Genomic DNA, 45,034 nt, shown 5'->3' with positions numbered 1-45,034 from the left:
GTTTTGTAATATCTCTAAAAGTAATTAATCCAATTAATTTAAAATTGGCATCAACAACTGGTAATTTTTCAATTTTACTTTCTTGAAGAATCTCTTCTGCTGCAGCTAAAGTTGTTCCTTTTCCTGCTGTTACTAAATTTTCAGAAGTCATAACTTCTGTAATAGCACGACTGTTTTCTTTTTCAAATCGCAAATCTCTATTGGTTACAATTCCTTTTAAAATACCCTTTTCATCTACTACCGGAATACCGCCAATGCCAAATTCTCTCATCGCATTTTTGGCATCACCTACATTTGCAGTTAAAGGCAATGTTACAGGATCTAAAATCATTCCGCTTTCTGCACGTTTCACTTTTCTTACTTCTGCAGCTTGTTGTGCAATGGTCATATTTTTGTGTAATACGCCTATGCCGCCTTCTTGCGCCATAGCAATAGCCATCGCACTTTCTGTAACTGTATCCATTGCAGCGGAAACAATAGGTGTATTTAAGGTAATGTTTTTACTAAATTTCGATTGAATAGAAACTTCTCTTGGAAGTATTTCTGAGTAATTTGGAATTAAAAGGACGTCGTCATACGTGAGTCCTTCTCCTATAATTTTTGTAGTGTGTGCTTTCATGCTGCAATTGAAGTTAAATTGCGTGCAAATATAAGAAAAAGTTAGTTGTAAATCATAATTTATTTCAAAACAATTACATTTTTATATTTAATCAATTTGTAAATTTATTTTTAATGAAACGCGCCAAACAATTTTGTAGCTTCGTTATAAGCACTTTCAAAACTCATTGGACTGGTGTTGGTGTTTTCTTTTTTGGTCGTAAAATAGGATAATAACTTTTCGGTTGGCATGTTCCCGGTTAAGTCGTCTTTAGCCATTGGACATCCGCCAAATCCTTGGATAGCGCCATCATATCTTCGGCAACCTGCTTCGTATGCCGCATCTATTTTTTCAAACCATTTGTCTGGCGTGGTATGTAAATGGGCTCCAAATTCAATATTTGGATATCTAGGTATTAAATTACGAAATAAATAATCAATAACTTCAGGTGTAGAAGAGCCAATTGTATCGGAAAGCGATAAAATTTTTACGCCCATTTTAGCTAATTTTTCTGTCCAGTTACCTACAATTTCAACGTTATATGGATCGCCATAAGGATTCCCAAACCCCATAGAAATATAAGTCACAACATCTTTGTTAGATTTGTCAGCTATTTCTAAAATTTCTTGTAATGTAATAAGGCTTTCAGCGATGGTTTTGTGTGTATTACGCATTTGAAAATTTTCAGAAATAGAAAACGGAAAACCGAGATAATGTATTGCTTTATGTTTTGATGCTGCTTCTGCCCCTAGAGTATTGGCAACAATGGCTAATAATTTACTTTGTGTATGCGATAAATCCAATCGTTCCAATACTTCAGCCGTATCTTGCATTTGAGGAATGGCTTTTGGCGACACAAAACTTCCGAAATCTAGCGTATCAAATCCTACTCGCAATAAAGATTGAATGTATTGTACTTTTTTTTCTGTAGGAATAAACATTTTAATGCCTTGCATGGCATCGCGTGGACATTCGATAATTTTTATTGCTTTCATAGGAATGTCAAAGATAAGTAAAACTTTATTTTTAACAAATATGTTTTTTTGGTCTTCGATTTATTTGATTTTGTTGTTAAAAAAAAATTATAAAAAATGTTTTTTTATTTATACTTTTGCAGCACTAAATAAGTAAGAAATTATGGTTAAAGATTTATTTGAAAGAATACAGCAAAATAAAGGACCTTTAGGAAAATGGGCTTCACAAGCAGAAGGTTATTTCGTATTTCCAAAATTGGAAGGTGAATTGGGTCCAAGAATGCAATTTCAAGGTAAAAATATATTAAACTGGAGTTTGAACGACTATTTAGGTTTAGCCAATCATCCAGAAGTTCGTAAAGCAGACTCCGAAGCTGCAGCGCAATATGGCGCAGCTTATCCTATGGGAGCCAGAATGATGAGTGGTCATACCAAATATCATGAACAATTGGAAGAAGAATTAGCGGCTTTTGTAATGAAAGAATCAGCTTATTTATTAAATTTTGGTTACCAAGGAATTTTATCTACAATTGATGCTTTGGTTAATAGAAATGATGTTATTGTTTATGATGTAGATGCGCATGCATGTATTATTGACGGTGTTCGTTTGCACAGTGGAAAACGCTTTACTTACAAGCACAATGACATTGAAAGTATGGAGAAAAACTTACAACGTGCTACAAAACTAGCTACCGAAACAGGTGGTGGTATTTTGTTTATTACGGAAGGTGTTTTTGGAATGCGAGGACAACAAGGTAAGTTAAAAGAAATTGTAGAAATGAAGAAAAAATACAATTTCCGTTTACTTGTTGATGATGCGCATGGTTTTGGTACACTTGGTAAAACAGGTGCTGGAGCAGGTGAGGAACAAGGTTGTCAAGATGGAATTGATGTGTATTTTTCAACTTTTGCAAAATCAATGGCAAATATTGGAGCTTTCGTAGCGGCAGATAAAGATATAATTGATTATTTAAAATATAATTTACGTTCCCAAATGTTTGCTAAAGCATTGCCGATGATTCAAACAATTGGTTCGTTGAAACGTTTGGAATTATTACGTAATTCTTCAGAAATTAAAGATAAATTATGGATAAATGTTAATGCGTTACAAAACGGTTTAAAGGAAAAAGGATTCAATATTGGCGACACAAATACTTGTATTACGCCAGTTTACTTAGAAGGTTCTATCCCAGAAGCTATGATTATGGTAAATGATTTAAGAGAAAACTACAGTATTTTCTTATCTATAGTAGTGTATCCGGTTATTCCTAAAGGGATGATTTTATTGCGAATGATTCCTACCACAACTCATACGTTAGAAGATATTGATGAAACGTTAACCGCTTTTGAAGCCATACGTGAAAAATTAGAAAACGGCACATATAAACAAATTGCCGAATCTACAATCACTGACAAATAGAAAATAATATTTATAAAAATTAAAAAGCATTGATTGTTTCAATGCTTTTTTTATTCTTCTTATTTTGAGGAACTTAAATGGATAAAAAAGACAAATTCATCATCATGTTGACTAGATATTAATAAAAAATCAATTTTAGGCACAAATAAAATTGTTTTATCCTTAATGAAATGATATATTTGTCCGTTTTTAAAGAAAATAACTTAAATAAATTATAATGCAGAACAAAGGACTAATTAAATTCTTCGCAATCATTTTTACGATTGCTTGTATCTATCAACTTTCTTTTACGTTTGTTGCTAACGGAATTATAAAAGATGCGAAAGAATTTGCGAAAGGAGATTCTCAAAAAGAATTAAACTATTTAAAATCATTAAAGAAAAAAGAAGTATTTAACTTAGGTTTTACTAGCTTTACTTATGAGCAAATAGAAAAACAACAAATCAATAAAGGATTAGATTTAGAAGGTGGTATTAACGTAACTTTAGAAGTTTCTGTTAAAGACGTTTTAAAAACGTTATCAAACAACTCTAAAAATCCTACATTTAATAGCGCTTTAGAAAGAGCTACAAAAGAGAGAAAAGGAAATCAAGATTATTTAGATGCCTTTTTTGATGCTTTTGCTGCAGAATCTAACGGAACGATAAAAATGGCTTCTGCTGAAGCATTCTACAATAGAACATTTGAGGAAATACAGTTAAATATGACTGACGATCAAGTGAAAGTAATTTTGAAAAAGAAAGTTGCTGAATCTATTGAAAGTGCTTATAAAGTATTAACAAAACGTATTGATAAATTCGGAGTAGCACAACCAAACATTCAAAAAATTGGTGAAACTGGAAGAATTTTAGTTGAGTTACCAGGTGCAAAAGATTTAGATAGAGTTGAAAAATTATTATCTCAAACCGCACAATTAGAATTTTGGGAAACTTTAAAACCAGAAGAATTAGGTAATTTCTTTACAGCTGCTAATGATGCTTTAAAAGCCACTGAGAAAAAACCTGCTGCAGCTTTAGCTGTTGTAGATACCAATAAAGCGGTTGATGCAAAATCTAAAGTAAATGAATTATTAGGCGATAAAAAAGACACTGCTAAAAAAGCGGCAAAAGATTTAGGGCCTTTATTTGAAAATGCAATTCCAAGTCCATCTGGATTAATTGGTTACAATGTTAAAGATACGGCTACAATCAACTCGTATTTAAAAAGATCAGAGATTAGAGCTTTATTGCCAGCAACGGCTTCAAACGCAAAATTTGCTTGGGGAAAAACAACTTCTAAAGCAGAAGATGTTACAGAATTGTATGTTTTAAAAGGAACTGCAGACGGTGTTGCACCATTATTAGGTAATGCCATCACAGATGCAAGTGCTGATTTTGATCAATTTGGTAAACCAGCAGTAAGCATGCAAATGAATCCAGTTGGATCTAGAAAATGGGAACAATTAACAGGTGACATTGCTAAAAACGGAAACCAAGTTTGTATTGTTTTAGATAATGTAGTGTATTCTGCAGCTACTGCAAAAGCAGCTATTTCTGGTGGACAAACACAAATTTCAGGTGCCTTCACATTAGAAGAAACTGCCGATTTAGAAAATGTATTAAGAGCAGGTAAATTGCCAGCTAAAGCAGATATTGTTCAAAAAGCAGTAGTTGGACCATCTTTAGGTCAAGAAGCTATTGATAACGGTATTTTGTCATCAATCATAGGTTTATTATTAGTTTCTTTCTGGATGGTTTTCTATTATGGAAGAGCAGGTTGGTATGCTAATGTTGCGTTATTATTAAACTTAGTATTGTTATTTGGTGCCATGGCTAACTTTGGTTTTGTATTAACTTTACCAGGTATTGCGGGTATCGTATTGACAATGGGTACAGCGGTAGATGCAAACATTATTATCTACGAAAGGGCAAAAGAAGAATTAAGGGCTGGTTTGTCATTAGAAAATGCAGTAGTTACGGCTTTTGGATGGAAAGGCGCGATGAGATCTATTATTGACGCCAACGTAACACATATTTTAACAGGTACAATTTTATATATTTTTGGAGAAGGTATGATTAGAGGTTTTGCCATTACATTATTAATTGGTATTTTAACTTCATTATTTACTTCTATCTTTATTGCTCGTTTCTTTATTGATGCAGATATTGCTAAAGGAAGAAGTTTACAATTTTCTACAAACATTACTAAAAATTGGTTTACAGGTTTCAACTTCGATTTCTTAAAAATCAAGAAATTCACGTATGCATTCTCGTTAGTGGTTTGTATTGGTAGTTTTATTTCTTTCTTTACGAATGGTTTTGATCAAGGAATTGACTTTGTAGGAGGAAGAACATTCCAAGTACAATTTGACCAAAAAGTGTCTGCAGAAGAGGTTTCAAATGCACTTTCTACGGCTGCGTTTTTTAACAGAGCTGAAGCGAAAACATTTGGAAACGACAATCAATTGAAAATTACTACAAAATATAAAATCGACAAGCAAGGTGTTGAGGTTGATAAAGAAGTTAACGAAAAATTATATGCAGGATTGAAAAAATTCTTTGCTAAAGAAATTTCTTACAATCAGTTTACAAATACTCAAGAAGGAAAACAATTTGGGGTATTACAAGCCATGAAAGTTGGCCCATCAATTGCAGATGATATTAAAACAAATGCCTACTGGGCAGTATTAGGAGCCATGTTATTAGTTTGTTTATACTTAATAATTTCGTTCAGAAAATACCAATATTCATTAGGAGCAATTGCTGCGGTAGCGCATGACGTTATTTTTGTATTAGGAATTTATTCTTTATTGTACAAATACATGCCATTCCACATGGAAATTGACCAACATTTTATTGCTGCAATTCTAACTGTAATTGGATATTCTATGAATGATACTGTAATTGTATTTGATAGGGTTCGTGAATTCTTAGGTGGAAAATCGCACCATGGTAACTTTAACAAAATTGTAAACGATTCTGTAAACACTACATTATCTCGTACCTTAAACACATCTTTAACGATGATTATGGTATTAGCCATTATGTTTGTATTTGGTGGCGATTCAATCCGTGGATTTATCTTTGCAATGTTAATAGGTATTATTGTAGGAACGTATTCTTCATTATTTATTGCAACGCCAGTATTAGTGGATACGATGTCAGCATCAGATAAAAAACAAATTGAAGCAGAGCACAACTCATAAAACTTTGTTATAAATTATATAAAAACGTCCCGATGAAAATCGGGACGTTTTTTTGTTATAGGTTATAAGACGAAATTATAAATGTTGTTGCTTTAAATAATCCACTGCATATCTTCCTTCATTAAACAATAAATCTAAAATGGATAAATTATTTATGAATCCATGTTTGTTATCAAAAACTTGAGTGTAAGGTTCAATTGTCGTTGTGTCCTTTTTGCCATTTACCAAATAGCGAAAATCAGTTTTATCAGTAACTTCATGCAAATATTCGGTTGTTTTTTCAAAAGGTATTGAAATACCTAATGCCGCATTTACCAATTCAAAAACTTTAAAGTTTAAATCTAACATAAACTCTTGTTTTTTTTCAAATATTGGTTGTAAATCATCAATAAAGTATTCATAAAATGGTGAATTCTTATAAGCGGCTTCTAGAGATTTAAAATGTTTTTTTTGCCAATTGTATTGGTTGTCTATTTTGATGTCTTTAAAGTTGCTTTTTGTAGTGTCATGCTTCACTGGAATGTTTAACATTTGTATTCCATTCGGACTATAAATGTACATACGGTTTCTGTTGGTTTGTTTTTGAAAGGTATCTTCCACTTCAAATGTAACCAATTTTGCATGAATCATAGCAATATAATGACTGATCGATGGAAAGTAAGTAGGGTAAATTAAAATTTCATTGTTCATAATTCTAATGTAATGAAAAAAGAGTTGCAAACTAAATTACAACTCTTAAATTATTTAAAGTAAATCTCCCTCTTTTTTCTTTTTCTTGTTTCTATACCAATCCCAGGCAAAATAGCCTGCTAAAGCAATTAAGAAAAACTTGAAATACGATTCTGGTTGACCTTCGCCACTTACAGTTGTAAAGAAACGTTCGGTTCTGAATTTATTTAGTAAGCCTTTTGCATTCCAATCTAAACTCATCCAAATAAAAATGGGTTTACCAACAATATGATCTGCTGGTGTGTAACCGAAATAACGCGCATCTAACGAATTATGTCTGTTGTCTCCCATCATCCAATAATAATCTTGTTTAAAGGTGTAGGAATTAGCTATTTTTCCGTTTATTTTAATTTCGTTGCCATTTACTTCTAGCTTATTTCCTTCATATTCTGTAATGATAATTTTATATAAGGGCAATGTTTCTCTGTTTAAAGCTACTGTTTTACCCGCTTGTGGAATATAAATTGGACCAAAATTATCTCCATTCCAATTGTTGGTTACTGAAGGATTACCATCTTTAAAATCTGGGAAAACGCCGTCTTCTACTTTTTTGTTTATCATTCTTTTTACAGAAGTAATACCGCTAATTGATTTTAATTTTTCTGCGTTTTCAAAAGTTAATGCTTGAACATACAGTGTGTCGCTAGTTATCATTCCTGCCGGATCAGTAACTTTCATTTCTCTTAAAATTGTCTCAAAATCAACTGCTGTTTTGCCATCTGTACTAATTTTGTAAGAATATTGTGGTTTCGCTCTTTCAGGTAAAATTAATTCTTTACCGTTTATGAAAACAATTCCATTTTTAATTTGCAAACTGTCACCGGCAATACCTACACAACGTTTTACATAATTTGTTTTTTTATCACGAGGCTTGTCGATTCTTTCTTTTGCTGGTAAATACATATTTGCTAGCGTATCTCTTGGCCAGTTAAAAACAACAATATCGTTATTTTTTATTTTTTCTAAAGCTGGAAACCTAAAATAAGGCAATTGTGGTTTGCTTAAATAAGATAGTTTTTTTACAATTGGAATAGAATCGTGTACCATCGGCGCAGCAATTGGTGTCATTGGTGTTCTGGCCCCATAGTGGAACTTACTTACGAATAAAAAATCGCCAATTAATAATGATTTTTCTAAAGACGATGAAGGAATCACAAAGGGCTGAATAAAATACGTATGCACAAAAGTAGCTACAATTAAAGCAAAAGTTAAAGACCCTAAAGTGTCTAAAGTTTTTGTTGCTGGTTTGGTATCGCGTTCCGCTTCGTATGAAACTTCTTGGGTGTAATTAATAAAACCAATGTAAAAACCGAAAGTAATAACGCCCAACCACATATCCGTAGTAGATTTCTTGCCGAAAGTACGTAAAGTTTCAATCCAAATTACTGGTAAAATTAATAAGTTAATTACTGGTAAAAAAACCAAAAATACCCACCATTTTGGTCGATTTATCATTTGCATTAACACAATTCCGTTATAAACAGGAACAAAGGCCTCCCAAGCTTTTTTACCTGATTTCATGTATAATTTCCAAGTGCAAATTCCGTGTAAAGTACTAATTATTAATACTGTAATAATCCAAATAGATATGTCCATAATTTTTGTTTTTTTGTAAATTGTAAATCGTAAATCGCAAATTGCACTTTTATATCCCCAAAACGTCTTTCATAGTGAAAACGCCTTTTTTTCCAATTAGCCATTCTGCTGCAATGACCGATCCTAAAGCAAAGCCTTCTCTGCTATGTGCGGTGTGCTTTATTTCTATTTGATCCACTTTGCTGTCGTAAAAAACGGAGTGAGTTCCGGGTACATTTTCTATTCTTTTGGCGTCAATGTAAATTTGATTTGCAGTTGGATTTTCTATTGTCCAATTAACATAATCGGTATTTTCTATAATTCCGTTTGCCAAACTTATTGCTGTTCCGCTTGGTGCATCTAACTTTTGTATATGGTGAATTTCTTCCATTGAAATTTTGTAGTCAGTCAGGTTTTTCATCATTTTTGCCAAATAATTATTTAGTTCGAAAAATATATTTACACCTAAACTAAAGTTCGAAGCATAAATAAAACTTCCGTTTTTTTCATGACATAAATCTACCATTTCTGCGTAGTTTTCTAACCAGCCAGTAGTTCCTGAAATTACAGGAATATTTTGGTATAAACATTCCGAAATATGACTAACAGCTGTGGTCGGAACGCTAAAATCTATTGCAATGTCAGCATTTGTAATGCCTTCAAAAGTGTCCGATCTGTCTTTTCTTAAGACAATTTCATGACCACGTTCAAAAGCAATTTTCTCAATTACTTTTCCCATTTTACCGTAACCTAATAATGCTATTTTCATTTTGATTAGTTGTTGTTTTAAATAAAATGTTACGAAAAAAAACGTTAAAATTGATAGGTTAACGTAAATCCTACATTTTGATTAAACGTGTATGGATTGGGTTGTAAATCTGGTTTTAATGATAAATCATCATTCACGTTAAATTGCAATAAATGAGCGTCTACATTTGCTTCTACAATATTTAAAATGTATAAACCCGCAGTAATAAGAACTGATAAGTCTCTATTTTTTTGATAGAATTTTTGCCCTCTAATGACACTTTCTGTACTTAATTTTCCATATAATGGATCAGAAGTGTCAATTGCACCTCCGTTTGCTATTCTTTTTTTGTATTCGTCACGGTATTGATTGTGTTTTTTATTATTATCCATTATAAAATAAACCCCTGCGCCTATGGCTGCGTATACTATAGGGATTTTCCAATATTTTTTGTTGTAGGCTTGACCTAATCCTGGTAAAATAGCAGAATAAAAAGCTGCTTTTGCTGGAGATAATGGATTGATGTCGGACTTCACTATATCTTTAGTTTCAATTTTTAATTCTTTCTTTTGAGCTATAGATAATGTGCTACCCAAAAACAGTAAAATAAATATGTAAAGAAATCGCGTCACTAGTTGTTGATTAATTTCATGATTCTATTAAAATCTTCTTCTGAATGAAAAGGAATTGCAATTTTGCCTTTACCATTTGATGCGACATTAATATCTACTTTCGCACCAAAAAAATTAGCAATTGTTTTCTTTTGTTCTGTTGCAATTTCAAATGATTTTGTAGCCGCCGTTTTAATTGATTTAGGTTTTAATCCTTCTTGGTATTTTTTAACTAACGCTTCTGTCTCTCTAACAGAAAGGTTTTGAGTTACTACTGTATGATAAATAGTACTTTGCGCTTCTTGATTTTCAATGTTTATTAATGCTCTGCCATGTCCCATTGAAATAAAACCATCTCTCATTCCTGTTTGAATAATTGGATCTAGTTTTAATAAACGCAAATAGTTTGTAATGGTTGAGCGTTTTTTTCCAACACGCTCACTCATTTCTTCCTGCGTTATATTTACTTCTTCAATTAATCTTTGGTATGAAATGGCAACTTCAATTGGGTCTAAATCATGACGTTGAATATTTTCAATCAAAGCCATGACAAGCGATTCGTTATCGTTTGCCAATCTAATGTAAGCAGGGATAGTAGAAAGTCCTAATAATTTTGAAGCCCGTAATCTTCGTTCTCCAGAAATTAATTGGTATTTATTGAATTCTAATTTTCTAACAGTAATAGGCTGAATAACGCCAACTTCTTTAATAGATTTTGCTAATTCTTGAAGTGTATCTTCATTGAAATTAGTTCTAGGTTGAAACGGATTTATTTCAATAAAATTAATATCAAGTTCGATGATGCTACCTACAACTTTGTCAGCATTTTTATCTTCTACAGACTTAATGTCATTTGAAGGATCATTTAAAAGTGCCGAAAGCCCTCTTCCTAACACAGGTTTTTTTACTGCTTTTGTCATTAGTTATTAGTGTTTTTCTTGATAATTTCTTCTGCTAAATTTAAGTAATTTGCAGCGCCTTTACTTGTGGCATCATAGTTTATGATACTTTCTCCAAAACTAGGCGCTTCACTTAATTTAACGTTTCTTTGAATAATAGTTGAAAAAACCATATTATTAAAATGCTTTTGAACTTCTTCAACTACTTGATTTGATAAACGTAAACGGGTATCGTACATAGTTAATAGTAATCCTTCAATATCTAAACCTGGGTTGTGAATTTTTTGCACACTTTTGATTGTGTTTAATAATTTACCTAAACCTTCTAATGCAAAATATTCACATTGAATTGGAATTACTACACTATCTGCAGCGGTTAAAGCATTTAATGTCAATAAACCTAGAGAGGGTGCACAATCTATAATTATATAATCATATTTTTCTTTAATTGTATTTAATGCTTGTTTCAGCATGTATTCTCTTTTTTCTTTGTCAACCAATTCAATTTCTATGGCAACTAAATCAATATGTGCAGGTATAATCCAAACATTTGGAGCACTAGTAGGAATAACGCCTTCTTCTGCTGTATGGCTATGTTCTATTATTTGGTATGTGCCAATTTCTACATTTTCTACGTCAATTCCTAACCCAGAACTTGCATTTGCTTGAGGGTCGGCGTCTATTAACAGCACTTTTTTCTCTAAGGCCCCTAATGAAGCAGCAAGATTAATTGAAGTGGTTGTTTTTCCTACTCCTCCCTTTTGATTGGCAATTGCAATGATTTTACCCATTTTTTATTTTAAAATTTTAGAAGTGTAAAAATACAATTATTTATGGTATTACCAACCCAATTTTATTAACAATACGTTAAAGTCTTTATTTCAGGATATCTTTGCTTTAAAAATTATTTTTTTTGTAAATTTGACAATTAAATTTTTAAGAGTGGTAGAAGAAAAAGTTATTTTAGTTGATACAAACGACAATCCAATTGGATTGATGAATAAACTTGAAGCACATGAAAAAGCAGTTTTACACAGGGCATTTTCTGTTTTTATTTTAAATGATAAAAATGAGTTGATGTTGCAACAACGGGCACATCTTAAATATCATTCTCCTTTATTATGGACCAATACTTGCTGTAGTCATCAGCGAGAAAACGAAACAAATATTCAAGCCGGCACAAGGCGTTTACGTGAAGAAATGGGTTTTGAAACAGAATTGAAAGAAATGTTCCATTTTATCTATAAAGCACCATTTGATAACGGGTTAACAGAACACGAATTAGATCATGTGATGCTTGGTATTTATAATGATACGCCATTTATCAATAAAGCTGAAGTAGAAAATTGGAAATGGATGAAGATTGAAGACGTTAAAAATGACATGATTATGAATCCAAATCTTTACACGGTTTGGTTTAAAATAATATTTGAAGAATTTTATCATCATTTTGAAGACAATAGATAAAGAAAATGAAAGTAACAGTAAGTAGAAAAGCACATTTTAATGCTGCACATAGGTTATATCGAAAAGATTGGTCGATGGAACAAAATAATGCCATTTTTGGCAAATGTAATAATCCAAATTATCATGGGCACAACTACGAATTAATTCTAAGTGTCACAGGTGAAATTGATCAGGAAACAGGTTTTGTAATTGATGTTAAAATTTTATCAGATTTATTAAAAGAACATATAGAAAATGCGTTTGACCATAAAAATTTGAATTTAGATGTTCCTGATTTTGAGAATTTAAATCCAACTGCAGAAAATATAGCGGTTGTAATTTGGCAAAAATTAAGAACGCACATCAATTTAAATCTTGATTTAGAAGTAGTTTTGTATGAAACACCACGTAATTTTGTAACTTATAAAGGCGAATAAATGTTGTTTTATCCTTTACTTTTTGAACCCATTTTTAAAGAACGAATTTGGGGTGGTACCAAACTAAAAGAGTTATTAAATAAGTCTTTTGATGGCCACCAAATTGGCGAAAGCTGGGAATTATCAACTGTAGAAAATGATATTAGTGTTGTAGCTAATGGAGCATTTAAAGGATTAAATTTAAATCAATTAATCGATAAATATCCCGCAGAAATATTAGGCGTGAATTCCATTCAAAATTTCGGACATAATTTTCCTTTGCTTTTTAAGTTTTTAGATGCGAAAGAAGATTTGTCTATTCAAGTTCATCCAAATGATAAATTGGCAAAAGAAAGACACAATTCTTTTGGCAAAACAGAAATGTGGTATGTAATGCAAGCCGACGAAAATGCAAGATTGGTAGTTGGATTTAAAGACAAAATAAATAAAAAAGACTACCAAGAGCATATAGAAAATAAGACATTGGCAGCTATTTTAAATGAAACACCTGTTGAAAAAGGCGACGCTTTTTTTCTAGAAACAGGAACAGTACATGCTATTGGTGCCGGTGTTTTAATTGCAGAAATTCAACAAACTAGCGACATTACATATAGATTATACGATTGGGATAGGGTAGATGCAAATGGAGTTGGAAGAGAATTACATGCTGATTTAGCACTAGATGCAATAAATTTTGAAACTACAAATACTAAATTAAACTACGAAGCTGCTAAAAACAAGTCAGTTACTTTAGTACAATGTCCGTTTTTTAAGACCAATATTTTACAAATTTCAGAAAAATACAATTGGAAAAAAACAAAAGAATCGTTTACGGTTTTTATGTGTATTGAAGGTAGTTTTTGTTTAAATATGTTACATTTTAAAGGTACTTTTAAAAAAGGCGATACCATATTAATTCCAGCTATAATTGCAAGTTTTGAAATTATTGGCGAAGCGTCTTTATTAGAAATTACAATTTAATTAGCAGTGTATTAATATATTGTTTACTTTTGCATCATAATTTTTAAAAATAAGAAAATGGCAAGCGTTAAAAACTTGAAAAAGGAAATTAACTACGTTTTAGGAGATATCTTAAACATAGTATATATTTGGGAAATGACTTCTACAGGAAAACCAACAGAATCATCTGAGGCTTTAGTAGGAGATATTTACGATACATTTGATGCATTAATGGTAAAAGTAAACCAAAAAAATGTTGAAAATAAAAAAGCACATTACAAATTAGTTAAAGCAGAATTTGAAGTTGCTGCAAATCAATTTGTTGCAAAAGTGAACGAATTAAACTAAGAAAAAACGCCAAAAAAATATTTATTTTTTTTGCAATTTAAATTATCAAGACTATATTTGCAATGCAAAATGAGTCGCCGGTGTAGCTCAGCTGGCTAGAGCAGCTGATTTGTAATCAGCAGGTCGTGGGTTCGAGTCCCTCCACTGGCTCAAAAAAAAGGCAATCGAAAGATTGCCTTTTTTTATTTGTATTTATTTTAATTTACAATGAAAATAAGTAATTAAACAAAATTCCTTGGAAATCTTTTTTTAAATATCGTCAAAATCAATATCTGTGTAACTATTTGAGGGAGTTGAATTATTTTTTTCAGAATTTGAGTATTCTTCTTCGTCAGATTCTTTTTTAAAATCTTTTTGGTGTCTTTCTGAAATTACTTCTTCTCCTTTATGATTAATTACATATTTGGTCATTTCACTCATAATTTCATTAAAAGCAGTAAAATCTTCTTTATATAAATAAATTTTATGTTTTTTAAAATGATACGAACCATCTTCTTCAGTAAATTTTTTACTTTCAGTAATGGTAATGTAATAGTCGTCTGCTTTTGTTGCTCTGACATCAAAGAAATATGTTCTTCTTCCCGCTCTTAATACCTTAGAAAAAATGTCTTTTTCTACTAATTCTTTGTCATTCATAATCCTTCGTTCAATTATTAGTTGTTTTCGTGTTTCAAAAATCTAAAAAAAATCTTTACGAAACAATTTTTTAGGCATTTTCTTTTTCAGAAAGTTGTTTTATGAACAAATCTTTATAAAATCCTGCTCTATTTATAAGTTCATAGTGTGTGCCTTGCTCAACAATTTTTCCTTCATCTAAAATTATTATTTTATTTGCATTTTTGGCTGCAGATGCTCGATGTGTAACTATAATAGTAGTTTTTCCTTTGAAAATAGATTTAAAATTGTTTATTATTTTTTCCTCTGTTTCGGTATCAACAGCACTTAAACAATCGTCTAAAATTAAAATTGGTGCTTCTTTAATGATGGCTCTCGCAATAGAAACACGTTGTTTTTGCCCTCCAGATAAAGTGATACCTCGCTCTCCTAAAATTGTTTCATATTTATTAATAAACATCTGAATGTTATCGTCCACTTCAGCCATTATTGCTGCAGTAATAATTTCTTCATCAGTAGCAGTTACTTTTCCGAATTTAATGTTGTTTTTTATGGTATCTGAAAACAAGAACGGATCTTGAGTAACAATACTCATGCTTTTTCGCAAATGATACAAATCATAATCGATTACATCTTTATCATCAATTTTAATTTTAGAAACACCAGATACGTCATGTATTCTGGTTAATAAAGATAAAATTGTTGATTTTCCTGATCCGGTTTTTCCTAAAATAGCAATGGTTTCTCCTTTGTTTATTGCAAAACTAACATCGGTTAATGCTTTTATATTACTGTCATCGTATGAGTAACTTACATTTTCAAAAGTTATTTTTCCTTCAATTGGAGTAGTATCAGTTCCCTTGTTTTGAATTTCGGGTTGTTCTGTTAAAAATTCATTGATTCTTTTTTGAGATGCTTCCGCTTCTTGAACCAATGAAGAAACCCATCCAAATGAAGCTACCGGCCATACTAACATTCCTATATATAACAAAAATTTTGCTATTACACCAATGTCTTTAATTTCGCCACGCAAATACATTTGTCCGCCTACAAAAATCACAATTAAATAACTTAATCCAATTAACAAAATCATTAGTGGACCAAATAACGCGTTTGTTTTGGCTAACGCTAAGTTTTTTTCTTTACTAATTTTAGATAATTTAATGAATTCGTTATTTCTGTCTTTTTCTAGCGCATATGCTTTTATTACTCTAATTCCTGAAAAAAACTCTTGTGTAAAAGAAGATAGGGTAGATAGATTTTCTTGATATTCCGTACTTTTTTTATTAATTTTTTTGCTTAAAATAAAAATACTATAGGATAAAAAAGGTAACGGAAGCAAACAATATATGGTGAGTTTTACGTTTACTGCAGACATGGTGATGATGATAGCTACAAATCGTATAAATGTGTTTATAGTATACATAACAGCTGGACCTACGTACATTCTTACTTTTCCAACATCTTCACTAATACGATTCATTAAATCGCCGGTTCTATTTTTTTTGTAAAAATTTTGAGAAAGATTTTGATAATGATTGAAAATTTCATTTTTAAGATCAAATTCTACAAATCGCGACATTACAATTAATGATTGACGCATTAAAAAGGTAAAAAAACCTGCAATTAATGTGCATATTATTATAAGCGTAATGTTTTTAAAGAGTTCATTTTTTAAAACAGTAGCGTTTTTGTTTTCGGATTTTAGAAATGCTTCAATTAAGGAAATCGATTTTCCAACTAATTCTGGAGTGTATAAAGCAAATATTTGAGCTACAATCGTAATGACTATTCCAAATATAAATCGGTATTTATATTTTATGAAATATTTATTTAAATATTGTAATTCTTTCATTTAAAGTAAAGTATGTAAACGTAAATTTAGTTTTGTTAAATAATTTATGGTTTTCTGTACTTAATAATTACTATGAATAATTATTGTATTCGTAAAAATATAATAAAAAATAATAATTATATATAATTTATACATATTTTTGCGGCTCATTATTGATAAATAATCAAATATACTCATGACAACAGATATTATAAATTCAAATGAACTATATAAAGTAGATCCTGTTTTTGGTCAAATTTCTTTTGACGGACACGAACAAGTTGTTTTTTGTAATGACAAAGATACAGGATTAAAAGCAATTATTGGAATTCATAATACAGTTTTAGGACCTGCACTTGGTGGTACAAGAATGTGGAAATATGCAAACGAGTGGGAGGCATTAAATGATGTTTTACGATTGTCTCGAGGTATGTCATTTAAATCTGCTATTTCAGGTTTGAATTTAGGTGGTGGAAAAGCGGTTATTATTGGCGATTCCAAAACAGAAAAAACGCCTGAATTGATGAGAAAATTTGGAGAATATGTAAACTCTTTATCAGGTAAATATATTACAGCTGAAGATGTAGGAATGGAAACAAAAGACATGGACACCGTTAGAGAAGTAACGCCTTACGTTACAGGTATTTCTGAAAGCAAAGGTGGCTCTGGAAATCCATCTCCAATTACAGCTTATGGTGTATTTATGGGAATGAAAGCTGCCGCAAAGCATAAATTTGGTGTAGATACTTTGGCTGGAAAAAGAGTTTTAGTACAAGGAATTGGCCATGTTGGAGAAGTTTTAGTACAACATTTAACTAATGAAGGTGCTGCGGTAACCATTTCTGATATTAATGAAAGCAGATTAAATGAAGTAGGTTCAAAATTTGGCGCTCAAATTTTTAGTGGAAACGATATGTATAGTTTAGATGTAGATATTTATGCGCCATGTGCTTTAGGTGCAACTATTAATGATGAAACCATTAGCAAAATTCAAGCAAAAGTAATTGCTGGGGCCGCTAATAATCAACTTGCAAATGAAGTAATTCATGGAAAATTATTAAAAGAAAGAGGAATTTTATATGCTCCCGATTTCTTAATTAATGCTGGTGGGGTAATCAATGTATATTCAGAGTTGGCCAATTTAACAACGGCTCAAGTTATGGAAAAAACAGAAAATATTTACAACACAGCAATGGATATCTTTAGGTTGTCAGATGATCAAAATATTGCCACACATCAAGCAGCATTAAATATTGCTCAAAAAAGAATTGATGACAGAAAAAAAGAATTACAAAACAAATAATTCTTTTTAATAAAAAATTGTAAATTTGTCCCGAAATAAAACAATAATTATTTCGGGATAATTTTTTTAAAGTTCTTAGCCATGCTTAATAGAAGACATTTTAGAGTAAAAGTGATGCAAACCATCTATGCCATGCATAGACACGAATCGGATTCATTAGACAAAGAAGAAAATTTTTTATTGCAAAGTATTGAAAGTTCTCAAGATTTATATTTGGTAATGTTATCCATTTTCAATGAAATACAACTCAAAGAAAAAGCCTATTTAGCACTAGCTTCTAAAAAACATTTAGCTACAAAAGAAGAACAAAATCCTAACTTTAAGTTTGTAAATAATAGTTTCTTTAAAATTTTAAGTGACCATACTGCCTTTTATAATAAATTAGAAGAAAGAAAAATTGACAATTGGAAACGCAATGACGATTGTATTATTTTTCTTTTAGAAGCCATAAAAACTTCAGATTTGTACAACCGTTATATGGCCGTCGAAACTGCAGATTTTAAAAAAGATATTTTCTTTATATTCGATGTTTTTAATGAGATTATTGCACCAAACGACAAACTTTACGATTATTTAGAAGATTGTAAAATTACTTGGGTAGATGATATTCCTGTTATTAATACCTTACTTTCTAAACAAATAAAATCTATTAAAAGTCTTGAAGATAAATTGGATTTGCCTGTTGTTTTTAAAGATGTAGATGATAAAGAATTTGTGACAAATTTATTCAGAAAAACAGTTTTAAATGAATTGGAATTCGCCGCAACATTTGAAAATAAAACACCAAATTGGGACAAAGAGCGTATCGCAGAATTAGATACCATTATTCTTAAAATGGCCATTTGCGAATTGCTTAAATTTCCATCAATTCCAATAAAAGTTACCTTAAATGAATATTTAGAAATTGCGAAAGAATATTCTACACCAAAAAGTAGTATATTTATCAACGGAATTTTAGATAATTTAGTAAAAGATTTTCAATCCGAAGATAAAATTAAAAAAGTCGGTAGGGGATTATTATAAATAAATGAAAATGAAAAAAGCGGTTAGAATTTTTGTAGCAGCAGCATTGCTAATTACTTGGTCTTGTAAAAAAGAGGGATCAGCCGAAGAAAATTTAAGGCTTAATTTACAAAAGAATGCTGACGCACCAAAAACAAAAGTGTCATTTGATAAAATGGTTCACGATTTTGGTGAAATTGAACAAGGCGAAGTGGTGTCTACCACATTTACCATTAAAAATGTTGGAGATAAAGATTTATATGTTTTGGAAGCTCACGGATCTTGTGGTTGTACCGTTCCTGTAGTTACAAAAGAAGCTATTGCACCAGGAGAATCAGCTCCAATTCAAGTCAAATTTGATTCTAATGGAAAATCTGGTGAAGTAACAAAAACAATTATGATTACTTGCAACACGGCAAGAATTGTTGAAAATATTAGTATAAAAGCAAGTATTAAATCTAAATAAAAACGATATGAATCCAATGTTAATTGCACAGTTAGTATTAATGATAGCAGTATTTTACTTCTTAATCATTATGCCAAAAAACAAAAAAATTAAATTAGAAAAACAATTTTTAACGAATTTGAAAACAGGTGATAAAATTATCACAATTGCCGGAATTCATGGTAAAGTTTCTGAAATTGCCGAAACTACTATTGTTATGGAAACCATGTCTGGAAAGTTAAAAATTGAAAAAAGTTCTATCTCTGCAGAAATGAGTTTGAAATTGAACGAGAAGAAATAGTATTTTTAATTCCAAATTCCAAACTGAAAAAACAGTGGAATTTGGAATTTTTTAAAGGTTTATTTGTCATTCTGAACTTGTTTCAGAATCTCTTAATCAAATTATTTCTTGTTCTGAATGGCATTTAATTCTGCAATTTTTACAATTACATCTACAGCTTTTTGCATACTTTCTACTGGAACATATTCATATTTACCATGAAAGTTGTGTCCTCCTGCAAAAATATTTGGGCAAGGTAATCCCATAAAAGACAAACGCGAACCGTCAGTTCCACCACGAATTGGTTTTATAAGCGGTTTAATGTCTAATGCTTTCATAGCTTGTTCGGCAAGTTTTACGATATGCATTACTGGTTCTACCTTTTCACGCATGTTGTAATATTGGTCTTTTATTTCTAAAACAGCAATGTCTTCACCGAATTGTTTTTTGTATTTCTTATTAATTTTAGAAACTACTTCTTCAACATAAACTTTTCGTTTTTCAAATTTCTTGCGATTATGATCTCTAATAATCAATTGTACCAAAGTGTCTTCAATACTTCCTTGAATATTAGTAACGTGATAAAATCCTTCGTAATTTTTAGTCGTTTCTGGCGTTTCATCTTTAGGTAATTTTGCAATAAATTTATTAGCTAAAAGCATTGAATTTATCATTTTCCCTTTAGCATAACCAGGATGCACGCTTTTTCCTTTGAAAGTTATTTTTACTCCAGCCGCATTAAAATTTTCATATTCTAATTCGCCAATTTGGCTTCCATCCATAGTATATGCCCAATCTGCGCCAAATTTTTCTACATCAAAGTGGTCTGCACCACGGCCAATTTCTTCATCAGGTGTAAAACATATTTTTAATGTTCCGTGTTTGATTTGCGGGTTTTGAACCAAAAATTCCATTGCAGTCATAATTTCAGTAATTCCTGCTTTGTCATCTGCGCCAAGTAGTGTGGTACCGTCTGTTGTAATTAAAGTTTGACCTTTATATTGCAACAAATCTTTAAAATACGAAGGCGATAATATGATGTTTTTTTCTTTATTTAAAATAATATCACCACCGTCATAATTTCTTATAATTTGTGGTTTTACATCTTTTCCAGAAAAATCTGGAGTAGTATCAAAATGCGAAACAAAACCAATTGTAGGTACTTCGTAATCTAAATTACTTGGTAAAGTTGCCATAACATAGGATTTGTCGTCAATCGAAGCATCTGTTAAACCAATTTGTTTTAGTTCTTCAACTAACTTATTGGCTAAATCCCATTGTTTGGATGTACTAGGCGTTGTGTTTGATTCTGGATCCGATTCTGTATCAACAGTTACATATCCAATAAAACGATCGATTATATGTTGCATTTTTAGTATATTAAAGTGATGCAAATATAATTGTTTATAGTTTAAAAGTTTTAAACTTTTTGAGGTTATTTTGCCTTGATTTTTTATAAAATGAAAACAATTGACTTGAGGTTAATTCTTAAAATTAAAGGTAATAGTACCTACTTGTTTTTCAGCAGCGGAATCACTTGGTGTCCATTTTGTTTTTCGTGCAAAGTTTTTTGCTAATGCAATTAAGCAAGCATCTCCCGTTGTACCTCTACCATTTGATACTCCAATAGTATTACCAGCTTTATCTACGGTAACTTCAATTACTACTTTTCCGAAAGAATTACATTCGTTATCAACTGCGGGTTTATTAATATTTCTTCTTCCTGCTAAACTATAATTGGCTCCACCTGAGCCACCACTACCATTTCCACCACCAGACCCTGAGCCATTTCCTGCTCCAGTCCCAGTCCCGTTTCCAGTTCCGTTGCCACCACCTGTTCCGCCTCCACCGCCTCCACCGCCATAATAACCGTTAGCATTAGCGCTTCCGTTTGCTGTACCTTGGTTTCCATTGGTATTACTATTTCCGTCACCACCTTTATTTTGCCCTTTAATCATATTGCTTAAAGCGCTGTTTGGTTTTTTTACCGGTGCTTTTGGAGTTTCTACTGGTTTGGTTTCCGTAGGTTTTTTTTCAATGGGTTTACTTTTTGATTTTGGTGGAGTAGGTACATCGGCACCTATATTGTCTTGCGTTAAGATGTCTTCAGGAGTAGATTCTTCTGGTTCTGAAGCTACATCTTTCATGTTCACCTCTAAGGTTTCATTTAAATAATCGTCACCTTTTCCAAAATCGGTATCTCCAATATTTAAGGAAACACCACCGCCACCGCCACCTTGTGCAATCAACATTTCGGTTTTTCCGTACGGAGGCCAAAATCTTACAAATAATAGTAAAAGTACGAGGCAAACTATTGAATGCGTCGTGATTACAATAGATTTATTTGAATCAGAAAGTCTTGATTTTTTTATAAAATGGATTAATAACCAAATGGAGCCAATTAAAAAAAACAATAAAAGCAAGGTGAAATACCCGTGCTCGTATAGTGATTTTAATAATTTTATAATTGAACTCATATGGTTTTTTTAATAGTAACGATTAAAAGTAATAAAAATTGTTGACACAAAAAAACTAGGTCTAAAAATGTTTCAACCTAGTTTTTAATATTTATTTATTAAACAGTATTATACTAATTGTTTCAAGGCAATTTCATATGCCCTAGCACTAATATTTGTCTTGCTAACATTTACATCAAATGTTTTTTGAATGGCTTTTCCTATAATTTCAGATGCGTCATTAAAAATAGCTTCATCTGTCATTTGTACTTTTTTCTCCATAAAGTAAGCAAAAACTCTTGCCATTCCACAATTTGAAATAAAATCTGGAATTAAACTTACTTTATTGTCAGTTTCTTCCATAATTGGGCCATAAAAAATTGCTGCGTCTGCAAAAGGGACATTTGCACCACACGAAATCACTTCCAAACCAGAGGCAATCATATTTTCCACATTGTTTTTAGAAACAATTCTTGAAGCGGCACATGGAGCAAAAATATCGGCACCAATTTTCCAAATTTTATCATTGATTTCCACAAATGGAATCATTTGGTCAGCAACCAATTTGTTACCATCTTTATTCCTAAATAATTCGGTAATTTCTTCTAATGTAAATCCGTTTTCGTTTAGTACACCGCCATCTCTGTCGATGATTCCAACAACTTTCGCCCCCATTTTAGCAAGATAAAAAGCGGCGGCTGAACCTACATTTCCAAAACCTTGTACAATGGCTTTTTTACCTACGACACTTCCGCCATAAATTTTGTAAAAATGTTTCACAGCTTCAGCTACACCATAGCCTGTAATCATGTCTGCTACAGTATATTTTTTTGATAAATCTGGAGTAAATTCTCCATTTTCAATCACTTTAATAACACCTTGACGTAATTGTCCGATTCTATTAATTTTATCAGCTTCTGTGGGTTTAAAATGTCCGTTGAAAACGCCTTCTTGTGGATGCCAAACACCACATTCTTCTGTCATTGGGATTACTTCGTGAATTTCATCTACATTCAAATCGCCACCTGTTCCGTAATAATTTTTTAATAACGGAGCAACGGCTTTGTACCAACGTTCCAAAACCCCTTTTTTACGAGGATCTGCTGGGTCGAAATTAATTCCAGATTTAGCTCCACCAATTGCTGGACCTGATACAGAAAATTTTACTTCCATAGTTTTAGCTAAAGAAAGCACTTCGTTTTGATCTAATCCTTTTCTCATCCGCGTTCCTCCGCCTGCAGCACCACCACGTAATGAATTTATTACAGTCCAACCTTCAGCTTCCGTTTCTGGATCTTTCCAATTGAAAACGATTTCAGGTTCTTTATTTTCGAATTTATGAAGTAACTCTTTCATGTTTTGATTTTCGGATTTGATTTATTTGCAAATGTAATTGTAAAAAATGACTGAGGAAAATTATTGTTTAAAATACTTCGCCCGAGCTGTGATTTTGTTTAGCGCCTGTTACACTAGCTAAAACGTTAATTTCGTTGCGCAATTTTAATACGCCAAGTAAAGCAAAAATTAATGCTTCCTTAAACTTTATGGTTTTTTCATTAGGAATTATAACTTCTATTGTTGGTAAATAGTTTTTTATTCTTTCGATTAAAAATTCGTTGAAAACGCCACCGCCTGTAATTAATAAATTTCCTGTTTTTTCCTGTAATATTTTGCCAATTTGAAAAGCAATATGCTCTGTAAATGTTCGCATTTTGTCTTCTGCTGAAATGGGATAATTCTCTAAAATAGGTAAAATAATTTCTTTTACAAATTCAAAACCCAATGATTTAGGATACGATTTGGTGTAAAATTCTAAATTATTCAATTCATTTAATAATTTAGAATTCAAATTTCCTGTTGCTGAAATTTTACCTTTATCGTCATATTCTAATCCGAAAGTATTCGCATAAAAATTCAAAATGGTATTTACAGGTGAAATGTCAAAGGCAATTCTTTCATTATTTTGTTCATAAGAAATATTTGAAAAGCCACCTAAGTTCAAACAATAATCAAATTCAGAAAATAAAATTTTATCCCCAATTGGCACCAATGGCGCGCCTTGTCCACCAAATAGAACATCTTGAACTCTAAAATTACAAACCACTTTTTGATTTGTGATTTTTGAAATTTCTGGTAAATTTCCAATTTGAAGCGTGAATCCATTTTGCGGTTGATGTAAAATCGTATGTCCGTGAGAACAAACCGCATCTAAATTTAAAATATTGTTTTGGGTTATAAATTCAGAGATAATATTTCCAAGTAAATTGGTGTATTCAACATTTAATTCTGAAAGTTCAGTTTCACTATAATGAATTCCGTTTTTAAGTTTTGCAATAATTTCATTAGTATACGAAATCGTATCGCATTCTACTATTTTATAAATCCATTTATCATTTTTTATTTCAAAATAAATATGTGCCAAATCCACTCCATCTAATGAAGTGCCAGACATTACGCCGATAACGTTATAGTTGTGCTTATTCATGGGTTAAAATTACAATTTCTTATTGAAAATTTCATATAATTTACCTACATTTGAACGAAATTTTTATGATATATTCAATTAACCTATAGTAAAATAATGGATTTTAAATTAAATGATGAACAATTAATGATTCAACAAGCGGCTAAAGATTTTGCTGTTACAGAATTATTACCTGGTGTTATTGAAAGAGATGAACATTCAAAATTTCCAACCGAACAAGTTAAGAAAATGGCGGAGCTTGGTTTTATGGGAATGATGGTTGATCCCAAATATGGTGGTGCCGGTTTAGATAGTATTTCTTATGTTTTAGCCATTGAAGAAATAGCTAAAATCGATGCGTCTGCTGCTGTTATTATGTCTGTTAATAACTCATTAGTTTGTGCGGGTTTAGAAAAATATGGTTCAGAAGCGCAAAAAATTAAATATTTGACCCCTTTAGCAAAAGGAGATGTGATTGGTGCCTTCTGTTTGTCAGAACCAGAAGCAGGTTCTGATGCGACTTCGCAAAAAACTACTGCTATAGATATGGGCGATCATTATCTATTAAATGGCACCAAAAATTGGATTACAAATGGAGGAACTGCTTCTACTTATTTAGTTATGGCTCAAACAGATGTTTCAAAAGGGCATAAAGGAATTAATGTTTTAATTGTAGAAAAAGGATTGCCTGGTTTTGAAATAGGTCCGAAAGAAAAGAAAATGGGAATTCGTGGTTCAGATACACATACGTTATTATTTAACGATGTAAAAGTCCCTAAAGAAAATAGAATTGGTGAAGATGGATTTGGTTTTGCTTTTGCCATGTCAACTCTAAATGGTGGAAGAATTGGAATTGCTTCTCAAGCATTAGGAATTGCTCAAGGCGCTTATGAGTTGGCTTTGAAATATTCGCAAGAAAGAGTGGCATTTAAAAAGCCAATTTTTCAACATCAAGCCATTGCTTTCAAATTAGCTGATATGCATGTGAAAATTACTTGTGCAAGATTATTAATTCATAAAGCGGCTACAGAAAAAGATTTGGGTCAAGATATTGCTCATTCTGGTGCTATGGCAAAATTATATTCTTCTGAAATTGCTTTAGAAGTAGCAAACGAGGCGGTTCAAATTCATGGCGGTAATGGTTATGTTAGTGAATATCATGTAGAACGTATGATGCGCGATTCTAAAATTACCCAAATTTATGAAGGAACTTCAGAGATTCAAAGAATTGTGATTTCTAGAGGTTTGGTTTCGTAATATTAAAATTCAAGTATAAAAAAAGGCAGCTAGTTGGTTGCCTTTTTTTTTATAATATTTCTAATGTTCTTTCTAAACTCATACCTCGTGAACCTTTTACCAATAATAAACTATTTTCTGTTTTCTTATTTGTAAATTCGACTTTAAAAGATTCAAAATTATCGTGGAAATGCATGTTTAAATTTGAATTTTTATGTCTAAAAAAATCTTTTCCAATAAAATAAAAGATGGAATTTTCTTGATGCAAACAAAATTCAATTATTTTTTTATGCTCTTCGGAGCTTTCTATTCCTAATTCATACATATCGCCCAAAACAGCTACTTTGTTTTTCTCGTTTAATTGAAAGAAATTTGTTAATGCTGCATTCATGCTACTCGGATTAGCATTGTAAGCATCCAATATTATTTTATTAGAATTTTTTTCTATTAATTGGGAACGATTGTTGTTTGGAATATAGTTTTCTAAACCATATTTTAAACCCTCATTTGAAACGCCAAAATGTTTCCCAATTGTGATGGCTGCATTGATGTTATTAGCATTATATAATCCTATTAAATTCGATTGAATAATGGTGTTTTCAAACTCAATTTTCACCATTGGATTGGTTTCAATTTTATTAATGGAAACAAAATTATCTGGAGTGTTTACACCAAAAGTTATACTGGTTATGTTTTCCGTTTTTTCATTTTGAATGGCATCATCGGTATTTACAAATGCCGTTTTCTTGTTGTATGATAAATAATCGTATAATTCACTTTTACCTTTAATTACGCCTTCAGTTCCACCAAAACCTTCTAAATGCGCTTTTCCAAAATTGGTGATATATCCAAAATCTGGTTCACAAATACCGCAAAGCATTTCAATTTCTTTTTGATGGTTGGCACCCATTTCTACAATACCTATTTCTGTACTTGTGTCAAAAGAAAGTAGGGTTAAAGGCACACCAATATGATTATTTAAATTTCCAACAGTTGCTTTGGTGTTATATTTTTGAGAAAGTACAGCATGAATTAGTTCTTTGGTAGTGGTTTTTCCGTTACTTCCAGTTAATCCAATTATGATTATTTTTAGTTGATTTCTATGATAATTGGCTAATTTTTGTAATGTCTCTAATGTGTTTTCTACTAAAATGAAACGGTCGTCTAGTTGGTATGCTGCTTCATCTATAATTGCGAATTTGGCACCACTTTCTAATGCACTTAAAGCAAATTTGTTTCCATTAAAGTTGTCACCTTTGAGCGCTACAAACATATTGTTTGCATAAATTTTTCTGGTATCAGTTGCAATGCCAGTTGATTGCAAAAAGTAGTTGTAAATTGTTGCTATTTCCATACGGCTAAAATAAAAAAAAGCCCTTTATAAATAAAGGGCTATTATAAAATATTTTAAGTTTATTAATTTTTAACGTTACCTCTCGGTGTTTTTCTGTTAGATTTTGGTCCAACTTTAGACATGGCACATCTAAATCCAATATAGTCTGTCGCCATATCTTGAGGGAAATATCTTCTAGATGCTGGATCTAACCAATATGCTCTATCTCTCCAAGAGCCTCCTTTGTAAACTCTCACATTGTCGTCTACTAAAGTAGTTCTGTTGTCAGATTTATCATACTGTTTTACTTGATTTCCTGCACTATCTGCTGAAATTTTATGTAATGGAGATTTGTACATTCTTTCATTTGGATCTGATTTTTTAGTTGCTTCTTCATCAGTTGCTCCAAAATCAAAGTATCTTGTTGATTGTCTGTCTCCATCTCTATAATTTCTGTTATCAGAAGTTGAGAAATTTTGTCTTAAATACGTTTCGCTTTCGTCAACTGGAATCTGTGCAATTGATCCTGGAAAGTTTCTAGCAATTACTTTACCTGTACTTAATGTGTCGTACTTGATGTTTTCACTAGTAACCATTTCTACTGATCCATCTTCACCAATTTTGTTTTTAGTATATATGTTACCTCTAAAATAGTTAAAGTCATTTGCTTCATCATCAATTATGGGTCTGTAAACATCTTGTACCCATTCAGCTACGTTACCAGCCATATCATATAAACCAAAATCATTAGCAGGGTATGCTTTTACATAATTTGTAATATCAGCTCCGTCATCAGACCATCCCGCAATTCCGCCATAATCTCCTTTGCCTTGTTTGAAGTTGGCTAATTGGTCACCTCTTAATTCTCTTTTACCAGAACGAGTATATTGACCTTTCCAAGGGTATTTCTTTTGTCCTTTGTAAATGTTGTATTCTCTGTTTCCAACTAAAGCTAATGCAGCATATTCCCATTCCGCTTCTGTAGGTAATCTGTATTCAGGTAAAACAATACCTGAACTTCTTTGTGCGTAAACATTTTTTGCTTGAGTAGTTGTAGCTGCTCCAGACTTTTTACTAGGAGCTTTTTGACCCATTTGTTTTTTCAATACAATTTCTTCTTTACCTCCAAAAGATTTTGAAGGTGAGTTAATGTATAATTCTGTATCAAAATTTGCATCAGCAGTTACTTCAGCACTAATTTTATTTCCTTTTTTAAGGTACCCTTCTTTTTCAAGGATATTTTCGTTTACACGATTGGTTCTCCATTCACAAAATTCACTAGCTTGAATCCAGTTTACTCCAACTACTGGGTAGTTAGCATAAGCGGGGTGTCTTAAGTAGTTGTTTGTCATCGTTTCGTTATAACCCAAACGATTTCTCCATACTAAAGTATCTGGAACAACGCCATTGTATATATTTTTGTAATTATCTTCTGTTGGTGGATAAACTGATTTTACCCAATATAAGTATTCAGCATACATCATATTTGTTACTTCAGTTTCATCCATGTAAAAAGATTGAACGTGTTGCTTTGTTGGGCTATTGTTCCAATCGTGCATTACGTCATCTTCTACTTTACCCATTGTAAATGTTCCGCCTTCAATTGAGGTCATTCCAGGAGGTGTTTGTTGTTTTTTATAGTTTGTGTTGTATTGGAAACCACCTTTTTTATCGTTGATTTGCCATCCAGTTGCGCTAGAACCACCTTTAGTGCTTCCGCTTTTGCTACAGCTTGTAAAACCTATTGCTACAGTTAACGCTAGTAGCAATTTTAAAGACATAATTTTAGTAACTTTCATAATTTGTAGGTAAAAATTTAAGTGCTGCAAGATAATAATAAACCATTAATACGCAACAAAAAAATTAAAAAAAGTTAAACAATAATTTTACTTGATATATTTTGAAACGAAAAAACGTATTAAATATTGTATAAAGTTATATAAAAATTCATTATTTGCAATATTTTAGTTTATTTTGCGTTGTTATGAGAATGAAAAAATATTATTTATTATTTATATTGGCTTCTTTTTTGAGTTTTGCTCAAAACACTAAAGAATTTTCACTAGTTTGGAATACTGAAAAACCTTTTATTCTAGATAACTCAAAATACGATATACCACAATTTCAATCTGAAAATTTTGAATTTAATACTTCTAAAAGAGCAATTAATTATGTAAATAATTTAAAAGTTCCGGGATTAGTTTCGGAAGGCGCTGCCTCTATTGAAAATATTGTATTTGAAACAATAGATGTATCAATATTAAGGGGTTTAGACATCTCAAATATTTCCTCGAAGATTAATTTTAAAGCGTTTTCTTCTTACGCCAGAAATGATGCATTTATTTCTTTTAATTTTAATCCGATAATTAAAGACAATACGGGATATAAAATAGTAAAATCATTTACGCTAAATTATTCCTTATCTAATTCTAATAGATCATTTCAAAGTACTAATTCTATTCAAAATTCAGTTTTGGCTACTGGGTCTTGGCATAGATTTTATGTTGAAAAATCTGGGGTTTATCAAGTAAGCAAAAGTTTTCTTCAAAGTATTGGAGTAAATGTAGCAGTAGATCCAAGAAATATTAAAATTTACGGCAATGGAGGTAGAATGTTGCCATTACTAAATAGCATTCCGTATCCCACAGATTTAGAAGAAAATGCCATTCAATTTATAGGTGAAGAAGACGGAGTTTTTAATGAAAATGACTATATTTTGTTTTATGCAGAAGGGGTTGATACTTGGAATGAAGAGAGCTTGACTCACGTAAATCAATTTGCAGATAGATCTTATTATTATGTAACCACAAATGGTTCGGCTGGAAAGAGAATTCAACCTTATATTGAGCCCGTTGCACCTGCAAATTTGTTACTTTCTACTTATGATGGCTATCAATTTCACGAAGTTGATTTGTTTAACGCAGGAAAAATTGGTAGAAGATGGTTTGGAGAAAAATTTGATTTAGATGACAATCAGACTTTTCCATTTGTATTACCCAATTATACTTTGGGTTCACCCGTAAATTTATCTGCGAATTTTGCAGCTGTTTCATTTGTTTCTACTTCATTTAAAGTAAAAGCAAATGCTTTAGATATTGGAACCGTTCCAATTAACGCAGCTATTGGTTCTTCTCTAGGTTTTGAAAACATTCTAAATACTACATTTATTCCTACTTCTAATGCCGTAACTATTGATTTAACATATGTAAATAACGGCGTGCCTTCTTCAAAAGGATATTTAGATTATATTATTTTAAAATATAATGCTGAGTTAAAAGGGTTTGGAAAACAATTTTTGTTTTCTAATAATTTAGTAAAAACAAATATTGGTGTAGGACAATTTATTATTTCGAACGCCTCGACCATAAGGTCAGTTTGGGATGTAACGGATTTATATAATGTTACAAAATTAGATAACACTCAAAATAGTATGTCTTTTAAATTGGCTTTAGGTCAAGATAAAAAATTTGTTGCGATTGATAATGTAGATTTTTATACTCCTTTAAGAGAAACCGAAACCAATGTGGCTAACCAAAATTTAAAAGGCACCATTTTTAATAACAACCAAGGTGTTTTTCAAGATATCGATTATTTAATTGTAACTCCATCAAGTTTGGTGGCACAAGCAGAAACTTTGGCTAATTTTCACAGAAGCAATTCAACTATGAATGTTAAAGTAGTGCCACTATCTTTAATATATACTGAATTTGGAGGTGGTAAACAAGATATTGCAGCGATCAGAAATTTTGTAAAATATGTATATGATAATGCTTCAAATACAGCTAATAAAGTAAAATATTTAAACTTATTTGGAGACGCATCCTATGATTTTAAAGATAGAATACGTAACAACACGAATGTAGTACCTATTTTTCATGGTTTTGAAGTTTCTCAATCTTTAAATCCGAATAATAGTACTAATTTTTCACTATTTTCATCTTTTATGTCTGATGATTTCTTTTCGCTTATGGATAGTAATGAAGGAAATATGCAATCTTCAGCAGATTTAATGGATTTAGCTGTTGGAAGAATGCTAGTTTCTTCAAACACACAAGCTTCAGAAATGGTAAACAAAGTAATTGAATATCATGATGAAAGATCTTTCAAAAGATGGCGAAATAACCTAGTGTATTATGCTGATGACCCCGATCCGTATTTATCGGGAGATTATTTGTTACAAAAAGATTTAAACGAATTAGCCGATGATGTTGCTTTAGCTAACCCGTTTTTTAATGCTAACAAAATTTTTACAGATGCATACGTGCAAGAAGTAAGTGCTGGTGGACCTAGATATCCACAAGCAAAAAAAGCATTTATTGACGCTATAGAATTAGGGGCTTTGGTCTTAAATTATTACGGACACGGAAATGAAGAAAGTTTTGCAGTAGAACGCATTTTTGAAAAAGCAGATGCACAAGCTCTCGGAAACAGATTCAAATATCCTTTGTTTATAACTATAACTTGTGAGTTTACTCGATTTGATGACCCAAATCGTCCTACAGGTGGAGAATACATGTATTGGAACAAAGCTGGAGGCGCCATTGCATTATTAGCAACAACTAGACAAATTAGTCAATCTTTAGGAATTCTTTTAAATGAAGAAATTTATAATAATTTGTTTACTATGGAAAATAATTCCTACATTTCCATTGCAGAGTCACTTCGTCGTGCTAAAATTAGTTTGGGCGGTTCAAATAAACGAGTCGTTTTTTATATTGGTGATCCCGCTTTAAAATTAGCCATTCCAAGACCAAAAATAGTTTTAACAAAAGTAAATGGTGAAAACATAAATACCACTACTTTATCTTTACAAGCTTTGTCTTTAGCCACATTAACAGGTGAGGTTTTAGATGAGAACAATATTTTAATAGCTAATTATAATGGAGATTTAGCGGTTCAAGTTTATGATAAAAATTTAAACAGATTAACACTTGATAATGATAATGCTTCTTTGCCGCCATATAATCAACCCAAGTTAAATTTTGCCACATTAGGAGAAGTAATCTATAGAGGAAATGCATCAGTAGTAAACGGAAAGTTTGAATTTAGTTTTATTGTACCACAAGACATTCAAATACCTGTAGGAAATGCTAGGGTAAGTTTTTATGCAAAAAGCAATTCGCCAACTTTACAAAATCATACAGGGCATAATACGCAAATTAAAGTAGGAGGCGTAAATACGTTAGCCCCATCTGATACCACACCGCCAAAGTTAAAATTATTCATGAACGACACAAATTTTGTGAGTGGAGGGATTACAAATGAATCACCAATTTTTTTAGCTTTTCTTGAAGACGAAAACGGAATAAACACAGCAAGCGGAATTGGGCATGATATTGTGGCTATTTTGGATAATGATGAAAACAGTCCATATAATTTAAATGATTACTACGAAACAGAAACGGATAACTATAAGAAAGGAAAAGTTACCTACCCGTTTAGGGATTTAGCACCCGGTTTGCATACTATTTTGTTTAAAGCTTGGGATGTGTATAATAATTTAATTACCGCTGAAATTCAGTTTGTGGTTATTGGCGACGGTGATTTACAATTAGAACATGTTTTAAATTATCCAAATCCATTTGTAAGTTATACCGAATTTTGGTTTAGTCACAACAGGCCATTTGAACCTTTAGAAGTACAAGTTCAGATTTTAACTATAACAGGTAAATTGGTAAAAACGATTAATCAAACCGTTGTAAACGAGGGGTTTACTTCCAGAGATATAAAATGGGATGGAAAAGATAATTTTGGAGATAAAATAGGAAAAGGCGTATATGTATATAAGGTAACTGTAAAATCAACTATAACGGGTAAAAAAACAGAAAAAATAGAAAAACTTGTAATCCTATAAAAAAAATGTATATTTGTAAATTAACTATAAAATAAGCATATTGATATAAAATTACATCTGAAATAAATAAATAGTAATCAAATCAAACAGATGAAGAATCTAATAAAACTTTTAACAATTTTAGTAGTTACGCAATATACCTTCGGGCAAGAAAGAGTAATTACAACAGCAGTTCCTTTTTTATTAATTGCTGCTGATGCTCGTTCTGCTGGTCTGGCAGATATGGGTGTAGCAACTTCTGCAGATGCTTATTCGCAGCAATATAACCCATCAAAATATGCTTTTTCAAAACAAAAGCAAGGGTTTTCAATGAGTTATACACCTTATTTAACCAGTATAGCAAATGATATTTCTTTAGGGCAAATAACTTATTTTAATAGGTTTAATGACCGTATGGCTTTTTCAGGAAGTTTACGTTATTTTGGTTTTGGAGATATTGAATTAAGAGAAACTGGTGACCCAAATGAAGTTCCAGTAATTACAAGTCCAAACGAGTTCGCTCTAGACGGTTCTTATTCGTTAAAACTTAGTCCTGAATTTGCTATGGGAGTTTCGGGTCGTTATATTCGTTCCAACCTAAAAATAGCCAATGCTACAACTGATGCTAGACCAGCTACTTCATTTGCGGTGGATGTTTCAGGTATTTATCAGTCTGAAGAAGAAGTGTATGATAATTTTAATGGAAGATGGAGAGCAGGTTTTAATTTTCAAAATTTAGGGCCAAAATTATCATATGATAATGATTTATTAAATGAAAATTTTATTCCAGCGAATATGCGATTGGGAGGAAGTTTTGATTTTATTTTAGATGATTATAATAAAGTAAGCTTGATTGGTGAAACTACAAAATTATTAGTGCCAACACCTCAAACGGTTACAGATTTAAATAATGATGGCGTTATAGATGCCACTGATAAATCAATTAACAATCAAAATTATAGAAAAATAAGTTGGACTAGTGGTATATTTCAATCTTTTGGAGATGCACCAGATGGTTTTTCCGAAGAATTAAAAGAATTTACATGGGCGTTAGGTGCTGAATATTGGTATCAAGATTCTTTTGCTCTAAGAACGGGTTACTTTAGTGAAAGCGTTGAAAAAGGTGCTAGAAAATATTTAACATTAGGAGCAGGGTTTAAATATAATATTGTTAAAATAGACGTATCTTATTTGTTTTCAGCATCAAAAGTTAGAAACCCACTTGAAAATACCTTACGATTTTCTTTATCATTTAATTTTGGAGACGAATACGATGATAATTAATACAAAATTTAATTAATTTAAATCCAAATTCAATCTTTTTTGAATTTGGATTTTTTTTCCAAAAAAAGTAAAAATTTTAAAGAACTACTTATGAAAGAACTACTTTTAGAAACAAAATTAACTGTTTTCGAATCTTTTGAAGAATTGTCTAATTCTGAAAAAGAATACATGAATCAAGCTATAGAAATTAGAAAAAAAGCCTATGCGCCGTACTCTAAATTTTTAGTAGGTGCTGCAATTGTTTTAGATAATGGTATAGTATTACAAGGTTCAAACCAAGAAAACGCTGCTTATCCATCAGGTTTGTGCGCAGAGCGAGTGGTTATTTTTTATGCAGGAGCAAATTATCCTGAAAATAAAATTACAAAAATGTTTATTTCGGCAGCACCATCAGACCGAGAGGCAACAACACCGATACCACCTTGCGGTTCTTGTCGTCAATCTATTTCTGAATATGAAGTGAAACAAGATTTACCAATCGAAGTCTATTTTATGGGATCAAAAGGACCAATACATAAGTCCGATTCTCTAAAAAATTTATTACCTTTTATGTTTGATAAAGGTAATCTATAACGTTTTCGTTCGTAAAAAGTAAAATAAATTGATTATTTTCTTAATTTAAACAGTAATAAATTTTTAGAATAAAATACGTTGTAGTATTTTTGTAGTTCGTAAAAAAAATAAATAGTTACATATGAAACCAATTACAAAAGAAGTATATCTAAAATGGTATGAAGACATGCAGTTTTGGAGAAAGTTTGAAGACAAATTAGCTGCCTTGTATATACAACAAAAAGTAAGAGGATTTCTTCATTTATATAACGGACAAGAAGCCGTTTTAGCAGGTGCATTACACGCTATGGAATTAGGTGGAAAAGATAAAATGATAACTGCTTATAGAAATCATGTGCAGCCAATTGGTATGGGCGTTGATCCAAAAGCAGTAATGGCAGAATTATTAGGTAAAGTTACCGGAACCTCTAAAGGTATGGGTGGTTCTATGCATATTTTCTCTAAAAAACATGGATTTTATGGAGGACATGGTATAGTTGGCGCTCAAATTCCTGTTGGAGCAGGTATGGCTTTTGCTGATAAATATTTTGAAACAGGTGGCGTTACATTAACCTATTTTGGAGATGGAGCAGCACGTCAAGGGTCTTTACATGAAGCATTTAATATGGCTATGTTATGGAAATTACCAGTTGTTTTTATTTGTGAAAACAATGGTTATGCAATGGGTACTTCAGTAGAAAGAACAGCCAATCATACAGATATTTGGAAATTAGGTTTAGGATACGAAATGCCTTGCGGACCAGTTGATGCTATGAATCCTGTTAAAGTGGCTGAAGCCATGCATGAAGCTATGGAACGTGCTAGAAGAGGAGAGGGACCAACTTTCTTAGAAATGAAAACATACAGATATAGAGGTCATTCTATGTCTGATGCGCAACATTATAGAACCAAAGACGAAGTTGAAGAATACAGAAAAATTGATCCAATTACTCAAGTTTTAGATATTATTAAAGAGAAAAAGTACGCGACAGAAGCAGAAATTGAAACGATAGACCAAAGAGTAAATGATTTAGTAGCAGAATGCGAAAAATTCGCTGAAGAATCTCCTTTCCCAGAAGCACAGCAATTATATGATGTGGTTTACGAACAAGAAAATTATCCATTTATTCCTCACAGACTATAAATTATGGCAACAATAATTACAATGCCCCGTTTGAGTGATACCATGACAGAAGGAGTGGTAGCTACTTGGTTGAAAAAAGTGGGTGACACAATAAAAACTGGTGAAATTTTAGCGGAAATAGAAACCGATAAAGCCACAATGGAATTCGAATCTTTTTATGACGGTGTGTTATTACACATAGGTATTCATGAAGGAGAATCAGCTCCAGTAGATTCTTTATTAGCAATTGTAGGAAAACAAGGAGAAGACTTTTCTGCTTTGTTAACTTCAGGTGTTCCAGAAAAACAAGTATCTACATTAGAAGACGTTAAAACTGAAACTAAAACTGCCACAACATCATCTGAAATTCCAGCTGGTGTAAAAGTAGTAACTATGCCTCGATTATCAGATACCATGACAACTGGTACTGTGGCAACATGGTTGAAAAAAGTAGGAGAAGCTATTAAAATAGGTGATATCTTAGCTGAAATCGAAACTGATAAAGCTACTATGGAATTCGAATCTTTCAACGCGGGTACCTTATTATATATTGGTGTAGAAGAAGGCGATACAGCTCCAGTAGATACAATCTTAGCCATTTTAGGACCAGCTGGAACCGATGTTTCAGGAATTGCTGCAAATTTTGCAATTGGTAGAACAGCTGAAACTCCAAAAGAGGAAGTTGTTAAACAAGATTCAAACCCAACACAAAATCTCCAACATTCAATACCAAATACTAATGATAGAATTTTTGCATCGCCTTTAGCTAAAAAAATGGCGCAGGATAAAGGTATAAATCTATCACAGATTAAAGGTTCGGGCGAAAACGGAAGAATTACAAAATCAGATGTTGAAAACTTTACTCCATCAACTGCTAGTACTCCAGTTCACGCTTATTCAGATGCTACTAATGCAGTAGTTTCTACCGTGAAACCTTTCGTTCCTGCAGGAGAAATGTTCCAAGAAGAAATTAAAAACTCTCAAATGCGTAAAACCATTGCTAGACGTTTAGCAGAATCTAAATTTACAGCACCACATTATTATTTAACAATTGAGTTAGATATGGATAATGCGATTGCTTCAAGGAATACAATTAATAGCTTACCAGAAACTAAAGTGTCTTTTAACGATATGGTTATTAAGGCATCTGCTATGGCACTAAAAAAACACCCTCAAGTAAATTCTCAATGGAGAGAAGACGCGATGGTAATCAATCATCATGTTAATATTGGCGTAGCTGTTGCTGTTGAAGACGGTTTAATGGTTCCAGTATTGAAATTTACAGATCAAATGAGTTTAACTCAAATTGGTGTTGCTGTAAAAGATTTAGCAGGAAAAGCAAAATCAAAGAAAATCCAACCAGCTGAAATGGAAGGAAGTACTTTTACAATTTCTAACTTAGGAATGTTTGGTATTCAATCATTTACTTCAATTATTAATCAACCCAACTCAGCTATTTTATCTGTTGGTGCTATTATTGAAAAACCAGTTGTTAAAAAAGGGCAAATTGTGGTTGGTAACACCATGATAGTAACATTAGCTTGCGACCACAGAACGGTTGATGGAGCTACTGGAGCACAGTTTTTACAAACATTTAAAGCGTTTATGGAAAATCCAGTTACGATGTTAGCTTAAAAATAATATTTTTATAATAATGAAATCCTGAAAAATTATTTTTCGGGATTTTTTTTTATATTTACATAAAACTAATACTATTTTGAAAAATATTATAATTACAGGAACCTCCAGTGGAATTGGCTATGAAATGGCTTTGCAGTTTGCTAATGCGGGTCATTATGTTTTAGCTATTTCTAGGAAAACACCACAAAACCTAATCGATCACGAAAACATTACATGTTTAGCAATAGATATTTCAGATGAAAATCAGTTGCAACAAGTTAGTGATTTTCTATCAAAAACGTGGAAAAACGTGGATGTTCTAATTCATAATGCTGGAAGTTTATTGCACAAAAATTTTACAGAAATTACTACCCAAGAATTTCAAAATATTTATAAAGTAAATGTTTTCGCTGTTGCAGAGCTCACCAAAATTTGTATACCATTTATGGAAAATGGAAGCCACGTTGTTACTATAAGTTCTATGGGTGGCATTCAAGGAAGTGTTAAATTCGCTGGACTTTCAGCATACAGTTCCAGTAAAGGAGCAGTAATTACGCTTTCAGAATTATTAGCTGAAGAATACAAAGAAAGTGGTATTTCATTTAATGTATTAGCATTAGGCGCAGTGAATACAGAAATGCTTAAAGAAGCTTTTCCAGGATACGAAGCGCCACTTTCAGCAAAAGAAATGGCAGATTATATATATAACTTCGCCTTAACCGGAAACAAATTTTATAACGGAAAAGTATTGCAGGTTTCCTCATCTACTCCATAAAAAAGTTTTCAATTGAACGTTTTACAAAAATATTTACCAGAACACGCTTTAGAACCTGTTTTCGAACTGATTAAGCAAAATCATGTGCACTTGAAAATTGTAAACGAACGAAATACCCGCCATGGTGATTATCGAAGACATCCTGATGGTTTTCATCAAATTACTGTCAATGCCAATTTGAATAAGTACCGATTTTTAATGACTTTAATTCATGAAATCGCTCATTTGGTTGCTTTTGAAAAATATGGTAGAAACATTTTACCTCATGGAACAGAATGGAAAATTACGTTTCAGCATTTAATGATTCCGTTTATTCGTCCAGAAATTTTTCCTAATCAAATATTGCCTTTGATGGCAAGACATTTTAGAAATCCAAAAGCAAGTTCAGACACAGATGCTACCTTGTCTTTGGCTTTAAAACAATTTGATGAAAGAAATACAGAACACAATTATATCTTTGAAATTCCAAACGGAAGTACATTTCGAATCAAAAACGGAAAAGTTTTTAAAAAAATAGCTTTGCGAGTGAAACGATATGAATGTTTAGAAGTAAGCTCAGGAAGATTATTCTTATTCCAACCTAATGCGGAAGTTGAAGTAATTTCATATTGATGATACTATTAAAATCACCGTAAAATTTAACATAAAAAAAAGCTTCAGAATTTTTGAAGCTTTTTTATGTTAAAAGCTTACGCTTTTTTCGGTGTAATTTTCTTTGTTTCTGTTGCTTTTTTTGCAGGAGTTTTTTTAACTGCAGCTTTTTTTGGTGCAGCTTTTTTTGTAGTTTTCTTTGCTGGTTTTTCAACTTTATCTTTCGCTGCTACTTTTTTTACAGGTGCTTTTTTAACGGCAGCTTTTTTAACAGGGACTTTTTTAACTATTGGCTTTTCTTCTAATTTTTCAGCTGCTTTTTCCATTACTGGCGATGCAATTACTGATTTTTTTACACTACTATTTTCTGCAGTTTGTTTAGCTTTTCCAAATAATGAGCTAAAAAAATTTAATAATCCCATAATGATTTAGTTTTAAGTTTTTCCAAAGATAAGTAATTGGAAATCAATACACAAAATATTATTTTAACAAATTATAAAATTGTTTTTAATTTGTTCTCAAACTTTTATAATAAAACATGGTTCTCACTTTCTCAATCGTTATCAATTTTCTATATTTGTAAAAAACAGTTTTATGTTATCATTACATGTAAATAACGAAACCTCACGATTACGAGCGGTAGTACTTGGAACTGCTATTAGTAATGGACCGACACCTACAATTGAAGAAGCCTATGATCCAAAATCATTAGAACATATTAAAGCAGGAACTTATCCAATTGAAGCGGATATGGTTGCTGAAATAGAAGCTTTTAATGCTGTTTTTCAAAAGTATGATGTACATGTTTATCGTCCTGAAATTATTGAAAATTATAACCAAATTTTTTCAAGAGATATTGGTTTTGTAATTGATGACATTTTTATTAAAGCTAATATTTTACCTGAAAGAGAACGAGAATTAGAGGCTATTCAATACATAATTGATAAAATTGATACCAGCAAAGTAGTTCGCCCACCAGCTGAGGTTCATATAGAAGGTGGAGATGTGATGCTTTGGAATGATTATATTTTTATTGGGACTTATAAAGGTTCAGATTATAAAAATTATATTACTGCAAGAACAAATATAAAAGGTGTCGAATACATTCAAAAATTATTTCCTAATAAAATTGTGAAAGCTTTTGATTTGGTAAAATCTAAAATTGAACCACGAGATAATGCTTTACATTTAGATTGTTGTTTTCAGCCAATTGGCACAAACAAAGGCATCATATATAAGAGTGGTTTCCGCGAAGAAGCGGATTATGTATTTTTAGTAAATTTGTTCGGTAAAGACAATTTGTTTCATATAGAAAGAGAAGAAATGTATCATATGAACTCAAATATTTTTTCTATTGCACAAGATGTAATCGTATCTGAGAAAAATTTCACAAGATTAAATACTTGGTTACGCAAAAACGGTTTTACAGTAGAAGAAATTCCTTATGCTGAAATTTCAAAACAAGAAGGCCTTTTACGTTGTTCCACTTTACCATTAATTAGAGACTAAAAACTCACAACAAACAAATTATGAAACAAACTACCAATACCATATTAATGATTCGTCCCGTGGCGTTTCGTATGAACGAACAAACGGCTGTAAATAATTATTATCAAAAAATACTAGATGATTTAACCCCAGAAACAGTAAATTTTAAAGCAGTGCAAGAATTTGATGCCTTTGTTGAAAAATTAAAAAGTGTTGGTGTACAAGTAATTGTAATTCAAGACAAAAAAGAACCTGACACGCCAGATAGTATTTTTCCAAATAACTGGATTTCTTTTCATGAAACAGGTGATGTTGCTTTATATCCAATGTTTGCTGAGAATAGAAGATTAGAGCGAAGAGAAGATGTTTTAGATGTTTTAGAAGATAAAGGGTTTGAGATAACTGAAATTATGGATTATACTTCTGCAGAAGAAGATAGTGTGTATTTAGAAGGCACAGGAAGTTTAATTTTAGATAGAGAATTTAATAAAGCCTATTGCGCACTATCGCCAAGAGCTGACGAAGAATTATTTATCGAATTTTGTGAAGATTTTGATATGTCACCTATTATTTTTGAAGCTTTCCAAACCGTAAAAGGAGAAAGAAAAGCCATTTATCATACTAATGTTATGATGTGTATTTCTGAAACGTTTGCAGTAATTTGTGCCGATTGTATTGATGATAAAAAAGAACGCAAAATGGTTTTAGAAAATTTAAAATCAGATGGCAAAGAAATTATTTTAATCACAGAAGACCAAGTCAATAATTTTGCTGGAAATATGTTACAGGTTCGAGGTGCTAGTGATAAACGTTATTTAGTAATGAGCAATTCAGCTTATCAAAGTTTAACAAAAATTCAAATTGATAAAATTGAAAAACATTGTGAAATTTTACACGCAAGTTTAGATATTATTGAAGCTTGCGGTGGAGGTAGCGCCCGTTGTATGATGGCTGAGGTTTTTTTACCGAAAATGGAATAAATTTAGAAATTCCAAAAACAAAAATAACAAATTCCAACAATACTAATTTGGAATTTGTTATTTGTTATTTGGAATTTTAGTTTTTGGAATTTTTATTTTTGGAATTTCTAAATTTAAATTCCTCTAATAATACTTAAAACAGCACTAATAATATATTGAATTCCGATTGCAATGGTTAAAAAACCTATAATTCTAGATATAGCTACAATTCCTGCTGAACCTAAAATTTTTGCTAGATAATGGGCACTTCGTAATACAAAATAAATTAAAACGGCCACAGCAAAAATGGCAAAACAAGAAAATAGTATTTCCGATGAGGTAATGGATGTGTTTGTCTCTGTTAATTCTTGATAATATGCAATTAATAAAGAAATAGATCCAGGACCAGCTAACATAGGCATTGCTAAAGGAGTAAGTGCAATATGTTGGCGAGTTTCTACTTCTTTTTGTACCTTTTTATTAATTCCTTTATTCTTGCTAAAATTTCCATTTAATAATGAAAACCCTGAACTAGCAATTATAATTCCACCAGCAATTCGTAACGCAGTAATGGTAATCCCGAAAAAAGACAGTACATATTGTCCAACAAAAAATGAGATAAGTAAAATTACAAATACATTAATTGAAGTGATTAATGAGGTTCTAGATCGTTCAGATGCCGAATATCCTTGCGTTAATCCTACAAAAATAGGCACAGTTCCAATCGGATTTAAAACAGAAAACAAGGCGGCGAATAAATAAATAAAAATGTCCATAGTTTTTTTGCAAATGTATCTTGTTATTCAAAGATAGAATTTATAATACAATTATTTAAATGTAAATTAAAAAACATTTTGTAAATTGGTACAACTAAAACCGAAAAAATGAAAACGTTAGTTATAGGGGCAACAACAAATAAAGAGCGATATGCTTATAAAGCCATTCAAAGTTTAATTAATAAATCACATCAAGTAGTGGCTATCGGAACTAAAGAAGGCATGGCTTTAGATGTGAAAATTGAAACTGCTAAATTTCCTTTTACAGGAATCGATACCGTTACGTTATATTTAAATCCTAAAAATCAAGAAGAATATTACGACTATATTATTTCATTAAACCCAAGACGTGTACTATTTAATCCAGGAACAGAAAATCCTGCATTTTACGAAATATTAAAACAAAATAACATTCAATTTGAAGTAGCTTGCACGTTGGTTTTATTAGCTACAAATCAGTATTAATTATACCCTTTTTACTTATTAAGTACAATCCAATAAAAGTAATCAAACCATTTACTATAATTAATTCTTCAGCAAATGCATACGGAATTAACTTTGGAGCCTCCACATCAATCCCAGAATTCAGACTAATCAAATATGTAATCGCAGGAGATAACAAACAAATAAATGGCACCAATTTATCTTTTACGGAACGATTTTTGACTAAAATTCCAAAAGCAAATAAACCTAAAAGCGGTCCGTATGTGTAAGACGCGACTTTAAATATTAGCTTTACTACCGATTGATTGGTTAACGAATTAAAAATTAAAATCACCAAAAATATGGCTAATGAAAATCCTATATGAACTAAATGCCTTGTTTTTACTGTATTTTTTGTTTCTTCTTTTTTCTCCATTCCTAAAAAATCAATACAAAATGAAGTCGTTAACGCAGTTAATGCAGAATCTGTCGTAGCAAAAGTAGCAGCGGTTAAGCCTAATAAAAATACAACTGCTGGCACTAAAGCAAAATGATTGAATGCTATTTCAGGAAATAATAAATCGGTTCTAACAGCGCCATTTAAAGTTGGAACTGGAATATTATTTTTAGCTGCAAATAAATACAATAAAGCCCCAACACTCAAGAAAAATAAATTGATAATTACAAAAATTCCCGTAAACGTAAACATATTTTTTTGTGCTTCTTTAATATTTTTACAGCTTAAATTTTTCTGCATTAAGTCCTGATCTAATCCCACCATAGCTATAGTTACAAAAATACCCCCTAAAATTTGTTTTACAAAATGTTGCCCTGAACCTATAAAATCTTCAAAAAAGAAAATTTTAGAATATTTCGAAGTTTCAATTTCTGTAATAGCTTCACTAAATCCAAGATTTAAACTATCGCAAACAAAATAAATAGTAAAAAAAACAGAACTTACTAAAAATACCGTTTGAAGCGTATCAGTAATAATAATCGTTTTTAATCCGCCTTTATAGGTGTAGGCAAAAATTAGTCCTAAACTAATCAAAACTGTTGCCCAAAATGGTATCCCATAAGTGTTAAAAACAAAATTTTGTAATACTAAAACAACTAAATACAATCTAAAAGCCGAACCGATTGTTCTACTTAATAGGAAAATAAAAGAAGCTGTTTTATAACTAAAATAGCCCAATCGTTGTTCAATATATGTGTAAATTGAGGTTAAATTTAGTTTATAATACAAAGGTAATAATACGGTGGCTACTATAATAAATCCAATTGCATTCCCTAAAATAAATTGAAAATAAGCAAACTGATTGGCTGCTACTGCACCAGGCACTGAAATAAAAGTAACACCTGAAAGCGCCGTTCCAATCATTCCAAAAGCCACCAAGTACCAAGGCGATTTACTGTTTGCCTTAAAAAAAGTATCGTTACTACTACCTGATTTTTTGTTCATAAAAAAGGAAATTCCAAATAAAACAATAAAATACGAAACAAAAAATAGTAAAATTGTAATTGGTTGCATAAGTTTTTTTTACAAAAATAACAGAATAATGCATATTCGTAGCATATTTATTAAAATTAGCACAAAATAAAATCTTGAAAAACCTATTTACATTTATGTAGATAGGTTTTTTCTTTTTAATATATTTGCAAAATGGAATTCTCGTCAAAATTATTGGAAAATGCAGTTAATGAAGTAGCAATGTTACCTGGTATTGGTAAAAGAACAGCTATGCGATTGGTGTTGCACTTGCTAAAACAACCTGCAACTCAAACGCAATTATTGACAGCTGCGCTTACTAAAATGCGAAATGAAATTATATATTGTCAAAATTGTCACAATATTTCTGATTTTGCAATTTGTGAAATATGCAATAATCCATCTAGAGACCACACTATAATTTGTGTAGTTGAAGACGTAAGGGATGTTATGGCTATTGAAAATACTAGAATGTATAAAGGAATTTATCATGTTTTAGGAGGTAAAATATCTCCTATTGAAGGTATATCTCCTAGTCAATTAAATATTAATTCTTTAGTGGAAAAAGTCAAACAAGAGAAAGTTTCCGAAATAATTTTTGCATTGAGTTCTACTATGGAAGGCGATACCACAAATTTTTATATCTTTAAGCAAATAAAAGCATACACAATAAATGTGTCTACAATTGCCAGAGGAATTTCTGTTGGTGACGAATTGGAATATGCAGATGAAGTTACATTAGGAAGAAGTTTATTACAAAGAATTCCTTTTGAATCTTCTATGAAATCTATTTAAGATTTCTCAGATAAAAAAATATTAAAGTTAAAGAAAATTAAAAAGATGATAAAAAATATTTGTTGTATTGGTGCAGGATATGTTGGAGGGCCAACAATGGCCGTTATTGCTCAAAAATGTCCACATATAAAAGTGACTGTTGTTGATTTAAATCAAGACAGAATAAATGCTTGGAACAATCAAGATTTGAGTTTATTACCCATTTATGAGCCTGGATTAGATGTTGTTGTAAAAGAAGCTAGAGGGAGAAATTTGTTCTTTACAACTGAAGTAGACCAAGCAATAGACGAAGCGGATTTAATTTTTATTTCTGTAAATACACCTACAAAAACTTATGGCGTAGGAAAGGGAATGGCAGCAGATTTAAAATATATCGAATTATGTGCCAGACAAATTGCACGAGTAGCTAAAACTGATAAAATTGTTGTTGAAAAATCGACTTTACCAGTA

The 45,034-nt window shown here is 31.4% G+C and carries 41 protein-coding genes, 1 tRNA gene and 1 pseudogene; 24 read left to right on the top strand and 19 right to left on the bottom strand.

The window, feature by feature from the left end:
• Positions 1 to 619: IMP dehydrogenase (locus tag ACIQ2I_RS00880; RefSeq protein WP_396180549.1), on the bottom strand; the 619-nt coding region annotated here is incomplete at its 3' end.
• A gap of 110 nt (positions 620 to 729) precedes the next feature.
• Positions 730 to 1,593: a hydroxymethylglutaryl-CoA lyase gene (locus tag ACIQ2I_RS00875; protein WP_396180548.1), complete on the bottom strand. Its 864-nt coding sequence runs from the start codon at positions 1,591 to 1,593 to the stop codon at positions 730 to 732.
• A 142-nt stretch (positions 1,594 to 1,735) separates the two neighbouring features.
• Between ACIQ2I_RS00875 and ACIQ2I_RS00870 the strand changes: the two genes are divergently transcribed.
• Together ACIQ2I_RS00870 and secDF are read left to right on the top strand one after the other, a co-directional pair.
• Positions 1,736 to 2,992 (top strand): aminotransferase class I/II-fold pyridoxal phosphate-dependent enzyme, encoded by a 1,257-nt coding sequence (locus tag ACIQ2I_RS00870; RefSeq protein WP_396180547.1) that lies wholly within the window; start codon positions 1,736 to 1,738, stop codon positions 2,990 to 2,992.
• A gap of 217 nt (positions 2,993 to 3,209) precedes the next feature.
• Complete coding sequence (gene secDF, locus ACIQ2I_RS00865; protein ID WP_396180546.1) at positions 3,210 to 6,176, top strand: protein translocase subunit SecDF; 2,967 nt, start codon at positions 3,210 to 3,212, stop codon at positions 6,174 to 6,176.
• A 75-nt stretch (positions 6,177 to 6,251) separates the two neighbouring features.
• On the opposite strand, the gene ACIQ2I_RS00860 is transcribed toward secDF, so the two are convergent.
• Genes ACIQ2I_RS00860 through ACIQ2I_RS00835 form a run of 6 tightly spaced genes read right to left on the bottom strand, consistent with a single transcriptional unit; the run spans position 6,252 to position 11,529 of the window.
• Entirely contained in the window at positions 6,252 to 6,866 is a 615-nt protein-coding gene (locus tag ACIQ2I_RS00860; protein WP_396180545.1) for a WbqC family protein, read from the bottom strand.
• 54 nt (positions 6,867 to 6,920) lie between these two features.
• Complete coding sequence (gene lepB / locus ACIQ2I_RS00855) at positions 6,921 to 8,501, bottom strand: signal peptidase I (protein WP_396180544.1); 1,581 nt, start codon at positions 8,499 to 8,501, stop codon at positions 6,921 to 6,923.
• 49 nt (positions 8,502 to 8,550) lie between these two features.
• Positions 8,551 to 9,249: a 4-hydroxy-tetrahydrodipicolinate reductase gene (dapB, locus tag ACIQ2I_RS00850; protein WP_396180543.1), complete on the bottom strand. Its 699-nt coding sequence runs from the start codon at positions 9,247 to 9,249 to the stop codon at positions 8,551 to 8,553.
• Between the two features lie 44 nt (positions 9,250 to 9,293).
• Positions 9,294 to 9,824, bottom strand: a complete 531-nt coding sequence (locus tag ACIQ2I_RS00845) for a DUF5683 domain-containing protein (RefSeq protein WP_396180542.1) — start codon at positions 9,822 to 9,824, stop codon at positions 9,294 to 9,296.
• A gap of 35 nt (positions 9,825 to 9,859) precedes the next feature.
• Positions 9,860 to 10,759 (bottom strand): ParB/RepB/Spo0J family partition protein, encoded by a 900-nt coding sequence (locus ACIQ2I_RS00840; RefSeq protein WP_396180541.1) that lies wholly within the window; start codon positions 10,757 to 10,759, stop codon positions 9,860 to 9,862.
• Positions 10,759 to 11,529: a ParA family protein gene (locus tag ACIQ2I_RS00835; protein WP_396180540.1), complete on the bottom strand. Its 771-nt coding sequence runs from the start codon at positions 11,527 to 11,529 to the stop codon at positions 10,759 to 10,761. The genes ACIQ2I_RS00840 and ACIQ2I_RS00835 overlap by 1 nt, the downstream gene beginning before the upstream one ends.
• Before the next feature lie 151 nt (positions 11,530 to 11,680).
• Between ACIQ2I_RS00835 and idi the strand changes: the two genes are divergently transcribed.
• The 5 genes from idi to ACIQ2I_RS00810 all read left to right on the top strand — a co-directional run bounded on the left by idi (position 11,681) and on the right by ACIQ2I_RS00810 (position 14,058).
• The gene (idi, locus tag ACIQ2I_RS00830; protein WP_396180550.1) at positions 11,681 to 12,205 is read left to right on the top strand and encodes an isopentenyl-diphosphate Delta-isomerase; all 525 of its coding nucleotides are present in this window, start codon (positions 11,681 to 11,683) and stop codon (positions 12,203 to 12,205) included.
• A gap of 5 nt (positions 12,206 to 12,210) precedes the next feature.
• Positions 12,211 to 12,621 carry a 6-pyruvoyl trahydropterin synthase family protein gene (locus ACIQ2I_RS00825; protein ID WP_396180539.1) on the top strand — a complete coding sequence of 137 codons (411 nt, stop codon included), beginning with the start codon at positions 12,211 to 12,213 and terminating at the stop codon, positions 12,619 to 12,621.
• Entirely contained in the window at positions 12,622 to 13,581 is a 960-nt protein-coding gene (locus ACIQ2I_RS00820; protein WP_396180538.1) for a type I phosphomannose isomerase catalytic subunit, read from the top strand.
• 57 nt (positions 13,582 to 13,638) lie between these two features.
• A complete protein-coding gene (locus ACIQ2I_RS00815) occupies positions 13,639 to 13,908 on the top strand; it encodes a hypothetical protein (protein ID WP_353077329.1) in 270 nt (89 codons plus the stop codon).
• A gap of 76 nt (positions 13,909 to 13,984) precedes the next feature.
• Positions 13,985 to 14,058: transfer RNA gene (locus ACIQ2I_RS00810), tRNA-Thr, on the top strand.
• Between the two features lie 99 nt (positions 14,059 to 14,157).
• Here ACIQ2I_RS00810 and ACIQ2I_RS00805 read toward each other — a convergent pair.
• Both ACIQ2I_RS00805 and ACIQ2I_RS00800 read right to left on the bottom strand, forming a co-directional pair.
• Complete coding sequence (locus tag ACIQ2I_RS00805; RefSeq protein WP_396180537.1) at positions 14,158 to 14,544, bottom strand: PUR family DNA/RNA-binding protein; 387 nt, start codon at positions 14,542 to 14,544, stop codon at positions 14,158 to 14,160.
• A gap of 70 nt (positions 14,545 to 14,614) precedes the next feature.
• Positions 14,615 to 16,378, bottom strand: a complete 1,764-nt coding sequence (locus tag ACIQ2I_RS00800; protein WP_396180536.1) for an ABC transporter ATP-binding protein — start codon at positions 16,376 to 16,378, stop codon at positions 14,615 to 14,617.
• 175 nt (positions 16,379 to 16,553) lie between these two features.
• Here ACIQ2I_RS00800 and ACIQ2I_RS00795 point away from each other — a divergent pair, with 175 nt between their 5' ends.
• The 4 genes from ACIQ2I_RS00795 to yajC all read left to right on the top strand — a co-directional run bounded on the left by ACIQ2I_RS00795 (position 16,554) and on the right by yajC (position 19,408).
• Positions 16,554 to 17,660 (top strand): Glu/Leu/Phe/Val dehydrogenase, encoded by a 1,107-nt coding sequence (locus tag ACIQ2I_RS00795; RefSeq protein ID WP_396180535.1) that lies wholly within the window; start codon positions 16,554 to 16,556, stop codon positions 17,658 to 17,660.
• An 81-nt stretch (positions 17,661 to 17,741) separates the two neighbouring features.
• Entirely contained in the window at positions 17,742 to 18,683 is a 942-nt protein-coding gene (locus ACIQ2I_RS00790) for a transcription antitermination protein NusB (protein ID WP_396180534.1), read from the top strand.
• Positions 18,684 to 18,693: 10 nt separating this feature from the next.
• On the top strand, positions 18,694 to 19,128 hold the full coding sequence (locus tag ACIQ2I_RS00785) for a DUF1573 domain-containing protein (RefSeq protein ID WP_396180533.1): 435 nt from the start codon (positions 18,694 to 18,696) through the stop codon (positions 19,126 to 19,128).
• 7 nt (positions 19,129 to 19,135) lie between these two features.
• Complete coding sequence (gene yajC / locus ACIQ2I_RS00780; RefSeq protein ID WP_353077318.1) at positions 19,136 to 19,408, top strand: preprotein translocase subunit YajC; 273 nt, start codon at positions 19,136 to 19,138, stop codon at positions 19,406 to 19,408.
• A 101-nt stretch (positions 19,409 to 19,509) separates the two neighbouring features.
• Here yajC and pepT read toward each other — a convergent pair whose 3' ends face one another.
• From pepT to ACIQ2I_RS00760, 4 genes are all read right to left on the bottom strand, one after another.
• Entirely contained in the window at positions 19,510 to 20,757 is a 1,248-nt protein-coding gene (gene pepT, locus ACIQ2I_RS00775) for a peptidase T (RefSeq protein WP_396180532.1), read from the bottom strand.
• A 111-nt stretch (positions 20,758 to 20,868) separates the two neighbouring features.
• Entirely contained in the window at positions 20,869 to 21,864 is a 996-nt protein-coding gene (locus ACIQ2I_RS00770; RefSeq protein ID WP_396180531.1) for an energy transducer TonB, read from the bottom strand.
• Between the two features lie 108 nt (positions 21,865 to 21,972).
• Complete coding sequence (locus ACIQ2I_RS00765; RefSeq protein ID WP_396180530.1) at positions 21,973 to 23,199, bottom strand: Glu/Leu/Phe/Val dehydrogenase dimerization domain-containing protein; 1,227 nt, start codon at positions 23,197 to 23,199, stop codon at positions 21,973 to 21,975.
• 67 nt (positions 23,200 to 23,266) lie between these two features.
• Positions 23,267 to 24,328: an anhydro-N-acetylmuramic acid kinase gene (locus tag ACIQ2I_RS00760; protein ID WP_396180529.1), complete on the bottom strand. Its 1,062-nt coding sequence runs from the start codon at positions 24,326 to 24,328 to the stop codon at positions 23,267 to 23,269.
• A gap of 96 nt (positions 24,329 to 24,424) precedes the next feature.
• On the opposite strand from ACIQ2I_RS00760, the gene ACIQ2I_RS00755 reads away from it, so the two are divergent.
• Complete coding sequence (locus ACIQ2I_RS00755; protein WP_396180528.1) at positions 24,425 to 25,564, top strand: acyl-CoA dehydrogenase family protein; 1,140 nt, start codon at positions 24,425 to 24,427, stop codon at positions 25,562 to 25,564.
• A 49-nt stretch (positions 25,565 to 25,613) separates the two neighbouring features.
• Here the strand turns inward: ACIQ2I_RS00755 and murF are convergent, their stop codons facing one another.
• Both murF and gldJ read right to left on the bottom strand, forming a co-directional pair.
• Positions 25,614 to 26,897, bottom strand: coding sequence for a UDP-N-acetylmuramoyl-tripeptide--D-alanyl-D-alanine ligase (murF, locus tag ACIQ2I_RS00750; protein WP_396180527.1), 1,284 nt, complete (start codon positions 26,895 to 26,897; stop codon positions 25,614 to 25,616).
• A 62-nt stretch (positions 26,898 to 26,959) separates the two neighbouring features.
• Positions 26,960 to 28,675, bottom strand: a complete 1,716-nt coding sequence (gldJ, locus tag ACIQ2I_RS00745) for a gliding motility lipoprotein GldJ (RefSeq protein WP_396180526.1) — start codon at positions 28,673 to 28,675, stop codon at positions 26,960 to 26,962.
• Between the two features lie 191 nt (positions 28,676 to 28,866).
• On the opposite strand from gldJ, the gene porU reads away from it, so the two are divergent.
• The 7 genes from porU (at position 28,867) to ACIQ2I_RS00710 (ending at position 38,675) form a co-directional block, all read left to right on the top strand.
• Positions 28,867 to 32,730 (top strand): type IX secretion system sortase PorU, encoded by a 3,864-nt coding sequence (gene porU / locus ACIQ2I_RS00740; RefSeq protein ID WP_396180525.1) that lies wholly within the window; start codon positions 28,867 to 28,869, stop codon positions 32,728 to 32,730.
• 90 nt (positions 32,731 to 32,820) lie between these two features.
• Entirely contained in the window at positions 32,821 to 33,993 is a 1,173-nt protein-coding gene (gene porV, locus ACIQ2I_RS00735) for a type IX secretion system outer membrane channel protein PorV (RefSeq protein ID WP_396180524.1), read from the top strand.
• Positions 33,994 to 34,083: 90 nt separating this feature from the next.
• Positions 34,084 to 34,566, top strand: coding sequence for a cytidine deaminase (locus tag ACIQ2I_RS00730; protein ID WP_396180523.1), 483 nt, complete (start codon positions 34,084 to 34,086; stop codon positions 34,564 to 34,566).
• A 121-nt stretch (positions 34,567 to 34,687) separates the two neighbouring features.
• Positions 34,688 to 35,689 (top strand): pyruvate dehydrogenase (acetyl-transferring) E1 component subunit alpha, encoded by a 1,002-nt coding sequence (gene pdhA, locus ACIQ2I_RS00725; protein ID WP_396180522.1) that lies wholly within the window; start codon positions 34,688 to 34,690, stop codon positions 35,687 to 35,689.
• Positions 35,690 to 35,692: 3 nt separating this feature from the next.
• The gene (locus ACIQ2I_RS00720) at positions 35,693 to 37,303 is read left to right on the top strand and encodes a 2-oxo acid dehydrogenase subunit E2 (protein ID WP_396180521.1); all 1,611 of its coding nucleotides are present in this window, start codon (positions 35,693 to 35,695) and stop codon (positions 37,301 to 37,303) included.
• Between the two features lie 82 nt (positions 37,304 to 37,385).
• Positions 37,386 to 38,063, top strand: coding sequence for an SDR family NAD(P)-dependent oxidoreductase (locus ACIQ2I_RS00715; protein ID WP_396180520.1), 678 nt, complete (start codon positions 37,386 to 37,388; stop codon positions 38,061 to 38,063).
• A 12-nt stretch (positions 38,064 to 38,075) separates the two neighbouring features.
• The gene (locus ACIQ2I_RS00710) at positions 38,076 to 38,675 is read left to right on the top strand and encodes a SprT-like domain-containing protein (protein WP_396180519.1); all 600 of its coding nucleotides are present in this window, start codon (positions 38,076 to 38,078) and stop codon (positions 38,673 to 38,675) included.
• Between the two features lie 77 nt (positions 38,676 to 38,752).
• On the opposite strand, the gene ACIQ2I_RS00705 is transcribed toward ACIQ2I_RS00710, so the two are convergent.
• Positions 38,753 to 39,076: a hypothetical protein gene (locus tag ACIQ2I_RS00705; RefSeq protein ID WP_396180518.1), complete on the bottom strand. Its 324-nt coding sequence runs from the start codon at positions 39,074 to 39,076 to the stop codon at positions 38,753 to 38,755.
• Positions 39,077 to 39,248: 172 nt separating this feature from the next.
• Between ACIQ2I_RS00705 and ACIQ2I_RS00700 the strand changes: the two genes are divergently transcribed.
• Both ACIQ2I_RS00700 and ctlX read left to right on the top strand, forming a co-directional pair.
• Complete coding sequence (locus tag ACIQ2I_RS00700) at positions 39,249 to 40,163, top strand: dimethylarginine dimethylaminohydrolase family protein (protein WP_396180517.1); 915 nt, start codon at positions 39,249 to 39,251, stop codon at positions 40,161 to 40,163.
• Positions 40,164 to 40,183: 20 nt separating this feature from the next.
• Positions 40,184 to 41,122, top strand: coding sequence for a citrulline utilization hydrolase CtlX (ctlX, locus tag ACIQ2I_RS00695; protein ID WP_396180516.1), 939 nt, complete (start codon positions 40,184 to 40,186; stop codon positions 41,120 to 41,122).
• Between the two features lie 113 nt (positions 41,123 to 41,235).
• Here ctlX and ACIQ2I_RS00690 read toward each other — a convergent pair whose 3' ends face one another.
• On the bottom strand, positions 41,236 to 41,877 hold the full coding sequence (locus tag ACIQ2I_RS00690; protein ID WP_396180515.1) for a MarC family NAAT transporter: 642 nt from the start codon (positions 41,875 to 41,877) through the stop codon (positions 41,236 to 41,238).
• A gap of 108 nt (positions 41,878 to 41,985) precedes the next feature.
• Between ACIQ2I_RS00690 and ACIQ2I_RS00685 the strand changes: the two genes are divergently transcribed.
• Entirely contained in the window at positions 41,986 to 42,342 is a 357-nt protein-coding gene (locus tag ACIQ2I_RS00685) for a CoA-binding protein (RefSeq protein ID WP_396180514.1), read from the top strand.
• Here the strand turns inward: ACIQ2I_RS00685 and ACIQ2I_RS00680 are convergent.
• Positions 42,326 to 43,831 carry a sodium:solute symporter gene (locus ACIQ2I_RS00680; protein WP_396180513.1) on the bottom strand — a complete coding sequence of 502 codons (1,506 nt, stop codon included), beginning with the start codon at positions 43,829 to 43,831 and terminating at the stop codon, positions 42,326 to 42,328. The two genes, ACIQ2I_RS00685 and ACIQ2I_RS00680, sit on opposite strands and share 17 nt — an antisense overlap.
• A 132-nt stretch (positions 43,832 to 43,963) precedes the next feature.
• On the opposite strand from ACIQ2I_RS00680, the gene recR reads away from it, so the two are divergent.
• Positions 43,964 to 44,584: a recombination mediator RecR gene (recR, locus tag ACIQ2I_RS00675; protein ID WP_396180512.1), complete on the top strand. Its 621-nt coding sequence runs from the start codon at positions 43,964 to 43,966 to the stop codon at positions 44,582 to 44,584.
• 45 nt (positions 44,585 to 44,629) lie between these two features.
• Positions 44,630 to 45,034: pseudogene (locus tag ACIQ2I_RS00670) on the top strand (nucleotide sugar dehydrogenase); the annotation flags it as partial.

Origin of the sequence: Flavobacterium sp. (genome assembly GCF_044368995.1) — a bacterium.
Taxonomy (GTDB): Bacteria; Bacteroidota; Bacteroidia; order Flavobacteriales; family Flavobacteriaceae; genus Flavobacterium.
The sequence above is the reverse complement of the archived record's forward strand: the minus strand, read 5'-3'. Positions and strand labels throughout refer to the sequence as shown.

Excerpts from the sequence above, each read along its gene's own strand:
- ACIQ2I_RS00875 (WP_396180548.1), bottom strand. The coding sequence starts at position 1,593 with ATGAAAGCAATAAAAATTATCGAATGTCCACGCGATGCCATGCAAGGC.
- ACIQ2I_RS00870 (WP_396180547.1), top strand. The coding sequence starts at position 1,736 with ATGGTTAAAGATTTATTTGAAAGAATACAGCAAAATAAAGGACCTTTA.
- secDF (WP_396180546.1), top strand. The coding sequence starts at position 3,210 with ATGCAGAACAAAGGACTAATTAAATTCTTCGCAATCATTTTTACGATT.
- ACIQ2I_RS00860 (WP_396180545.1), bottom strand. The coding sequence starts at position 6,866 with ATGAACAATGAAATTTTAATTTACCCTACTTACTTTCCATCGATCAGT.
- lepB (WP_396180544.1), bottom strand. The coding sequence starts at position 8,501 with ATGGACATATCTATTTGGATTATTACAGTATTAATAATTAGTACTTTA.
- dapB (WP_396180543.1), bottom strand. The coding sequence starts at position 9,249 with ATGAAAATAGCATTATTAGGTTACGGTAAAATGGGAAAAGTAATTGAG.
- ACIQ2I_RS00840 (WP_396180541.1), bottom strand. The coding sequence starts at position 10,759 with ATGACAAAAGCAGTAAAAAAACCTGTGTTAGGAAGAGGGCTTTCGGCA.
- ACIQ2I_RS00835 (WP_396180540.1), bottom strand. The coding sequence starts at position 11,529 with ATGGGTAAAATCATTGCAATTGCCAATCAAAAGGGAGGAGTAGGAAAA.
- ACIQ2I_RS00825 (WP_396180539.1), top strand. The coding sequence starts at position 12,211 with ATGAAAGTAACAGTAAGTAGAAAAGCACATTTTAATGCTGCACATAGG.
- ACIQ2I_RS00820 (WP_396180538.1), top strand. The coding sequence starts at position 12,622 with ATGTTGTTTTATCCTTTACTTTTTGAACCCATTTTTAAAGAACGAATT.
- ACIQ2I_RS00815 (WP_353077329.1), top strand. The coding sequence starts at position 13,639 with ATGGCAAGCGTTAAAAACTTGAAAAAGGAAATTAACTACGTTTTAGGA.
- ACIQ2I_RS00805 (WP_396180537.1), bottom strand. The coding sequence starts at position 14,544 with ATGAATGACAAAGAATTAGTAGAAAAAGACATTTTTTCTAAGGTATTA.
- ACIQ2I_RS00800 (WP_396180536.1), bottom strand. The coding sequence starts at position 16,378 with ATGAAAGAATTACAATATTTAAATAAATATTTCATAAAATATAAATAC.
- ACIQ2I_RS00795 (WP_396180535.1), top strand. The coding sequence starts at position 16,554 with ATGACAACAGATATTATAAATTCAAATGAACTATATAAAGTAGATCCT.
- ACIQ2I_RS00790 (WP_396180534.1), top strand. The coding sequence starts at position 17,742 with ATGCTTAATAGAAGACATTTTAGAGTAAAAGTGATGCAAACCATCTAT.
- ACIQ2I_RS00785 (WP_396180533.1), top strand. The coding sequence starts at position 18,694 with ATGAAAAAAGCGGTTAGAATTTTTGTAGCAGCAGCATTGCTAATTACT.
- yajC (WP_353077318.1), top strand. The coding sequence starts at position 19,136 with ATGAATCCAATGTTAATTGCACAGTTAGTATTAATGATAGCAGTATTT.
- pepT (WP_396180532.1), bottom strand. The coding sequence starts at position 20,757 with ATGCAACATATAATCGATCGTTTTATTGGATATGTAACTGTTGATACA.
- ACIQ2I_RS00770 (WP_396180531.1), bottom strand. The coding sequence starts at position 21,864 with ATGAGTTCAATTATAAAATTATTAAAATCACTATACGAGCACGGGTAT.
- ACIQ2I_RS00765 (WP_396180530.1), bottom strand. The coding sequence starts at position 23,199 with ATGAAAGAGTTACTTCATAAATTCGAAAATAAAGAACCTGAAATCGTT.
- ACIQ2I_RS00760 (WP_396180529.1), bottom strand. The coding sequence starts at position 24,328 with ATGAATAAGCACAACTATAACGTTATCGGCGTAATGTCTGGCACTTCA.
- ACIQ2I_RS00755 (WP_396180528.1), top strand. The coding sequence starts at position 24,425 with ATGGATTTTAAATTAAATGATGAACAATTAATGATTCAACAAGCGGCT.
- murF (WP_396180527.1), bottom strand. The coding sequence starts at position 26,897 with ATGGAAATAGCAACAATTTACAACTACTTTTTGCAATCAACTGGCATT.
- gldJ (WP_396180526.1), bottom strand. The coding sequence starts at position 28,675 with ATGAAAGTTACTAAAATTATGTCTTTAAAATTGCTACTAGCGTTAACT.
- porU (WP_396180525.1), top strand. The coding sequence starts at position 28,867 with ATGAAAAAATATTATTTATTATTTATATTGGCTTCTTTTTTGAGTTTT.
- porV (WP_396180524.1), top strand. The coding sequence starts at position 32,821 with ATGAAGAATCTAATAAAACTTTTAACAATTTTAGTAGTTACGCAATAT.
- ACIQ2I_RS00730 (WP_396180523.1), top strand. The coding sequence starts at position 34,084 with ATGAAAGAACTACTTTTAGAAACAAAATTAACTGTTTTCGAATCTTTT.
- pdhA (WP_396180522.1), top strand. The coding sequence starts at position 34,688 with ATGAAACCAATTACAAAAGAAGTATATCTAAAATGGTATGAAGACATG.
- ACIQ2I_RS00720 (WP_396180521.1), top strand. The coding sequence starts at position 35,693 with ATGGCAACAATAATTACAATGCCCCGTTTGAGTGATACCATGACAGAA.
- ACIQ2I_RS00705 (WP_396180518.1), bottom strand. The coding sequence starts at position 39,076 with ATGGGATTATTAAATTTTTTTAGCTCATTATTTGGAAAAGCTAAACAA.
- ACIQ2I_RS00700 (WP_396180517.1), top strand. The coding sequence starts at position 39,249 with ATGTTATCATTACATGTAAATAACGAAACCTCACGATTACGAGCGGTA.
- ctlX (WP_396180516.1), top strand. The coding sequence starts at position 40,184 with ATGAAACAAACTACCAATACCATATTAATGATTCGTCCCGTGGCGTTT.
- ACIQ2I_RS00690 (WP_396180515.1), bottom strand. The coding sequence starts at position 41,877 with ATGGACATTTTTATTTATTTATTCGCCGCCTTGTTTTCTGTTTTAAAT.
- ACIQ2I_RS00685 (WP_396180514.1), top strand. The coding sequence starts at position 41,986 with ATGAAAACGTTAGTTATAGGGGCAACAACAAATAAAGAGCGATATGCT.
- ACIQ2I_RS00680 (WP_396180513.1), bottom strand. The coding sequence starts at position 43,831 with ATGCAACCAATTACAATTTTACTATTTTTTGTTTCGTATTTTATTGTT.
- recR (WP_396180512.1), top strand. The coding sequence starts at position 43,964 with ATGGAATTCTCGTCAAAATTATTGGAAAATGCAGTTAATGAAGTAGCA.